Raw genomic sequence first — 57,671 nt, 5'->3', positions numbered from 1 at the left:
GCCGTTGGCGATTTCCGCCAGGGTCTTGACCGAACAGGGCGCGATGATCATGCCGTGGGTGCGAAACGAACCGGAGGCGATGGAGGCTCCGATGTCTGCGTTCGAATGGACGTGGTCGGCGAGGGACCTTGCCATCTCGAAACCGCCCTCGGTTTCAACCTGCAGGCATTGAATCGCCGCCTTTGTCACAATCAGGTGGGATTCGACGGATATACCTTGCAGTATCTCTAGCAACCGAAGGGCGAATGGCATACCGGAGGCTCCTGAGAGCCCGACAATCACACGGGTCGGCGCTTCGGAACGGGACTCGAGCCGTTGCTCCTGTGACGCGATCGTCGGTTTTCTTTCTTCAACTTGCATGGAAAGATCCTTGGAGTTGTGGACACCGTTGCGTTTCTACTTTAAGCCGAAAGTTGGTGAGAATTACGCTGGGGAACCTTGCACAGAGCAAGTTTCGGAGAGGACGCTCGAATGAGACACGAGACGAAGACTAAGACGCCCATGCCCGCGAGGCACATGTTTTCTTATGATATTTTTGATTGAACCGTCATGATCCGTGTTCTGTTGATTGATGACGATGTCGAGCTGGCCGCAGTGACGGCCGATGTCCTGAGAACCTACAGCATCGAACTGGATGCGGTGCACAGTCCGAGCGCGGGATTCGAGGCGCTGGAGTCCAAGACGTATGACCTTGTGCTGCTCGACGTCATGCTGCCGGAGATCAACGGCCTGCAGATGTGCAGCCAGATTCGCTATTCGAATGCCCCCTACAAGGACGTGTCGATCATCATCCTGACGGCCCGGACCGAGCTGACGGACATGGTCGTCGGGCTCGAGACCGGTGCGGACGATTACGTCAAGAAACCTTTCGAGCCGCGCGAGCTGGTGGCCCGGATCAACGCCATCCTGCGGCGGACCCGGGCACCGGAGACCTCCGTTGCGCCGTCGTCCCCCGCTCCCGCGCAGCAGCCCGCGCTTCCCGGCCGGTCCGGCCTGTTCTGCGAGATCACGCTCGAGAATGACGTGATTCGGATCGAAACGCAGCGGGCGCAGGTTCTGGTCAACGGTGCGAAGCTGGACACCACCTCGATGGAGTTCGAGTTGATCGCCGCGCTGGCGCAGCGCCCCGGAGAAATCCTGAACCGGGACGACCTGCTGGGCGAGGTGCACGGCACGACGGTCATCTACTCGCGCAGCATCGACGCGCTGATCTACCGGCTGCGCACGAAGATCAAGGAAGCGGGCGCACAGGTGGATTTCATCCGGACAGTACGCGGTCGGGGATATTCGCTGGTCGGCCAGGTCACGACTCCGGCGACGGTCTGAGTCTCGGACGGGCAAGACCGTCGGGCCGCGCGCAGGGCGGGTGGTCCGGCCGTGACGTCGGCGACAAATTCTCTGTCACACACGTTTTAAGAGAAAATCGCCCGCCGCGGTCCGGTATGGGAGAGTCTTTTGACGAAACGTCGCAAAACCCACCTGCCGCTGTCACGTAGCCGTCAGGCGGGCGTCATATTCCGTGACGATAAATCATGATTGAACAATTATCTCGGATATACCCATTTTTGTGCAATCCTGTTTGACCCCATTCCCGGAGAGTGGCGGCCTTGCTATATTGATGAAAAGCAATCCCGCCTCCTGAGAAAGAGAGTCAACGTCATGTCCAGACTCAATTACATCCTTTGTCTTGTCCCTATTATTCTGTTTGGAACTATCGGGGGCTTCTTTTACGCATATTCTGTTTCAGTCATGCAGGGGCTGAATGCCCTGCCGGAAATCGAGGCCATCCATGCCATGCAGAACCTGAACCAGGGAACGCGAAACGGCGTGTTCCTGTTCACATTTCTGTTCACCCCGATCATCACCCTTGGCTGCGCGGCGCTGCTTTACGTGCGGGGCAAACAGGTGGCGGCCTTGTTCCTGCTGGCGGCGGCCGCGGTGTACTTCCTCGGATCGTTCCTGCCGACGGTCAACGTCAACGTGCCGATGAACCACGAACTCGAAGCACTTGATGCCCTGTCACTTTCTCCGGACGAGGCGACGCCGATTTGGGACGCCTACAGCACGGGCTGGTATTTCTGGAACACGACCCGGGCGGTGATGGCGATCGTTGCGCTTGGACTGGCGGGAACGGCCATGCACATGCTCCAGCGTGGCACGGTGTTCTCTGGCGAGGCCCAGCCTGCCTGACCTTATCCCGAGAGAAAGACCAGACCGCCGGGCGCCACCCGGCGGTTTTCCATTTCTGTCGCTTGTGTGATTTTATGCTGCCTGTGTGACGGAATATGAAACCGAATTCGCCATCTCTGTCATTCAGTCAAAATCCCATTCGCAAAGCGCGTTGATTTAGCACTCTTTGTTGTTTGAGTGAATCGCCCCTCGGTCCGTAAATTGGAAGCAGATGAAACTTCCACCACGAGGACCGAAACAGTGAACCAGATCCACGATCCCCAGTCGTTTCAATACGACATGCGCCGGATGGCCGGTGCGCGTGCACCGCGCGACGCGGCGGTCAATTTCAGGGGCCTGAGCAAGACCTACAAGATGGACCGCGTCGACGTCCCGGCGCTGAAAGGCGTCTCCGGCAGCATCGCCAAGGCCGAAACCACCTTCATCACCGGGCCGTCCGGGTCCGGCAAGTCCACCCTTCTGAACCTGATCGGGCTGCTGGATCGCCCGACGGACGGCGTGCTGGAGATTCTCGGCGAGGATGTCACGCAGCTGACCGACCGGCAGGCCGCCGATTTCCGCGCGCAACACATTGGTTTTGTCTTTCAGAGCTTCAACCTGATCCCGGTCCTGTCGGTGCGCGAGAACGTCGAGTTCCCGCTGCTGAACCGCAAGATGAGCGGCGCGGCACGCAAGGCCAAGGCGCTGGACTACCTCGAGGCCGTCGGATTGAGCGATTACGTCGACCGCCGCCCCGGCGAGATTTCCGGCGGCCAGCGTCAGCGGGTGGCCATCGCCCGCGCCCTGGTCAGCGAGCCGACCCTGCTGATCGCGGACGAGCCGACCGCCAACCTCGATACACGGACGTCGCGCGAGATCGTGGCGTTGATGGATCGCATCAAGGCCGAGCTGAACACCTCCGTGGTGATCTGCACCCATGACACCGATCTGATCACCGCCGGAAGCGCCATCATCAACATCATCGACGGCCAGACGGCCAAGGAGCACTGAGCCATGATCTGGAAAATCGCCCTCCGCAACATCTTCAAGAACGCCAGGCGGTCGCTGACCACCGCGCTCGCCATCGGTATCGGCGGCCTCGCCGCGCTGCTCTTCGGGGGTTTCGTGACCTCGATCTGGTACGGGGTGCAGACCTCGATGATCCAGGAGCAGGGCAACCTGCAGGTCTACCGCACCGGATATCTTGAGTTCGGCGCCGCCAACCCGGACGCCTACACCATCAAGGACTGGAACAAGGTTGCGGCGCTGCTCGCCGCCGATCCGATGCTGAGTGAGGAAATCGCCGTCATCACTCCGCGCATCGACCTTGCCGGCGTCGCGGGCAATGCCGAGACCGGCAACTCCAAGACCTTCATCGGCACCGGCATCGTGCCGGCGGAGATCGACCGGATGCGCGCCTGGGACGGCTGGCATATCGGGCAGGTCGCTCCGGCAACGGGTCTGGCTTCTGGCGGACAGGAAAGCGTCATTGTCGGTCTGGGCATGGCCCGTCTGATGGGCATGTGCGCGGCGCTCAATGTGCCGGATTGTCAGGACGCGCCGGTCGATGCCGAAGCGCTGAGCATCGTGGAGCAGGATTTCTCGTCTCTGGTGAGCACCGAGACGGGCCTTACCGACCAGTCGAACGGCACGGCGAAGCCGCAACTGAACGTGATGGCGGCGACCTCCGCCGGGGTTCCGAACATCGCCCGCGTCGGCATCGAGGCAGCGCAGGCGCAAGCCATCCGCGCGCTCGACAACAGCTTCATCATGATGCACTTCGAGCAGGCCCGCGCCCTTCTCTACGGTGAGAGCCAGGAAGCCACGGCGCTGATGCTCCAGGTTGCCAACCCGGCGATGGTCGATGCGGTGAAGGCGCGTGTGGGCGAGGTGATGGCGGACGCCGGGCTCGATCTGCAGGTCTATCACTTCACCGAAGTCGACCCGACCTTCGACCGCATCTTCGGCATGTTCACCTTCATGTTCATCGTGGTCAGCATCGTGCTGTCGATCGTGATCGTCTTCACCATCGTCAACACCATCTCCATGACCATCGTGGAGCGGGTGAAGGAGATCGGCACGATCCGCGCCCTCGGCTTCCGCAAGGGCTTCGTCCGGGCACTTTTCCTGACCGAAAGCACCATGATCGGCGTGATCGGCGCGATGATCGCCCTCGTCTCCGCGGTGGTGCTGGCCAACCTCGTCAACGCCGCCGGTCTCCAGTGGACGCCGCCGAGCAACGCAACGCCGCTGACCGTCCAACTCATGGTCCTCGACAACCCCAGCTTTGCCATCGGCGTGGTGGCGGTGCTCATCGCACTCTCCTTCCTCGCCTCGGTCTGGCCGACCTTCAAGGCAGCGCGGTTGAACATCGTCGAGAGCCTGCAACGCGCCTGATTTCTCTCAAGACCAAGACCCCGGGGGCCGCGCTCCGGCTCCCGGGGAACCTCCCAAGACTTCAATCCAGACGCGGCCCTGCCAGGCCGCACCACCCAAAGGAAAAGGACCAGAAAAATGGAACTCGACCGCCGCGAATTCGCCAATCTCCTCCTCGGCAGTGCAACCGCTGCAAGCTTCGGCACCCTCGGCCTGCCGGCCTTCGCCGCCAACGACGCCGCCACGATCCTGCGCAAGACGGACGCGATCCGGAACCCGCAGCAGAGCTTCGCCGTCGACGTCGCTCTCATCAACTACGAGCGCGGCAAGGTGAAGGAAAAGACCACTGTCACGACCTATTCCCGCCCCACCGGAAGTCAGTTCCAGACCCTCGTGCACATCAACGCGCCGAGTACGGACCGGGGCAAGATCCTGCTGCGCAACGGCAACAACCTCTGGCTCTATGATCCGTCGTCCAAGGCAAGCGTGCGCATCTCGCCGCGCCAGCGCCTGCTTGGCAACGCGTCCAACGGCGATGTGGTCAGCTCGAACCTCGTCGGGGATTACAATGTCTCGCTCGACGGGCAGGAGACCGTGGCCGACGGCGACAAGCGCAACGTTGCCTGCAACAAGCTGCGCCTGACCCAGAAGGACTCGTCGGCCCCGTACAGCGCCGTGGAGTTCTGGACCGACGCCAGCAGCAACCAGCCGGTGAAGGGCAAGTATTACACCTCCTCCGGCAAGCTCATCAAGGTTGCCTGGTACCGCAAGCGCCAGAACGCCATGGGCGCGTCGCGTCCGACGGAGATCATCATCGCCGACGGTTTCGATCCGAACAAGGTGACGGTCATGACCATGGGCAACTACCGGGCCAAGGACATCCCGCAAAGCTGGTTCCAGAAGGAATGGCTGCCGAACTTCAAGGGCTGATCCCGGCCCTTCCCGACACCCTGACATGAAAGGAGACAAACCCATGAAACGCCTCTCGATGTATTCGGTTGCTCCGACGCTCGCCCTCATCCTCGCCCTTCCCGCCGCAGCCCAGGACTTCGACCTCCCGCCTGATCTGCCCGGCGCCGGGGATGTGCGCGTCGCTCCCGCACCCACTCCCGTCGCAGCACCGGGTACATCGAGCGCGGCCACCGCTCCGGTCGACCCGGATCTGCCGCCGGATGTGGCAGGCGCGGACATGGTGGCGGACCTGCCGCCGGATGTGGCCGATGTGCCGCTCGAAGACGGGGTGATCCCCGAGGGTGACATCACCCCGGAGGGCGAGGCGATGCTCGCCGCGGAGGCGCCGCGTGGGCTGCGGTACGGCACGCTGGAACTGGAGGCCCGCGCCTTCCACAACACAGACATCAATGGCGACAGCGCCAATGCCTTCCGCCTCTCGGCGCATTACTTCGGCACGCGGGACATCACGGACAGCACCTCGCTCTTGTTCAACCTGCGGGCGCGGGCGGACACGGTGTCCGGCCAGAGCTTCCGCTTCGAAGACGATTTCAATTTCGACGTGCAGGAGCTGGCCTTCAGCTTTGCGCTTGGCCCGCAGACCACGGTTCAGGTCGGCCGGATCAACATCCGAAACGGCGTGGCGACGGGATACAATCCGACGGATTGGTTCAAGGACGACAGCCTTGTCGTCACCGGCAGCGCCGCCCCGGCGGACCGGCGGAACGAGCGGCTGGGTGTCTTTGCCTTGACCGGGACGACGACCTTTGGCCAGACGCTGGTGACGGCGGGCTACCGGCCCGAGATCGACGCCGACATGGGCACGATCTGGACCGACCGCGACAACTTCGGGCTGCAACTGCACCGGACGAACCCCTCCGACGCCTGGTTCCTGAAGGTTTCGCCCAACATCGGGGACAACCTGTCGTTGACCATGAACGCGGTGATGATCGACGGTGACCCGGGTGTCGGCTTCGAACTCAGTGGCGGTGTCGGCGACAATCTCGTGCTCTATTCCGAGGTCATGGCGCAGCAGCGGCTCTCCATCGCGGACGAGGCCCTGGGCACGTCGCTCGGCTCCATGGGCTTCCGCAATGGCGTGGGGGCCGGGCAGGGCAAGGAATGGCACTACAGTGCTGCCCTGGGCCTGAACTGGGCGCTGCCCGCCTCGATTGCCGGGCAGCAGGACATTTCGCTGACTCTGGAGTATCACCTGAATTCCGCGGGACTTGACGGGTCGGAGATCGACGCGCTGGCCGGGGCGACGGGACTTGACCGCATGGCCGCCGGAGCGATCTACGGAGTCGCCGCGCGCAGGCAGGAACCGCTCGCCCAGCAGCAGGTTTTCGCCCGCGCCGCGTGGAACGACATCTGGGGCGACAGCGACATTTCGCTGCTCGGCTTCTATGTGCCACACGACGGTAGCGGCCTCGCGCAAATCTCCTACGATGTGCCTGTCGGGCAGAATGGCGTGTTCAACCTGCGCGGTATGACCACCTTCGGCGACGAGACCTCGGTCTACGGCGCCAACCCGAACAAGAGCTCCGTCCAGATGGGGTTCACCTACACCTTCTGAGGCGGGACCGAGCGGCCCGCCTCCGTGATACGCTGACAAAAAGGACAAAAGACTTGCGCGTACTGATCCTCGACGATGACGAAGAACTGGGTGAGTTGATGCAGCCGCAGCTGGCCAAATATGGGATGGAGCTGAGTCTCAGCTTCACTCCGACCCAGGCCTTCGAGATGCTGGACGCCGAACACTTCGACTGTTTGCTGCTCGACATGATGTTGCCGGAACTGGACGGAATGGCGGTCTGTCGGGCGATCCGGTCGAGCGGCAAATCCTACGCCGAGATTCCCATCGTCGCCTTGACGGCCCGCGCGGAACTGACCGACCGGATCGTGGCGCTGGAAGGCGGCTTCGACGACTTCGTGGCCAAGCCGATGGAGATGCGTGAACTGGTGGCTCGCATCGGCGCCGTGGTCCGGCGAAAGCGGGACGACCAGGTGCCGGTTCCCGCGGAGCCACAGCCGGAGCCGCACAGCGGGTTGCACCTGTCGCCGGCGCATATGTCGGCGGTGTACGGCCCTTACGCGGTCAACCTGACGGAACTGGAACTCCGTGTGCTGACCGCGCTGCGGGAGGCCGACGGGGCGATCCTGAGTCGGGGCGATATACTTGCCTCTATCGGGTATACCGACCAAAGTGATCCCGCGATGATTGATACGATCATCTATCGGGTGCGGCAGAAGTTCCGCGACCAGGGGCTGAACACCGACTTCATAAAAACCCTGCGCGGACAGGGATATTGCATAAGGGCAGAGCAGGTTTCATGAGCACGGCGATCGAGCAGGTCAAACTCTGGGTGCGCACGCGCTCGGTCTTCTCGCACCTTCTGTGGGCGACACTGGCGTCCACGGCGCTGCTCAGCCTCGTGCTGATTCTGTCGCTGCAACGGGTCGCGGACGAGCATCCCCGTCGCTACCTGTCGCGGGCGTTGTTCGATGCATTTACCCAGAACGCGCTGAACCCGGATCAGCCGGTGGAGGCCATCGGCGAGGAACCGATGATCCTGATGACCCGGGCGGAGGCGGAGAACTCGCGGTTCGCCGACATCTATGCGGACGCGCTGAGTGATACGGACGGCATCGCGATCCGGCGTCTGGGGGACAACTACGCCGCCGTTTCGGTGCGTGGCGACGTGGTCAGTGTGCTGCCGAAATTCGGGCGGCCGATCTCGACCTACGCTCTGTTCCTGGTTGGTGTGGTGGTGATGTCTGTGCTTTTTGCCATAGCTGCCATCTACCTGTTGATCCGGCGCTTGACACTGCCTTTCGACGTGTTGACGCACGGTATCCGAAAGGTCGAGGAGGGCGACCTGAGTTACCAGATTCCGCTGGAGCGGACGTTTGGCGAGTACCGGACCTTTGCGGATGGTTTCAACAAGATGGTCGCGGAACTCCAGCGCATCCACGAGAGCCGGCGCCATATGTTGCTGGCCCTGCCGCACGAGATCCTGACACCTCTGTCGCGGTTGAAGGTGCGCAAGGACATGGTGGAGGATGAGAAACTGCGGGCGCAGATTTCCAAGGACATTTCGGTGGTCGAGGAAATCCTGTCGTCTATCCTGGCCGCCGAAAAGCGCAACACCGGCGAAAGCACCGCGGATTTCATCGACATCGAACCCTATGCCCGCGAGCAGATCGCCCAACTGACCCATCAGGGCGTGGCCATTTCGATCCGCAATGAAACCGGGCGCAAGACCGCCTATTTCGACAGCTTCTTGACGAGCGTGCTGCTGAAGAATTTCGTCACCAACGCAGTGCGTTACGGCGAGGGCAAACCGATTGTCGTGAAATTTTCCGACGATGGCGGACGCGGCGCCGATCTGCGGATTGCGGTCAAGGATCAGGGCATCGGAATCGCCGAGGATCAGCTGAAATACATGACCGAGCCGTTCTGGCGTGCCGATGAATCCCGGGGGCGGGCTTCGGGCGGGTATGGCCTCGGGCTCTATCTTTGCAAGACCATCGTCAACGGCCTTGGCGGGCGCCTCGACATCGAGAGCACGCTGGGCAAAGGCACGGAAATCAGCGTGGTTCTGCCGAATGCGCTGTGCACCACCCTGGAGGATATCTGACATGAACTCTGAAGCACTCGCGCGGACCGAATTCCTGGATTACGACGATCCTGGCGTTGCCGCCTTCTTTGACAAGGCAACGCGGGCCTCCGGCGGCGATCCGAAACGGATGGCTGTCGATCTGTTCTACGCGGTGCGCGACGGGCTGTTCTACGAGATCTACAACGCGGATTTCACGCGCGATAAGATGAAGGCCAGTGCGATCCTGAAGCGGCGCTCGGGCCTGTGCATCCACAAGTCCGTGGTGTACGCGGCGCTGCTGCGCCGGGCCGGCATCCCGGCGAGGCTCTGGATCACCGATGTAAAAAATCACCTGTGTTCGCCGCAGCTTGCGCGGACGATGGGCACGCAGGTGTTTCATTATCACGTACTGGTCACGCTGTTCCTGAACGGCAAATGGGTCAAGGCGACCCCGGTGTTCAATGCCCGTCTGTGCCAGCTCTACGGCATGACGCCGTTGGAGTTCGACGGCGAGACGGACTGCGTGCATCACGCTTTCGACGAAACCGGGCGGGCCTATATGGAAATCATGTTCGATCACGGTGAATATGATGATCTGCCCTATGACATGATATTGTGCGGATTGCGGGAAAAACACGCGCCGCTGTTCCTCACAGACACGAAGTTCAAATCGGGATCTCTCGTAGCCGATATGGCATAGCGCAATTCATTCCGAAAGTATGCGATTCCTCTGGATGCAGGGCTGCCGGTCAACGGCGGCCCTGTTTGCATTTATAACATTGTTAATATTGGAATAAATACTTTGTCATAGTAAGGTCATGGACGCGAGATACGGCTCGGATCGGCTCGAATATTTCGCGTTCAACAAAAATCTTTCGGAACAAAACAGCAAACTATCCACGAAATAGATGGGGTATAAATGATTCATGCCGGGATGGCTGGAAGATAAACCGAGTATCCCGGACGCTCCTGAAATTCACACGAGGACATCATGATTATCAATTCCCTGGAAAAAATCGCCGGAACCGAGCGAGACGTGGATTGGGGCAACGGCAAGAGCCGGCGCCTGCTCGTCGAGAGCGACTCCATGGGCTACGCCCTGACCGATACGGTGGTCGAGGCCGGCTCCGCCTCCCTGCTTGAGTACAAGAACCACCTGGAGGCCTGCTATTGCGTCGAGGGCGAGGGCGAGGTGGTCGACACCCAGACCGGCGAGACCCATGCCATCGTGCCCGGCACCATGTACGCGCTCGACAAGCACGACAAGCATTGGCTGAAGGCCAGCAAGACCATGCGTCTGGTCTGCGTCTTCAACCCGCCCCTCAAGGGCCATGAACGTCACTCGCTGAGCGGTGAGAGCTCGGCTTACTGAAACCTCGTTCGTTTCTACTCCCTGTCCGCGCTTCGGGGGCGTCTCCTCCCCGGTTCCCGAAGCGCACGTATCCCCACCGACTGACCAAAGGGTAGCCCTGACATGATGGACAGCATCGTACTTTCGGCAAGTCTGGCCGACGCCGCCTCCCCGGATCTCCTTCCTCCGGATCGGGCCATGGCAGATGCTCCCTTTGGTCCTTTTCCCGTCTATTGCCTGGACCACGCCGCCGCCGAGGCGGATGGCCGGATGAGCCGCGCGCGGCATACCCGTGTGTCCTGGCGTCTGGACAACATGATTTCCCGCCTGCTGGACCTGACCGGGCTGAGCCGTGATGCCATCGCCGGTCCCCGGACCGGGCTGATCTCCGGCTCGCAGTACGGCTGTGCACAGGTCTACGAGATGCACATGCGGCTGCGCCGCAACGGCCCGCGCGGGGTCGACCCGGTGAGCTTTGCGCAGGCGACCCACAATTATCCGGTATCCGCCGCAGCCATCGAATACGGTATCGAAGGGCCGTGCCTGGCCGCCGTGAGCTTCGAGTCGGCGGGACTGGATGCGCTGCAGATCGCCGTGGACTGGCTGAACGCAGGGCGCTGCGACCGGGTTCTTGTTGCGGCCTACGAGGATCTCGCCTCGCCGATTGCCGACCACCTGGCGGCGCGGGCGCGGGACATGCCCGGTACGGCCTATGGTGAAGCGATGGTTCTGCTGCTGCTGGAGCGCGAGCGCGCCGCGGTCGCACGCGGGCACCACGGGCTGCCGGTTCTGACCCGGGTCGCACCGGTCCGGATGCCCTGCGGCGTCGGGCTGCGGGTCTTCGCGGAACAGGCGACCCGGCCCTCCACCCTCGCGCCGCGACCATTGGACTATCTCGCGGCGGGCGGGCTGCTGGCCCTGCATGATCTGCTGAGCCGAGCGGAGGGCGGCGTACATGCGGGTGAACAGTGGCAGATCGCGGCGCGCGGATCGGCTGGGGCCGGCATTGCGGCGAGCGTGACCATCCGTCAGGCGGAGATGGCGCAATGAGGCGGACCGCTGTCGTGACCGGGCTTGGCGTGGTGGCGCGAGGCGCCATCGGGCTGGATGCCTTCCGGGCGTCTCTGGCGCAGGGCGGTGTCTGCCCCGACATGCCGCCGCAGTTCGACACGTCGGGCTACCGTGCCCGGCGCGCCTTTGCCGCCGACCCACGCGCGACCGAAGACGCCTTGAGACAGGCCGAACGCGCCGGGCAGGTGGCGGCGCTGTCGTCCGAACAGCTGGCCTGTGCCGGGCATGGCATCCTGGCGGCGCTCGAAGCGATGCGGATGGCGGGTTTCGCGCAGCTGCCGCAGGGCGTCGGCTGCGCGGTGGCGACCACATCGGGCGGCTTGATGGATGCCTACAGCGATGCGCTGATGGCGGGGCAGGGAGAGCGCGACGCGCCGGACCTCGTGACCCCGGCAAGCGCGGCACGAGTACTGAGCGAGGTCTTTGGCCTGGACGGCCCCCTCTGCGGTTTTTCCTGCGCCTGCGTGTCTTCGCTCGGCGCGATGTCTTATGCGCTGTCGCGGATCTGGAGCGGGGATGCGGACGTCATGCTGGTGGGCGGCAGCGATCGCATGCGCGAGGCCGATTTCGCCGGCTTCAATGCGCTTCGGGCGATGGATCGCGACTCCTGCCGACCGTTTGATGTCACCCGCAAGGGGATGATGATCGGCGACGGTGCCGCGATGCTCGTGATCGAGGAAGAGGCGCATGCGCGGGCACGCGGAGCGACGCCCATCGTGCGGCTCAGCGGTGTCGGCCTGTCGAGCGACTCGCACCACATCACCAGCCCCGACGCCCGGGGTCTGACCCGCGCCATGCGGCAGGCTCTCGCGCAGGCGCGGCGGAGTCCGGAGGACATCGGCTATGTCAACTGCCACGGAACAGGCACGCCGCTGAACGATGCGGCGGAGGCGGAGGCGCTCGGCACCGTGTTCGGCGATGCGCCGGGTCTGGTGATCAGCTCGACCAAGGGCAGCACCGGCCACCTTCTGGGCAGCGCCGGTGCCATCGAGATCGTGGCGACAGTTCTCGCGCTGCAGGCCGGGGCCGCGCCGCCGATGGTGACGACGACCAGGCCGGAGGACGTTCCGTTCCATCTGCCGCTCGGTCCGGCGCATGCGCTGCGATCCGCCATCGCGATGAAGAATTCGCTCGGGTTCGGAGGGCTGAACGGCAGCCTCATTCTTGAATTGCCAGACATTGGAGAGACGTGATGCGCACGATCCGCAGTTTGCCGCTTGGCGGCGCTTCGAAGACATACCGCCCGGACATGATGGGTCCGTTTCTCGACGGATTGGCGCAATGGGCGGCTGCCTTCAACGAGGGCTGGCAGGACGACGACCTGATGGGCCGCTTCGGCGCTGAGCGCTGGAAAGCGGTGGTCGATGCCGGTCTGACGGGGATCGTGACCTCCGAAGATCAGGGCGGCCTGGCCTTGTCGGTGCCGGAACTGGCGGAGCTGTTCGAAGCCTTCGGCCACCTGTGCGAGGACAGCGGGCTCGGTTTCTCGCTCTCGACGCACCTGTGCAGCACCTGCCTGCCGGTGGGTCGGTTCGGGTCGGACGCCTTGCGGGACGAACTCCTGCCGAAACTGGCACAGGGGGCGCTGGTCGGCGCCCATGCGATCACCGAACCGCACAGCGGATCCGACGCGTTCGCGATGAAGACCACGGGGGTGAGGGACGGCGACGACTACGTCCTGAACGGCGAGAAATGCTTCATCTCCAACGCCCCGATTGCCGACATCATGGTGGTCTATGCCCGCACGCACCCCACGAAGGGCGCCTTGGGCGGCTTCTCCGCCTTTGCCGTCGACACCACCTCGACCGGCTTCACCGTCGGGCAGCCGCGCAAGAAGATGGGTCTCCGCACCGCGCCCATGGCCGACCTCTATTTCGACAATGTCCGTGTGCCCGCCTCCCGTCTGATCGGGCGCGAAGGTCAGGGTTTCTCCATCCTCGATTACGTCATGCGCTGGGAGATCCTGTCGATCTTCGCCCTGCAGACCGGCGAGATGCGCCGCCAGCTCGACCGCTGCATCACCCATGCCAAGGAACGCCGGCAGTTCGGCGCGGCCATCGGCTCCTATCAGGCGATCTCGCACCGCATCGCGGACATGCACATGCGACTGCAGTCGGCGCGGTCCTGGCTGAGCCGCATGGTCATCGCCATGGAAGGCGGCGGCAATGCCTCGCTGGAGTTCGCCTCCGCCAAGCTGGCGATCTCAGAGGCGCATGTGGCCAATTCCATCGACGCCATCACGCTGCATGGCGGCTCCGGCTACATGGTCGAGACCGGAATCGAGAGCCACCTGCGCAACGCCATGGGCGGGCTGATCTATTCCGGCTCCTCGGACATCCAGAAGAACCGCATCGCCGCCATGCTCGGCCTTTGATTTCAGCCCAAGGGGGATTTTGACATGCTGCACCAGGACTTTTTCCAGATCGTCGGCACACGGGCCTTCGCCGATTGCCTCCGGATCGAGATGGACAAGACGCCTCGGGCGAAAATCTTCGACAGCGCCGGCGGCGCGGTCAGCTATCGCGCCCTGCAAGCCATGGCCGAGGGCATTGCCGCGCGGCTGCCGGGACCGGGCGGGACGGGCGAGGAAATCGTCGCAATCTGCGCCGAGAAGACACCGGATTGTCTTGCGGCGGTGCTGGCGGTGCTGTCGTCGGGGCGGGCCTATGCGCCGCTTGACGCCACGCATCCGGACGGGCGGCTGATGGACGTCCTGGCCGATCTCAATCCGGTGGCCCTGATCGTCGATGCCAGCACCGGGCCGCGTCTGCGGGGCTGGGCGCTGGATGCAGGGGTATCGCTGCTCGACCTGTCGCAGGAGGTCGAGACCATGGCCGGACTCGAGAGCCTCGCGCACCGGCCGAACGTGGTCGTCTCGCAGCAGAACCTTGCCGCCGTCCTCCACACCTCGGGGTCCACCGGCAAACCGAAGCGTGTGGAGATCGAGGCCCATGCCCTGAACGTCTTCCAGACCTGGGTCTGCGACGAACTGGACCTGAACATCGACGATTGCCTGCTGAGCCACGCGCCCTTCGCCTTCGACCTGTCCTTTCTCGACATCTACGCGTCGCTGATGTCCGGGGCCGACCTCGCGCTCGCCGATGCGAAGACCGCCCGGAATGGCGCAAAGCTCGTCGACATGATGCAGCGCACGGGGGTCACGGTCTGGCACTCCGCCCCCTCCGCACTCAAGCTGGTGGCGCAAGCGCCGGGCAATCCGGTGCTTCCGGAGGTGCGCAGCGTTCTGTTTGCCGGCGAGCCGATGCCGGCCACGACCCTGCGGACGCTGTTCCGGGTGTTCCCCAACGCGCGGTTCGTGAACATCTACGGCTGTACCGAGACCAACGACAGCTTCTTCTACGACGTGCCGCGCGAGGACACGCCCGATCCGCTGCCGCTGGGCCGGCCGCTGCCCTATGTCGAGTACCTGCTGGTCGACGGCGCGGGCAAAGTTCTGGAGGGCCGGGGCGAGGGCGAGCTCTGGGTACATTGCCCGACGATGATGCGGGGCTACTCCGATCCGGCGCTGACGGAGAAGGCGACGGTCACCCACGGCGGCAAACTCTATTACCGATCCGGCGACATTGTGCGCCGGGACCGCGCCGGGGTGATCCATTTCGTCGGGCGCAATGACAGCATCGTCAAGCTCAGCGGCGTGCGCGTGGACCTGAACGAAGTCGACACCCAACTGAACGCCCATCCCGGCGTCTGCGAGGCGCTCTCCTTCGTGACGAAGTCCGGTGACGGGACGGTTCTGAATGCCTGGGTCAAAATAAAGTCGGACGGGCTGAACAGTCTCGATCTGCGTCTGCACCTGATGAAGCGGCTGCCGGTCGCCGCGATCCCGCGCAATTTCACGATTTCCCTGATGGAGGTCCCGCGGAACTCCAACGGGAAGGCCTGCCGGCGGATGCTGGCGGCAAACTGCCAGAGCGCTTCGGCGTGATGGCGACGACAGACCACGGACAACAAAAGGAGTTTTTCATGTCCTATCCCGCCCTGCGCACATTCATCGCCGAGGAATTCGCGGTCGATATTCCCGCCGAGCAACTGACCGACGATCTCGACCTGATCGACACCGGCATCGTCGACAGCCTCGGCGTGCTGAAGCTGATCGCCTTTCTCGAAGGCGAATACGACATGACGATCTCGCCGGATGAACTGGACGCGGACCTCTACCGCACCATCGGGCAGATCGAGACCATGATCGACGCCAAGCAGGTGGTTGCCGCCTGACGGCGAGCCGCCCTCAACATCAGTCACAGGAGCGAAGGCCATGACGCCGGAACAGACCGCAGGCCAGCTGATCGCTGGACGCATCCCGAGTGAAGACGAGATGTTCGCCTACTGGCGGGCGACCGACGATGGCCTTCGCCCCAAGGCCGAAACCGTGGCGGTGCTCGCCGCGCTTTCGGCGATGCCGTCGAACCTGGGGATGATGCGCAGCTTTGTGCGCTTCATCCGCGAGACCTATCCGCCGGAGGCTCTACCCGCGGCGCGGAACGCCGTGAACATCGTCGGCACCGGGGGCGGACGCTCGACTTTCAACATTTCCACGACCGCGGCTTTCGTCGTCGCGGCGGCGGGCGGCACGGTCCTCAAGAGTGGCTCGTCGGCCTATTCTTCCTCTGTCGGCTCCGGGGACATCCTGAACGCGCTTGGCCTCGCCCGGACCGCATCGGACGCCTTCACCAATGCCATGCTGGAGGACTGCGGCCTCGCGTTTGCCGCGCCGCAACGCTACGCGCCGCTGTGCAAGCGGCTCGCCATCGCCGCAATGCCCCTGCCGTTCAAGATGATCGGGCGTTTCGTCAATTCCCTCGGTCCGTTGATCTGCCCTTACGACATGAAGGCCCATGTGATCGGGGCCTCCTCCCTGCGTCTGTTCGACCAGGTGCACGAAATTGCCCGGACGCTCACCATCCCCGCCGTGCTGGTCCATTCGGACCTCGGCGTGGACGAGCTGCTGAGTGTCGGCACGAACCGCTGGGTGCGCTCTGGCGAGACATTGCCACACCAGATGACGCCCGCTGACCTCGGGCTTGGCCGGGATTCCTCTTTGTCGCAACTGGCGGGTGGCGACCTGAAAGCCAACATCGCAACGCTGACCGATATTCTGCAAGGCAAGGGCAGCCGCGCCTGCAGCGAGACGGTGGCTCTCAATGCCGGGATGGCGCTCTTTGCCGGGGGCGTGGCGCGTACGCTGGCCGAAGGGGTCTGGATCGCGCAGGATTGCATGGCCGACGGTGCGCCGTACCGGACTCTGCGGAAGGCACAGGCCTTTGCCGCCGCACAAGCGCCGAAACTTGCGGCGATCGCATGATGCGGGGCTTTCATGAAGCCCTGGCCGCTGCCGATTGCCCGCTGATCGCGGAGATCAAACCAAGCTCCCCGAAGGTCGGTCCCCTGCTGGCGCGGCGCACCGTGCGCGACATTGCGCAGGACTACTTGCACGCCGGGGCACCCTGTCTCTCGGTGACCACCGGAGCCTGGCACCGGGGCACCCTCGGCATGGTGACGGAGATGGCAAAGACCGGCCTGCCGGTGCTGCGCAAGGACTTCATCACCTCCGCAAGGCATCTGGAGCAGTCCCGCGATGCCGGGGCGGCGGCGGTGTTGCTGACCTGTGCTCTCCTGCGGCGGGCGGATGTGCTGCGTCTGGCGGAGGCGGCCCTGGCGCTGGGGTTGACTCCCTTCGTCGAGGCGGCCTGTGCCCCCGAACTGGAGGGTCTCCGGCTGCCCTCCGGGGCGATCCTCGCCATCAACAACAGGGACATCCGCAGCCGGGAAACCGACGACGGCGGGGTGGAGCAGAGCGAAAGCCTGTACACCCTCGCGCGTGCGCAGCATCGCGGACTGCTGGTCAGTGCCTCCGGCCTGACCGCGCCAAGCGCTGTGGCCCGGGCCATGTCGGCAGGGTTCGACGGGGTTCTGGTGGGCACGGCGCTGCTGGCTGGTCCGGCCTACGCTTACGAGACGACGCAGGCCTACCTGAAGGCAACAAGACCAAGAACAAGGCAAGACGCGTGATCCCAACGATATGCCCGCCCAGAGTCGGCGGTGAAACCATAGCGATCCTCGGCACCCCGGAGGTGCCGGGGGCCGTGCTCAACCAGTGCCTCGCCTGCCGGGGTTACTTGCCGATCATGGTGACCCGGCCGCAGGAACTGCGGAACCTGTTTGGCAACAGCCTCGTTTCGGCTCTGGTCGTCATGGAGAGCGTGCCGGTGGAGACCACACTCGACCTGTGCCGTGACTTGCGCACGGCGCATCGCGTGACACCCATTGTTGCCCTGCTGAGTGAGCCGAACCGGGCGCGTGGGGTGGAATTGCTGGAGGCCGGGGCGGACCATTTCGACATCCAGCCGGTGCAGGTGGAGGACCTGCTGCGCGCCCTGCATGCCTTCACGCGCCGGACATTCCGGATGCCGGGCTGGTTGACCGTGCACGATAGTTGCCGATAGCCGCGAGCCTTCCGAGTCCGCGAAAACCTGCAGCGCGCTCTTGTTTGGCGACATCAATGGTCAATGGCGGCGGTCTCCGGGCAACCTTTGCCGCACCCGCCAGGACTTGCAAACCCGGTTCGACACACGGCTAGGGTCGGCGCCTCAGGCTCTCCTGCGGGTATTCCCGCTCGATCACCCAGGCCAAAGCGGTCTCGGCGTCCATCGGGTGCGCAAAATAGTAGCCCTGGAAGGACCCGCACCCCATGTCAAGCAGGGCGGCCACATCGTCGGCATGGTCGACACCTTCGGCCAGAACGGTCAATCCCAGGGAGGTTGCCATGCCCACCATGGATTGCGTCAGCGCATGCTGGCTCTTAGACCGTGCAACGCCGCAGGCAAACGCCCTGTCGATCTTGACGATGGCGATGGGCAGTTTGACGAGGCTCAGGATCGACGCGTAGCCGGTGCCGAAGTCGTCCAGTGCCAGCACAAAGCCGGCATCGGCCAGATCCTGGCACGCTTTGGCAATCTCCGTGGGGCTCTCGTCGTAGAGGACGGATTCGACGATTTCGAGCACCACGCGGCTGCTGTCCAGGCCCCTTGAATCCAGGTCCCAGAGCAAGACCTGACGGAACACCGGGTCGAGAAGGTCGCTGGTGGTCACATTAAGGCTGATCTTCGGGACGCGGAAGCCCGCGGCGTCCCAGTGTCTGAGCGTGTCGAGGACGTGCCGCCGGATTTCGGCATCGACCTGCTGGATCAGGCCCGCCCGATGGGTGACGTGCAGAAAATGGACTGGCGTCAGTGTCCCACGCTCCGGATGCTGCCACCGCGCCAGTGCTTCGAAGCCAAGCAGGCCGCCGGTGCGCGCGTCGACCTGGGGTTGGAAATGGGCCACGAATTCGCGCTCGGTCAGGGCGCGGCGGATGTCGGCGGATATGCGCTGGAATTCCGAATGCGCCGCCAGGAGGTCGGGTGTGCACAAGGCCGTCGTGCTTCTGCCGGTGCGTTTCACCTCGTATAGCGCCAGATCGGCATGGTGCAGGATGTCGTCGGCGGACAACGCGTCCCCGGGACGGGGAATGGCGAGGCCAACGCTCGCCTGCACGATCAGGGACTCGGCCTGAAAGACGAAAGGACGGGACACTTCGGCGATGATGCGTTGGGCACAGGCTGACAGTTGCACCGGCGTCTGCTCTCCCTCCAGCACGACGACAAACTCATCACCCCCCATTCGGGCACAGAGCGCCTGGGGGCCAACTGCCAGCCGGATGGCGCGCGCCGCGTGTTGCAATGCGGCATCCCCGGCGGCATGGCCGAAGGTGTCGTTGATTTCCTTGAATTTATCGAGATCCACATGCATGACGGCCAGCGGGCTCTGTCGCAGCAGGCTGGAAAGGCGCTCCATCAGGGCACGTCGGTTGGGCAGTTCCGTCAGAACGTCGTGGTTGGCGAGGTGTTCGGCCACATCGCGGGCCGCGCGCAGCTTGGCCGCCTGCCGTTTGCCGTCCTGCAGCATGTCCTCCTGCATGGCCAGCAACGGCAACAGATCGGCGCTGCCGTCCGCCGGTCCGAAATCCGAGATCTTCAGTCCATGACACTCGACGAACTGCCGGGCATTGACCCCGGGCGTGAGCACGATCAGCACGTGGCCACGTCCATGCCATTCCGCAGAGCAGGCCATCCCGTACAGTTTCAATGTCCCGGAGCCGTTTCGGTCGGGAACTTCCAGCACAACGCGGGCGCCGAGAACGTCTCTCAACGCCTGCGTGCGATCCAGGCGCATCGGTTTCCGGATGGTCACGGCGTCGAAAATCGACTTGCCGATCAGGGTTTCGATGCCCGCCACCTTGGCCAGTGCCGGACCGACAAACGCGATGCGCCCGTCTCCTTCGATCAGGATGGAGAAAGGAAAGACCTGTGACGTTGTTTCCGCAGACAACGTGATCGGTGCCATGGTGAGTGTCCCTGCACGTGTATCCCTGGATCAGGCGGCTGATGCAGCCTTTTGACCGATCCGCACGGTGAAGACGTCGTGGTCATGTCCGTCCGCCCGGCTGTTCGACAGGGTGACGTCGATGCCCACACCGCATTCCCGCGCCATGCCCTGCAGCAATCCGACGACCATGGGCGCCAGCCCCTCGCGTACCGAGAAGTAATGCAGGCGATGCGCGCCGTCCGGCATTTCCTCGAAATCGAAGGACGGCGGTTTGAGGTGGGGCATCGTCAGTTGCACGCGCTCGTGCATTTCATCGAGGCCACGAATGCGCTCGATCAGGGTTTCCCGCCCAAGGTCGATCAATCTTCCGATGGCGGTGGCCTTCGAGAAGCCGACCCAATACTCGCCGAACACCTCCAGAACCGTCTCCACCGGCAAGTCAAGCGTTTTGCAGACGGCCCCGACCAGCGCGTATGTCGTGTCATCGTCATAGGCAGTCAGGTTCTCGAATTCCTCGTCGGTGACGCCCGCATTTGTGCAAATGGTCTTCCAGACCGCTTCGCCGTGGTTTTCGACGATAAAGGCGCGAACGCCGTTGTTGACCAATCCATACATGCCGAGCCTCCAGGGTCCTTGAACGGGAACCTTGCCACGAACAGGCTTTCCTTCGGCTGAACGTCCGCGGGAAATGTCTCGACAATTGCGAGCAACGGCGGGCTGCGGCAGGCTGTGCAGCACCCGGACGTGGAACGGATGGCGGGAGCCGCGTCGACATGTTGCAAATTGCCCCCGTTCACGGACGTCGCAGCGCTGGCATGCAGGTCTCGATTTGCGCAGGCCGGGCGCAACGATAGTCTGGACGGGAGAATCGAGCGCCACCAAGAGCGCCGCTATTGAGGTCAGTCCAGATGCATCCATTCATATATTCCTGCAAACTTACGCAGACACCGAAGAACCTCGCGCGGTTCCGACTGCGGCCGGGCGACGACCTGGAGGTCTCCGTGGCGGATGACCATGTCGCGATGCTGGCGCGTCCGCGGACCTGGACGAGTAGACTGATTGGCGGCGCACCACGTGCGATCGGCCGGATCGGTGCGGAACACGAGCCTGGCCTGCGCAAGCTCGTGGAAGAAGGCCGTCACATGCGCATTCGGGTGGTCAATATCGACGGCTTCGCGGATCGGCCCAAGGGTGTCTCCATCTCGGTCTGGGTCGATGAAAGGATCGGTGGGGGCAGCAGGCGCGACAGGCAATCTGCGCCCGGCGGCCTTCGCAAGGATGACCGCACGGTCGTCTAGGCGATAGGCTGTCCGATGTGCCCGGGATCAGGCGCTCCGGGCAGCCAAGGGCGATTGTTCCCCGCTCCTCGATCCGTCCGGCAGACGGCCCTGTCTGCGTACGCAAGAATCCGGCAGCAGGCCGGAGAGCGAAAGACTGTCCGGTATCCCATAGATGCAGCGTGGTCTTGACAGGGCGACGGCATCGGAGTCTGTTAGCGCAAACTGTGTCTGACGCCGGCTTCGGGCGCGGTTGGGTGCCCACAAGGTGCTTTCGCAAGGAAAACCGCGAAAAATCAAAAATTGACGATGGTTTATGAATCGGGGATGAAAGAGCAGGCGTTCATCGCCCACGGGGCCGGAGGGGCCCCGTTTCCAGGGAGGAAATACATGAAAAAGACGATCCTTTTCGCGAGTGTCGCGATTGCAACTTTGGCGACTTCGGTTGCCGCCGAGGACCTGAAGGTTTGCGTCAGCTGGTCGAATTTCCGCGAAGAGCGTTGGAAAACGGACGAAGCCGCCATCAAGGGCGCGCTGGATGCTGCAGGTGCGGAGTACATCTCTGCGGACGCGCAGACATCGGCGACCAAGCAGCTGGCAGACATCGAGGGCATGATCACCCAGGGCTGCAACGCGCTGATCATCCTGGCGCAGGATTCCGCCTCGATCGGGCCGGCTCTGGACGCAGCAGAGGATGCGGGCATTCCGGTGGTCGGCTATGACCGCATGATCGAGGACCCGCGCGCCTTCTACCTGACCTTCGACAACGTCGAGGTTGGCCGGATGCAGGCGCGTGAAGTGCTCAAGGTCGCGCCGAAGGGCCGCTATGTCATGATCAAGGGCTCGCCGGTCGACCCGAACGCAGACTTCCTGCGCGGCGGTCAGCAGGAAGTCCTGCAGGCGGCCATCGACGCCGGTGACATCGAGATCGTGGGCGAGGCCTACACCGATGACTGGCAGCCCGCCAACGCCCAGAAGAACATGGAGCAGATCCTGACCCAGACCAACAACGGCGTCGACGCCGTGGTCGCCTCGAACGACGGCACCGCCGGCGGTGTCGTGGCCGCGCTGACCGCGCAGGGCATGGAAGGCATTCCGGTCTCCGGTCAGGACGGCGACATGGCGGCGCTGAACCGCGTGGCGCTCGGCACCCAGACCGTCTCCGTCTGGAAGGACAGCCGTGCCCTGGGCAAGGCCGCGGGCGAGATCGCCGTGGCTCTGGCCGGCGGCACCGCGATGGACGCGGTCGAAGGGTCGGCCAAGTTCACCTCGCCCGGCGGCAAGGAACTGGACTCCGTGCTTCTGGCGCCGATCCCGGTGACCAAGGACAATCTGAATGTCGTGCTCGAGGCCGGCTGGATTTCCAAGGATACGCTCTGCGCCGGTGTCACCGGCGTAGCCGTCTGCGAGTAACCGCAGCACGGTCGATACAGCGGCGATGCCCGGGCGGGGGGAGCTTCCCGGGCATCGCTCACAGGGAGAACGGGCGCGCGGCCTGGGCCTCGCCCGAGGGAGGATTCGCTCATGACTGACACCGCACAGGTGCCGGGCCAAACCGCGCCGAAGCGCAGCCTGATCGAGGTTCTGGAACTGGATGTCCGGTTGCTCGGAATGCTGGTTGCCTTCTTTGCAATTGCATTGGTATTCACCATATGGACGGGCGGGACCTTCGTAATCCCGCGCAATGTCTTCAACATCACGGTGCAGACGGTGCCCGTGGCCATCATGGCCTGCGGCATGGTCTTCGTGATCGTGTCGCGCCACATCGACCTGTCGGTCGGGTCGATGCTCGCCATGTGCTCGGCCATCATGGCGATGATGCAGGCCTATTGGCTCCCTGATCTGCTCGGACTGGAGTACGGCAACCCGCTGATCCTCATCCTGACCATCCTGATCGGTCTCGGCGCGGGCACGCTCATGGGGGCGTTGACGGGCTGGCTCGTCGGGTATCAGGGCATTCCGTCCTTCATCGTCACGCTTGGCGGGCTGTTTGTCTGGCGTAACGTCAACTGGTTCACCACCAACGGCCAGTCGGTGTCGCTCACCGATCCCAACCTGCTGATGTTCGGTGGCACCGAGGGGGTCCTTGGCGCGCCGGTGAGCTACGCGCTCGGTCTCGCGGCGTCCGCGGTGGCGGTTCTGGTCATCCTGTCTGCGCGCAAGAACAAGATCGGCCATGGCTTCACGGTGAAACCGATGTGGGCCGAGACGGCCATGATGGCCGTCATCGTCGCGACGATCATGCTGTTCGTCACCTGGTTGTCCCGCTATCCGATCCCGCCGTCGAAACTCCGCCGGATGTTCGAGGCGCGGGGAGAAACGGTGCCCGAGGGCTACAGCGCCATGCATGGCCTGCCGATTTCCGTTCTGATCCTGATCCTTGTCGCGGTGGTCATGACCGTGGTGGCCCGCAAGACCCGGCTTGGCCGCTATATCTTCGCCGCCGGGGGCAACCCTGATGCGGCGGAGCTGTCCGGTATCAACACCCGCCTGCTGAACGTCAAGATCTTTGCCCTGATGGGCTTTCTCTGTGGCCTCGCGGCGCTGATCGCCCAGGCCCGCCTGCAAAGCCACGGCAACGACATCGGCATGCTCGAAGAGCTGCGGGTGATCGCGGCGGCGGTTATCGGCGGCACCGCCCTGTCCGGCGGCGTGGGCACGATCTACGGCGCGGTTCTGGGTGCACTCATCATGCAATCGCTGCAGTCCGGCATGGCCATGGTCGGCGTCGACACGCCGTTCCAGAATATCGTCGTGGGCCTCGTTCTGATCATCGCCGTCTGGGTCGACATCATCTATCGCAAGCGCATGGGGATCAGCAAATGAACCGCTCCGGACAGACTCCCCTTGTCGAGATGAAGGACATCTCGATTTCCTTCGGCGGCATCAAGGCGGTGGACCACGTGTCCATCGACCTTTACCCCGGCGAGGTCGTTGGCCTTCTCGGCCACAATGGTGCGGGCAAGTCGACCCTGATCAAGATCCTCTCCGGCGCCTACCAGATGGACACCGGCGAGATCCGTATCAATGGCGAGAGAGCCGAGATCGAGAACCCGCGCGACGCCCGCGACTACAACATCGAGACGATCTACCAGACGCTGGCGCTGGCGGACAATCTCGATGCCGCGTCAAACCTGTTTCTGGGGCGCGAGCTGGTGAAGAACGGGCTGGTCGACGATGCCAGGATGGAAGCGGAAACCCGCAAGATCATGGGTCGCCTCAACCCCAACTTCAAGAAGTTCAACGTTCCGGTTTCGGCCCTGTCCGGCGGTCAGCGTCAGTCGGTCGCCATCGCCCGCGCGGTCTATTTCAACGCGAAGATCCTCATCATGGACGAACCGACCGCCGCGCTTGGTCCGCACGAGACGCAGATGGTGGCGGAGCTGATCGAGGAGCTGAAGGCGCAGGGGCTCGGTATCTTCCTGATCGAGCATGACATCCACAACGTGATGAAGCTTTGCGACCGGGCAAGTGTCATGAAGAACGGAGAGCTTGTCGGGACGGTTAATGTCAACGAGGTGACGGATGACGACATCCTCGGCATGATCATCCTCGGCAAGAAACCGGCGCACCTGGCGGCGTGATGCTGCGCCCTGCGCTCTGTCTCGCGATCCTCGGTCTGGGCAGTTCCGCCTGGGCCGAGGTTCTGTTTGCGCCCGTCTCCTTGCCCATCGAACACCAGTATTCCGGCGGCTGGACCCATTTCGTCGGCGGTGGCGTGGCGGTGTTCGACTGTGACGGCGATGCGCAGCCCGACCTGTTCGCCGCCGGGGGCAGCGCTCCAGCGATCCTTTTGCGCAATACGTCTGACGGTCCGGTCTCCTTTGCCCCCGCGCCGTTTCCGGAGATTCTTGAGACGACAGGTGCCTATCCGTTTGACGTGGATGGGGACGACATTCTGGACCTGGTGGTCCTGCGATCCGGCGCGAACCGACTTCTGCGAGGCACCGGTGCGTGTCAGTTCGAGGATGCGCCGTCCGATTGGACGTTCGACGGCGGCTCCGAATGGACCACCGCGTTTTCGGCAACCTTCGAGCCGGGGCAGGACTGGCCGACCTTTGCCTTCGGCAACTACGTCGACCAGACCGATCCCGAAGGTCCGTTCGAGGCTTGCGACCGGAATTACCTGATCCGCCCGGAAGGCCGCGCCTTTGGCCCGCGCATCCCGCTGGAGCCGGGTTTTTGCGCGCTTTCAATGCTGTTCTCGGACTGGAAGAACACCGGCACCCCCGATCTGCGCATCTCGAACGACCGGCAATATTATGTCCGGGACGGGCGCGAGCAGATGTGGTCTCTGGACCCGCTGAAGGAATACACCGAGGCCGACGGCTGGCCCACCATGAAGCTGTGGGGCATGGGCATCGCCAGTCGCGACATCACTGGCGATGGCCTGCCCGAAGTCGTCCTGACCTCCATGGGTGACCAGCCGCTGCTGTTCAATCGCGGCAATGGCCGGATGGAGCCCGCGCCTTATGACCTCGGCACCTATGCCACCACGCCGTATGTCGGCGACGATGGCCGCCCTTCGACCGGCTGGCATGCGCAATTCGGGGATGTGAACAATGACGGTCTCGACGATCTGTTCATCGCCAAGGGCAATGTCGACCAGATGCCGTCAAACGCCATGGCCGATCCGAACAACCTGCTGATCCAGCAACCGGACGGGCAGTTCGTCGAACAGGGTGCGGTTGCGGGCATCGGCTCGGTCCATCGCGCACGCGGCGCGGCGCTGGCCGATCTGAACGGCGACGGTCTGCTGGACCTCGTCGTGGTCAATCGCCGCGCCCCGATGGAGGTCTGGCAGAACACCACCGCGGAGGCCGGTCATTGGGTGGGTATAGACGTGCGCCAGCCCGGCGCGAACAGCCGGGCCATCGGCGCGAAGATTGCGCTGCGCCTGCCGGAAGACCGTGTCCTGACGCGCGAGATCACCTCGGGCGGCGGACATGCCTCCGGCGCGGCGGGCCCGGAGCATTTCGGTCTTGGTTCGGTGGAGCAAGTCCTCGTTCGGGTGACCTGGCCGGATGGTGCGGTTTCGGACTGGCAGCCGGTCGGGGTCGACCGTGTCACCCGGATCGAACGGAAGGAAGACAACTGATGCTGAAACTCGCTGCCCTTTTGTCATTTCTAGCCTTGCCCGCACTTGCGCAAAACTGGCCGGCGCCGCTGACCGATGCCGATTTCCCGGAGCACAGCCCGGAGGAGGTCCGGCTCGGGCAGCAATTGTTCTGGGATGCCGAACTGTCCGGCAACCGCAACATTTCCTGTGCTACCTGCCACCATCCGCGCTTCGGCACCTCCGACGGGCTGTCTTTGGGGATGGGAGAGGGTGGCATCGGCCTTGGGCCGGAGCGGCGCGCCGATCCCGGGGACCTGCCCGAACAGCGCATCCCGCGCAACGCGCCCGCCTTGTGGAACGTCGGAGCCAAGGGCTTTACCGTGATGTTCCATGATGGCCGGATCGAGGTCGACCCGTCCCGTCCGACCGGGTTCCGCACGCCGCTCGAAGACGACATGGCCGCGGGGTTCGCCTCGCTACTCTCGGCGCAGACCATGTTTCCGGTGCTGTCTCCCGACGAGATGGCCGGGCATTACCAGGAAAACGAGATTTCGCGCCTCGTGCGGCAGGGGCGACTGACCGGCGAGGACGGTGCCTGGGCCGCCATTTCCGCGCGCATCGCCGCGCTGCCAGAGTATCAGGTCCAGTTCGAAGCGGTCTATCCGGAGATCGCGGCGGGTCGTCCCATTGCCTTTACCGATATTTCCAACGCCATCGCCGCGTACATGACCTTCGACTTCCGCTCTGACTCCGCGCCTTTCGATGCCGCGTTGCGCGGTGAGGAGGACTTGCCACCCGAGGCACAGGCCGGAGCGAAGCTGTTCTACGGGGAAGCAGGGTGCTCGGCCTGCCACGCGGGACCGCTCCTGACCGACATGAAGTTTCACGCAATGGGCGATCCGCAGATCGGTCCGGGCAAGGCGGAACGGTTCGAAAGCCACCAGCGCGACATCGGGCGGCAGCGGGTCACCGGGCGGGTCGAAGACGCGTTTGCCTTCCGCACGCCTTCGTTGCGGAACGTGACGCTGACAGCGCCCTACGGCCATGCGGGCGGCGTGCGCGATCTGCGGACCTATCTGGCCATGCATGCATCCGGCGGCGCTGCGCTGGCGCAATACGACATCCGGGCCGCTGTGCTGGCGCCGTTGGATCTGTCCAAGCCTGATCTGAAGCCCGACGCCGGTGGCGCGGACTTCGCCGCAATCCAGGCAGCGGCCAGGTCCCTGCCAGCACTCGAAGACAGGGAACTCGATGCCTTGCTGGCCTTTCTGGCGGCACTCGAAGACCCGATTGCACGGGCAGGCGGGCGCATGGGAATTCCGGACACCGTCCCGTCCGGTCTGCCGGTCGAACGCTGATTTCCTTTGCGGCGTCACGATCGGGCTGCGGCGCCTCGATAGAACGGCTCGCGCGCGGTTCGGTCTGGGATACAGCGAGGCATCCTCTCATGGAGCCAATGCAATGATCGTTGCGTGAATCAACATACGTCAATATACATTGTTCAATCCATGAAGAATCTTGAGGGAGGACGGCTCATGACCGATGGGACAATTCGCCTGACCATGGCGCAGGCAGTGGTGCGCTACCTGTGTGCACAGTGGACCGAAATCGACGGGGCGCGTGTGCCGTTGTTCGCGGGTGTCTTCGGTATCTTCGGCCATGGCAATGTGACCTGCCTCAGCGAAGCCCTCGAGCAAGTGCAGGACAAGCTGCCGACCTGGCGCGGTCAGAACGAACAGTCGATGGCGCTGGCGGCGGTGGGCTTTGCCAAGGCGAAGCTACGCCGCCAAATCATGATTGCGACCTCCTCGGTCGGCCCCGGGGCTACCAACATGATCACCGCGGCGGGGACCGCTCATGCCAACCGTTTGCCGCTTCTGCTGCTGGCAGGCGATACCTATGTGAACCGCCTGCCTGATCCGGTCCTGCAGCAGGTGGAGCACTACGGCGATCCGTCGATCACGGTGAATGACGGTTTCAAGGCCGTGTCGCGCTATTGGGACCGGATCGTGCATCCGGCGCAGATCCTGTCCTCGCTTCCCAATGCGCTGCGGGTGATGCTGGACCCGGCGGATTGCGGCCCGGCCTTCATAGGTCTGCCGCAGGACATACAGGAGGTGGCGTATGACTACCCGGAGGCGTTCTTTGCCGAAAAGGTCTGGAAAATCCCCCGCCCGCGCCCGGCGCGGTCCGAGATTGACGCTGCGGCGGCGTTGCTGAAAACGGCCAAAAGGCCTTTCATCCTGTCGGGCGGCGGGGTGCGGTATTCAGGGGCCGGTGAGGCCTTGGCGGATTTCGCCGTCAAGCGCGGCATTCCCTTCACCGAAACCATCGCCGGCAAAGGGGCCGTGGTGCATGACCATCCGGCCTATACCGGGGCCATGGGGATCGAGGGTACGGACGCCTCGAAGGTCATGGCCGAGGAAGCGGATGTCATCATCGCCGTCGGCACGCGTATGCAGGATTTTACCACCGGATCGTGGACGACCTTTGCCAGCGACGCGAAGTTCATCAACATCAACGCCGCCCGCTTCGATGCCTCCAAGCACTTCGCTCAGCCCGTGGTGGGTGACGCGCTAGAATGCCTGACGGAACTCGACGCCGCTCTTGGCGACTGGACGTGCGAGCCGGCTCAGATGACACGGGCGCAGGCGCTCTATGCCGAATGGAACAAGGGGCTGGATGCTTGGCAGGCGGCGGACAATGCCGAGGTGCCGAGCTACGCGCAGGTCATCAAGGTGGTGAACGATCATGCCACGGTGGACGACACTATGGTGACGGCAGCGGGCGGCCTGCCCGGGGAGACGGCCAAGAACTGGCGCGTCAAGGCGCCCAACACCTATGACCTGGAATTCGGCTTTTCCTGCATGGGGTACGAGATCGCCGGGGGCTGGGGACATGCCATGGCCAAGGTCCAGCCCGATGGTACACAGAAGGGCGTGCCGATCGTCATGGTGGGTGACGGGTCCTACATGATGATGAACTCGGACATCTATTCCACCGTCCTAACGGGGCACAAGATGATCGTCGTAGTCTGCGACAACGGCGGCTTCGGTGTCATCAACCGGCTACAGACCGGGATGGGTGTGCCGGGCTTCAATTGCCTGCTCAAGGATGCGCGGGTGCAAAACAAGGACGACCCGCTGCATGTCGACTTCGCCGCCCATGCCCGCGCGATGGGGGCCGAGGCACGGTTCTGCGAAAGCCTCGCCGATCTGGGTGACGCAATGCAATGGGCGCGGACGACCGACCGCACCACCGTTCTGGTCATCAATTCGGATGCCTACAAATGGACGGATGGCGGGGCCGATTGGTATGTCGGTGTGCCCGAGATCAACGAACGAGACAGCATCCGCCAGGCACGCGAGGGTCAGGAAGCCTTCCGCGCCAAACAGCGGCGAGGGGTCTAGGCGTCGTATCGGTTGGATCGCGAGGGGACTTGCCGTTTCTGCCCGCAAATTGCTCGAGCGTACGCATGGTTTATCCGTGGAGTGTCAAGAGCGACACGCTGCCCACGACGACAAGGCTCAGCGCCCAGACCACATCGAGGTTGAACCAGCTTCGGGAGAGGGCCTTCAGCCCGAGCCACCGATAGACGGCGACGGCGAAGGCGCTGCCCGCGAACGTCATGGCTGCGGTGTGGACGAGTGCGACGAGGGCGGCGATCCCCGCATTGCTCGACATCAGGTCGGCCGCGGCGGCATGGCCGGTGTCCGTCTCGACGGTGCGGCAGATCCCGAGGTAAATCGGCACGAGCATCAGCCCGGCCCCATGCGCCATGGCCGCAAGGAAGGACCACAGCGCGAGCCGGGAGGGTGGCACCCGGGCGAGGAACCGCGGGTGACGGCGGTTGAACAGCAGATAGACGCCGACGGCGATCACCAGACAGGCGGCGACGATCTGAATGTGGGTTTGCCAATCCGCGAGGAACAGCAGCGCGCCGAAGGGAAACAGGATCGCCGCCATCGCCAGAAGATGCCCGGCGGCCAGCGCCCCCAGCGCTCGCCAGAGACTGCGGCTTTTCCGGTCCATCAGGGCGGCGGAGACGGCCAGCGGCCAGCCCATGCCGGGGTTCACGCCGTGGTAGAGACCCGACAGCACAACGGCCCCCCAGAGGGCCGTTGCGGTCGTTGCGGGCTCCATCAGGCGGAGGGGTAGCAGAAACTGTCGGTCGAGCAGTCCCCGCCTTCGAGCCGGATCTGGTGGCTGCGATAGCCCTTCGGGAAGGACAGGTAGAAGTCCTCGGCCAGCGTCAGCCCGCCGTTTTCGCCCACATGCGCCATGACCATCTGCCCGCCTTCATCGTCGGGATAAAACTGGTCGTCCCATGTCGAGTAGAGCGAGTTGGTCCAGTAGACGCGCTTGCCGTCACGGCTGATCTCTACCATCTGCGGGCCGTACGCGAAGGGCTGGCCGTTCGGGTGCGGCGTGCCGCGTGCGATGCCGCCGATCTCGACCTTGCCGGCCAGCTTCGGATTCATCGGGTCGGTGACGTCGTATTGGTGCATCTCGCCCAGCCCCCAGCAGGCGACGTAAAGGTATTTGTCGTCGAGGCTCAGGTCGATGTCCGTCACCAGCGGCGGCACCGCGCCGAAGCCTTGGAGCAGCGGCGGCAGGTTCGCCGGGTCTTCGGGGCGCGGGTCTATGGTCAGCGTCTTCTTCGCCTCGAAGGTGCCGTCGTCCTTCTGCCACCAGGTGAAGATCGCGCCTTGCAGGTTGGTTGTGTCGACCACCACGCCGCAGAAGCCGTAATCCCTAGAGGGATCATGCGCGGGGCGGATTTCCAGTGCCATCTGGTGGTTCGCCCCAAGGTCGATGGTCTGGACGTTCTTGCGCTCGCGCAGCTTCCAGAAGTGGATCTTGTGGCCGTATTTGTTGGACAGAAGGTCCTCGGCCACGATGCCGTTCTCGAATTGCGGCGGCAGGCCCCATTCGCTGCTGACCATGTAGTCACGCGGCAGGTTCCACCAGAAGTCGTAATGTTTGTCCTGCGCGCCCCGGTCCATTTCGTAGCGGCCAAGCACCTCGAATGTCTCGCAATCCATGATGAAGATACCCGGAGGTCCGTCGGTGCCATCCGCGCCACCGCCGCCGAGTGTCGAGACATAAATGCCCTCCGGGCCGCAGTGGATGGTGTGGGGGCGCGAATAGCCGGTTTTCGCAAACACCTCTTCGGGCTCGATGATCTTGTGGATCCTGGCCTTGAGCGGCTCCTTCACGTCGATGATGTAGATGCGCGAGGATCGGATGCCGGGAATGATCAGGTAACGGCGTTCAAGGAAGGCATGGCCCGACAGTGGCGAGAGCGACGACGAACAGGCGTTCCAGCCGAAGTGGTGAAACTCGTCGCCCGTGTTGGGCATGATGACCTGATGGACGATCTCGCCGTAGGTCTTCGACTTTGGGTCCACATCGACCACCGCGACGCCGTCGGGCTGGCTGCCATCCGGCGACAGCATCAGCGTGAAGGCCAGCGTTTCGGCCGGTGCCTCCATCGCCAGCTTCGGGGTTGCGTGGAACGTCGGGTCCGGTCTCAGGTTCATGGTCTCTCCTCCCTGTGAAACTTTTGCTTTTTTGGAATTCTGGTCGTTATGTGTGTCCGCCGAAAACAGGGGCACTCTGCCATAGATTGCAGAGTCGCACCAAATTTTTTGGTGCGCGTGGTGAGGGCCACGGCGAATTCCCGCGTTGCGATGTGCCGGTGTCCGCTGCCCCGGACCTGACCCGGATCGATACCGATCGAGCGCGTCACGCAGCCTGTAATACTGTACGGCAAGGGTGCCGTAGACTCGGTGCAGGGCATGCAAGGGCAGGGTGGGGATGGTCGCGACCGGCGGAATGGGAAGCGGGGTGCCCTCCGCCAGATAAGCCGCAATGGCCTTGCCGAGGGATACCGACAGCGCGACGCCGCGTCCGTTGAAGCCGGTGGCGGCCAGCACGCCGGGCGCGGGCGCACAGAGCCGGACGCGATGGTCAGGCGTCATGCCAACCCGCCCGAACCAGCGGTGTACGATCCGGAACCCCGGTCCGAACAGCGATGCCAGCTCGGATTCGATCCGGGCGAAGGCCTCGGGACCCTGCGGATCGGCAAAACTGCCGCGCCCGCCCAGCATCAGCCGATTTTCGGGACCGATGCGAAAATACGTGCCAACCCGGCGCACTTCGGAGACCACCTCGCCCCCCGGCAGGATGCGTCCCCGCTGCGCGTCGCTCAGCGGCGCGGTGGCAATCTGGAAGCTGTTGGCAGGAACCGTGGCGCGTGAGAGCCTCGGATCGAGGGTAGCAGGTGTGTAGACATTGCTGGCCAGGATCACCCGCTCTGCCGTGACCTGCGTGCCCGGTTCCAACTGCGCCTGCCAGCTCGTGCCGTTTGGATGGAGCGCGGTCACGGGGCTCTGGCAGAAAATGCGCACGCCCGCGGCCGCCGCGGCCCGCGCCAGCCCGTGCGCCAGTTTCAACGGGTGGACACGTCCGGCACGGGGATCGCGCCAACCGCCGAGAAAGCCGCGCGCGCCCGTCACCCGTTCCATTGCGGCGGCGTCCAGCCATTCGGCGTCAACGCCGCGCGTCTGCCACTGGAGCATGCGGGCCTGAAGGGTGGGCAGGTGCACATGGCGATTGCCTGCCTGAATCCAGCCGCTCCGCACCGCGTCACAGTCGATCCCGAGCCGCGCCACCAGCGCAAAGAGTGTATCCGCGGTGCTCCCAGCAAAGGCAGTGGCCTCTGGCCCCCAGAGCCGGTCGAGCGTGTCGGGATCGTCTTTCAACCCCGGGATGACCTGCCCGCCATTGCGGCCGGATGCGCCAAAACCCGGCGCCTGGGCTTCGAGCAGAACCACATCCGTGCCGGCCTCCGCGAGATGCAGGGCAGCTGACAGACCCTGAAAGCCGCCACCGATCACGAGCACATCGCAGCGAAGGTTCTCGCGCAGCTGTGCAAAGGTCGGCGCGGCGGGGGCCGTTGCAGCCCAGATGGATTGGAAGGCCATGGCGGCTCCGTTTTGACAGGGTATTGGGCACGCCGTGGAAACCCCGGCCTGCGGGGGCGGACCGTCGCGTCGGGACGACCTCAGCACAGTCACGCGCCGCAATCCATCCCCGTTCAAGACCAATCCCTCGTTCGGCGACATCGCGGGTCAGCCGGATGTCATGCGCGACAAGGAGCTTCTTCGCAGGCTCGCAACGTGGCGCATCCTCGGGCCGGCTGCGGCTCGGGCGTGTCCAATGGTCTCATAACGCCGTCTTGAGGGCGCAAAGTCTCTCCGCCAGGTCCGAAGCTGGTACGACGTCCCGCGCGGTTGCACCGAATGACTGCGCTGCGCCGTGTTCCCGCAAGTCCGGAAACAGGTCGAGGACCGCGCCCCGTGACGCGGTATCCAACGCGGCCATTGCCTGCGGGCCGGGATAGAAACTTTCGGATGCCGCACCGTTGGCAAAGACGATCTGGTGCGTCTCGAACATCAGGTGCATGTAGGTCACGCCGCGGCAACCCCGCGCAACCCGCGCCTGGCCGCCAGCCATCCGCGCAAGATGTGTCGCCCGCACCAGCCGTTCCTCCCCGTCTACCCGTAGCACCATGCCATGCTGCGGCGAGACCAGCAGTGGTCTCGACGCCCCCACCAGTCCCGGCGCGATGCGCACAGGGAGCAGTTTGGGCATGCGGATCAGTTTGCCGCGTCCGACATGGCGTCGTCCGGTCCAGATCAGCGGCTGCGGGCCGTTGTCTCGTGTCACCACGAGGTCGCCCACACGCAACCGCTCGATCGGGACCTCGCCGCGCGGTGTCCGGATCAGCGTGCCCTTGGTGAAACAGACCACGCCGGTGTTCTCGACCGTATAGAAATTCGCATCCGCAGTGGCCCCCGTGAAAGTGAGGCTGTCGCCCGGCGCAAACTGCGTGTTGTCGGAATAATCGACGGTTTTGCCGGTCTGGGTCGTGGTGTTCGACTGGTTCAGGATCCCGTCGTCGGCCTGGTCCGCCTGCAACTCCCAGATGTCGTCGTAATAGGCACTCAGGTCGATGAAATCGTTGTTGGTGCTGTCCCCGTCGGACAATGTGCCGGTGTTGCCGGTGTTGAAATCGGTGATCGTGTCGGCGCCGTCGCCGGGCGTGTAGACAAAGGTGTCGTTGCCCGTCCCCCCGGTCAGGAGGTCATTGCCGGTGCCGCCGGTCAGCGTATCTTGCCCGCTCCCGCCGCGCAGCGTGTCCTGCCCGGCGTCGCCGTACAAAACGTCGTCGCCGTTGGCTCCCTCGACCCAGTCGTTGCCATCGCCGCCGGACACGGTGTCATTGCCCGCGTCCCCGCCGAGATCGTCGTTGCCGATGCCGCCGCTGATGGAATCGTTGCCTGCGTCGCCATAGATGTTGTCCGCACCATCGCCGCCGATGAAGGTATCCGCCCCGGTGCCGCCCCAAAGCGTGTCGTTGCCAAGACCGCCCTCCGCATAGACGCCGGCCCCATCCGCGCCCGCGGTCAGGAAGTCGTTGTAATCGGTCAGCAGGAAGCGTTCGATCTCGCTGAAGGAGATCGTGTCCGCGCCATCGGTCACGGTGCCGAACTCGCTGCCGTCATAATCGACGGTCACCGCAACGCCATTGGCGGTCAGGTCGATGGTGTCGCTGTCGATCCCGGTTATGGAGGTTTCGCCGCCGACAATCGTATCATTGCCGAACCCGCTTTGAATGACGAACACGTCGGCAGCGTCGCCGCCGGACAGGCTATCTGCGCCGATCCAGCCGATGATCCGATCGTTCCCGGCATCGCCGGTGATCGTGTCGTTGCCTTCGTCCCCCCACAGCGTGTCATCGCCGAGACCGCCGGACAGGTTGTCGTCGCCCTCCTCGCCGGCAATCAGGTCGTTGCCGCTGCCACCGATCAGGGTGTCGTTGTCATTGCCGCCGTAGATGGTGTCGTTTCCGGCCCCGCCATCGAAGAAGTCGTTGCCGGACCCGTCCAGAAAGCCGACCTCGTCGTCGATGAAGTCATCGCCGTCGCCGCCGATGATGGTGTCGTTGCCACCGCGCCCCTCGAAGGAGTCATTGCCCGATCCGCCGTCGATGCTGTCGCCGGCCGAGCCACCGACAATCGTATCGTTTCCGCCCAGGGCGTCGATCTCCAGGCCGGCGCCATCGGCTGTGCCATCCACTGAATCCGCCTGATCGGTGAGCACCAGCCGCTCGATCTCGGTGAAGCCGAGCGTGTCCGTGCCGTCCGTGGCGCTGCCCGCCTCCGTTCCGGAATAGGTCACGGTAACGCCGCCGGTCACGGCGCTGAAATCGACCAGATCGTTGTCGGAGGTCGAGGTGACGCCCTCGCCGCCGATGATCGTATCCGCTCCGAAGTCGTCCTCGATGAGGAAGGTATCGGCATCGTCGCCGCCCAGCATCGAGTCATTGCCGGTGCCGCCGATCAGCAGGTCGTCTTCCGAGCCACCGTCGAGCGTATCGTTCCCTGCGCCGCCGTCGAGCGTGTCGTACCCCTGCGTGGCAACGATGGAGTCGTCGCCGTCGCCGCCGATCAGCAGGTCATCACCCGCCGAGTTCATCAGCGTGTCGTTACCGGTGCCACCGACCAGCGTGTCCTGCCCGAGGCCCGTGGTCAGGAAATCGTCGCCGGCGCCGCCGTCGATGTAATCGTTGCCATCGCCGCCCGCGATGGTGTCGCCGCCCGTACCGCCGAAGAAGGTATCGTTGCCCGCGCCCATGTCGATGCTCTTGGCGGCTCCGCTAACCGTTGCATCGACGTAATCGCCCTGTGCCGTAAGGGTCATCTCCTCCAATTCGGAGAAGCCGAGCGTATGTGTCCCGTCCGAAACCGTACCCGCCTCGTCGCCCGAGTAGAGCGCCGTGATCCCGACGCTCAGCCCGGAAAAGTCGATCCGGTCGCGATCCGTTCCGTCTTCGCCGCCAACGATGGTATCGGCGCCGAATCCGGTTGTTACGATGAAAGTGTCGGCATCGGCACCCCCGAGAAGGCTGTCATTGCCGGTGCCGCCCCGGAGCGTGTCATCACCAGCCTTGCCGTCGGCGTAGATCCCGCTGTTGTCCGCCGATGCGTCGAGGGTATCCGCGTGATCGGTCAGGTTCAGCGCTTCGATCCCTGTGAACGTCAGGGCCTCGGGTCCCGTCGTCACCGTGCCGGCCTCGTCGCCGCCAAAGGTGACGCTGGCCCCGGCGCCGAAGAATTCCAGCGACAGCAGATCGTTGTCCGTGCCGCCCTCGCCGCCGGTCACGGTCACGCTGTCGAAGGATGCCCCGCCGCCGAGGGTTGTCGTCCCGTCGAAGACATAGAACTGGTCCGAACCATCGCCGCCGACCAGTGTCGCGGCACCGTTCCAGCTCGTCAGGGTGTCGTCTCCGGTCCCGCCGTCGACATAATCGGCGCCCGCGTCGCCTTCCAGCAGGTCGTTGCCGGTCCCGCCGAGCAGGCTGTCGTCGCCTGACCAGCCGCGAATGGTGTCGTTGCCGTCCCCGCCGAGGATGGTGTCGCTGAAGGCATCGGCCATGCTGCCCGCGATGCTGTCGTTGCCCGCGCCGGCGTCGATGTAGAGGTCGGCAAGCTGGAAGGTCCCGGCATTGGCGTCGACGAAATCGTCGTAGGCCGTCAGGATCAGACCCTCGACCTGCGTGAAGATCAGCGAGTTGCCGCCATTCACCGCCAGCGCCGCTTCGGTGCCGGAATAGGTGACGGAAACCGCCGACGTCAGACCGGAGAAGTCGATCCGGTCGTCGTCGATGCCGAGCACAAGGCCTTCGCCCCCCGTGATCGTGTCGATGCCGAACCCGTCGGCAATGACAAAACGGTCGGCATCGTCGTTGCCGAACATCTGGTCATTTCCGGTGCCCCCCGCGATGGTGTCACTGCCATATCCGCCGTAGAGGACATCGTTTCCGGTCCCTCCGAGAATATTGTCGTTGCCATACTCGCCATAGATCGTGTCGTCGCCGACACCACCGTCAAGCGTATCCCCAAGGCTTGTTCCGCCGAAGGTGATCGTCTGCCCCAACCCGCCGTAAATGACCTGCTGGTAATAGAAGGACGGATCCGTGATGACCCAGTTCGTTTCCGTGAACGTGCCGATATTGACGGTTTGGCCCGCCGCGAGTGTGCGGTCATAGACAAGGTTGCCGAACAGGTTGACCTTGTACAGGTCGATCGGCCCGTCCGCCGCGTTGGTGACCGTCAGCGTGGTCGGCAGGATGCCGATGCCCGACGCGATGTCCGACGGGCTAAACCACATGTTGTCGCCCCAGAGCTGATCGTTCCCGTCACCCCCGATGAGACTGTCCGCAGCCTGGCCGCCGACGAGCGTATCGTTTCCCAGACCACCACTGATCGTATCGAGCCCGGCGTCGCCGGACAGCGTGTCGTTGCCCGCGTTGCCGATGAAACTGTCGTTTGAAAGCGTCCCTTCGATGTAGTCGTTGCCCGCGTTGCCGATGGTGTTGTGGAATTGCGAGATGCTGGCACCGAAAGGCAGCGTCAGGTTGACGCCGAAGTCCCCCAACTCGCCCACGTTGAACCAGCTCGAGCCGTTCCAGATGCCGATCTTGCCAACCTCGGCGTCGATCGTCACCCGCCAGGTGGACGGCAGCGAGGAGAAGTCCAGCGTATGCGTGCCACTGCTGCTGATCCCCGACCAGAATGCGAAAGAGTTCCAATTAGCAGTGGTAAGGACGTAGGTTGCCATGGCGTTCTGGGTCTTGTCTCCTGCACCAGTCTTGACAGGAACAGATCACCAAAATTTCGGCATTCCTTGGCCGCTGCGGTGAAAACTCATTTCAATTGTCCGGATTATTGCAGACAGCGGCGGTGCTACGCGAAGGGGGGCTACACCGCAGCGGCCGCGGTTTCGAACCAATGGGCCGGACTCCGGGGTGGCGGCCCATGCCGATTGGTCACAGATGGATGCCTTGAGGTGCGCCAGGTTCCCAAGCCCGTCTGGGTCAGTGCACCACGGCCTGCATGTCTTCGACCGCGAAGTCTATCAGCGCCCGAATTTTTCGGGGCAAGGCGCGGCCTTCGAGATAGACCGCGCTGACAGGACCGCCATCCATTTCGAAATCCGGCAGCAATGCAACGAGTTGGCCGGTTTCGAGCAGATCGGCGATGGCGAACCTCGGCGTGTATGCGATCCCCATACCGCTGGCGGCGAATTCATTGGCGGCCCGCGCAGAGTTGACATGAAACCGGCCACGCACCTGGGCCACGAACTCCGTCCCGTCCTTTGTGAACGTCCAGCGGGTCGGCTGGCGTCTGTTCATGTCGACGATACAGGCGTGTTGCGGAAGATCGGCGGGAGACTGCGGCACGCCATGCGCCGCCAGGTAGTCGGGATGCGCCACGAGGCAGTTCCGGAAAGAGCCGAGTTTGCGGGTCTTCATGGACCGCGTGTCCGATGTACCCAGACGGAACGCCAGATCGATGCCGTCGCCCGCCAGGTCGATGAAACGGTCATCCAGTCTCAGATCGAAGGTCAGGTCCGGGTGCGCACGTCCGAACCGGGCGAGCATACCGGCAACGTAGATCTCGCCGAACGTCACCGGGGCAGAGACCCGGATGATTCCGCCGAGGCTGCGGGACCCCTCCGACAGGTTGCTCAGAAGATCGTCGAGTTCGTCGAGAACCGCCGGCGCCCGGGCGAGAAGGTCCTCGCCAGCCGGTGTCAGGCCGACCTTCCTCGTCGTCCGCTGGAACAGGCGTGTGCCCAGTCGCGCTTCCAGTTCTGCGACGTATTTCGAGACCAGCCTGTTTGACACGCCGAGCTGCTGCGCTCCCGCTGTAAACGAGCCGGTTCTGGCGGTGGCCACGAAGGCCCTGAGTTCGTCGACGATATCCATGAGCATCCATTGAGAACAAGATGAGGAAATTCACTCCTCACTATCGCTTTAATGCTGAATATGGCCAAGCCTCGACACTCCTTTCACGCGTGAAAGGTAGCCTTTCGCAGGGCGGAGAAACGACAGCCCATGCAATGGCGCAATGGCTTCTCACCTGTAGGGGTCTGTGTTGCAGCATGCGACACGACCGTGTCGTGTTCCCGACATCACAGTCTGTAAGATCCGGGCGTCCGGCTGGTCCATTTTCGGAAGGCGCGGTGGAAGTTCGCCGGAGCGGAAAAGCCGGTATCGAAGGCGATCTGTTCGATGCTGTCCGTGCCGTGCTGCAACGCACGGATGGCGATGTCTCGGCGCAGGGCATCCTTGATGTCCTGAAAGGATGTCCCTTCCTCCCGAAGGCGGCGGTTCAGCGTGCGGGGTGTCATCTTCAGGGCGCGGGCCGCGTCGGGCAGCTGGCAGCTCTGCCAGGTCGCACCGTACAGAAAGGCGCGGACGCGCAGGCTGTTGGTATGGGCCCGCGAGCTGGTGAAGATCCAGTCGATCGGGGCGCGTTCGAGGAAGATGGACGCTTCGTCGGAACTGCGGGTGATCGGACGGTTGAACAGACGGGGATCGAACAGGATGCTGGTGTGACGCGCGTCGAATTCGACGGGGCAGGGAAAGACAACGGCGTAATCCGCGGCAAACTCCGGGCGCGCGAAGGCAAAGTGCACCGCCTTTACCGCGGTCTCTTCGCCACCGAGCCAGGACAGGAGCCCGTGCGCCAGTTTGAGGATCAGCATGTGCCCAAATCGCTGTGGTTGGATGTCAGGAGAGCATGGGATCAATGTGAGCGCGACGTCCTGATGACCGTTGCGCAGTTCCAGCCGAAAATCGTCCAGGAGCAGGTTCCAGAATGTCGAGAACCGATAGAGTGCTGAAACGAGACTGCTCGCTTCTCGCTGTACGGTAACGAGATGCTGCAGGGCGCGGGGACGGATCGGGCGGCTCCAGAGGCCCATCATCTCATCGCCCGTCTCCGGGGCGGCAAGCTGGTAAAGCCTTGCGATCTCCTCGAGTGTCACGCGCCGGGTGGCGGCCATCGGGCCGGTTTGCAGGCCCGCACGCTCCAGCAGGGACGCCATCGTGTCCGGCGTGCACCGCGACGACAGGGCATCGAGCCAGTCCTGCACGAACCCCGCCGAAACGGTCGTCAGGGAGATCGGATCATGGTTGTTCATCGCAGGCTCGTTTGGCGCAATCGGATAGGAGTTTGGCAAATGATGAGATTATTGGCAAGCAATCGAGCGGATACATGACGGGAAACCATAACTGCCGACTGGAAGTCGTATATGTCCTATCAGCCACCCGTTCAGGATCTGATGTTCTGTATCGAACATCTGTCGCACTGGGACAGAGTGTCCGCGCTGGAGGTGCATGACGGAACCGACCTGGCTGACATGGCTGCCGCTCTGGACGGCTTTGCAAGGTTCTGCGCCGAGCAGATCGCGCCCTTGTCCCGTGTCGGAGACAGGCAGGGTGCGACGTTCGACAAGGGCCGCGTCACCCTGCCCGAGGGCCATGCCCAAGCCTATGCCCGGTTCGTCGAGATGGGCTGGCAGGCGCTGACGCACCCGGTGGACCATGGCGGCACGGGATTGCCGCGTGTCGTCGGCGCGGCGGCGGTCGAGATGCTGAATGCTGCCGACATGAGCTTTGGCCTCTGCCCGCTCCTGACCGACGGGGCGATCGAGGCGCTGCTGCTGACTGGCTCGGACGAGCAGAAAGCGATCTATCTGGAACCGCTGATCGCCGGGCGCTGGTCCGGCACGATGAACCTGACCGAACCGCAGGCGGGCAGCGATCTGGGCAGGGTGGTGACCAAGGCGGTGCGGCGCGGCGATGGCAGCTATGGCCTCACCGGCACGAAGATCTTCATCACCTTTGGCGCTCACGATCTGACCGAGAACATCGTTCACCTCGTGCTGGCCCGCACGCCGGATGCGCCGTCCGGGCCGAAGGGGCTGAGCCTGTTCATCGTGCCGCAAAAACTGGTGAACCCGGATGGCACCCTTGGGGCTGCGAACGCGGTCCAGTGCGTCAGCATCGAGCACAAGCTGGGCGTCCGCGCCAGCCCGACGGCGGTGCTGAACTACGACGACGCCACCGGCTTCCTGATCGGTCAGGAAAATTCCGGGCTGGAATACATGTTCGTCATGATGAACGCTGCGCGGTTCGCGGTGGGGGTACAGGGGATCGCGACGGCGGACCGCGCTTACCAGCGGGCGCTGGCTTATGCGAAGGACCGTGTGCAAAGCCGTCCGGTGAATGGCAGCGTCAAGGACGCGGTGCCGATCATTCAGCACCCGGATGTGCGCCGGATGCTGATGCGGATGCGCAGCCTGACCGAGGGCGGGCGGGCGATGGCGGCGGCGACGGCGGGGTTGCTCGATATCGCGCATCATCAGGATGATGCCGGAGCTGGCGCACTGGCCGAATTCATGGTGCCGCTGGTCAAAGGCTTTTGTACCGAACGCGCGGTCGAGGTCGCCTCTCTGGGGGTGCAGGTCCATGGCGGCATGGGCTTCATCGAGGAAACCGGCGCGGCGCAGCATTATCGCGACGCCCGCATCCTGCCAATCTACGAGGGCACGACCGCCATTCAGGCGAACGACCTTCTGGGGCGCAAGGTGATGCGCGACGGCGGGGCAGCCGCCCGCGGCTTTGCCGCCCGGATTGCGGAAACCGAGGCGACACTGGCGGGCGGCGATGCCACCGCGCGGGCCATCGGCCAGAGCCTCGCCGGGGCCCGTGGCGGCTTCGAGGCGGCGCTCGACTGGCTGCTGGAGACCAGCAAGACGAATATCGACGCGGCGTTTGCGGGCTCTGTCCCGTTCCTGATGCTGGCGGGCACGCTTGCGGCGGGCTGGAAGCTGGCGCAAGGCGCTCTGGCGGCACAAGCAGCGCTGGACGCCGGGCAAGACAGCCCCTTCCTGACACAAAAGATCGCCACCGCGCTCTTCTACGCCCAGCACATCCTGCCAGAGTGCCTGACCGAGCAGACCCGTATCCTGCACGGTGCGAACAGCCTGCTGGACGCTGCCTTCCCCGAATGATCCCGCGAAAGGACCCGAGCCATGAATGACGTCACCAACCCCGATACCTACGAACGCCTCGTCCTGTCCGAGCGGGAAAACGGCCTGTTTGTCGTGACACTGAACCGCCCCGACAAACGCAACGCGCTGGATGTTCTCACCATCGAGGAGTTGATCCGCTTCTTCAGCGGTGCGCGGATGGCGGGCGTCAAGGCTGTGCTGCTCGAAGGGGCGGGCGATCACTTCTGCGCCGGTCTCGATCTGGTCGAACATTGGAAAGCCGACCGCAGCCCCGATGACTTCATGCATGTGTGCCTGCGTTGGCACGAGGCCTTCAACAAGATGGAGTATGGCGGTGTGCCGATCATCGCCGCGCTCAAGGGCGCGGTGGTCGGCGGTGGTCTGGAACTGGCCAGCGCCGCGCATGTCCGGGTGATCGACCCCGGCACCTATTTCGCCCTGCCCGAGGGCCAGCGCGGGATCTTCACCGGCGGCGGCGCGACGATCCGGGTTTCGGACATGATTGGCAAGTACCGCATGATCGACATGATCCTGACGGGCCGCGTCTATCAGGGACAGGAAGCCGTCGATCTGGGTCTGGCGCAGTACATCACCGAACCGGGGGGCAGCTTTGCCAAGGCGATGGAACTGGCGGAGAAGGTCGCGCAGAACCTGCCGCTGACGAACTTCGCGATCTGTTCCGCCGTGAGCCACATGAACAACATGTCGGGCATGGACGCTGCCTATGCCGAGGCTTTCGTCGGCGGCATCGTCAACACGCAACCGGCGGCGCGCGAGCGGCTGGAGGCCTTCGCCAACAAGACCGCCGCCCGCGTTCGGCCCAACAGCTGATCTGGCCAAGGCAACGACCGCCCCCTTCGAAACCATCCTCACAACACCCACTGGCGCGATTGCGAAGCCTATTCTTCGCAAGCTTGCCAAGACTCCGGAGTACACTGGAATGGCACTGATCTCCCCGTCGCGCCGGCTGCGCCGCACCGCCTTCTCCGAAGGCAACGAGGCCGCCGGCGTCAAGGCCTACACGGTCTACAACCACATGCTCCTGCCGACGGTGTTCCGTTCGGTTCAGGAAGATTACCACCATCTGAAGCAGGCGGTGCAGGTCTGGGACGTGGCTTGCGAGCGGCAGGTCGAGCTGCGCGGCCCCGACGCCGGACGCCTTGCGCAACTTCTGACGCCGCGCGATTTGCGCGGGATGCTGCCCGGTCAGTGCTACTACGTCCCCATCGTCGACGAGACCGGCGGCATGCTCAACGATCCCGTCGCGGTCAAGCTGGCCGAGGACCGCTGGTGGATTTCCATCGCGGACAGCGACCTGCTCTACTGGATCAAGGGGCTGGCCTACGGCTATCGCCTCGATGTGCTGGTGGACGAACCCGACGTGTCGCCTCTCGCCGTGCAGGGCCCTCGGGCCGACGACCTGATGGCGGCGGTGTTTGGCGACGCGGTGCGAGACATCCGCTTCTTCCGCTTCGCGCATCTGGACTTCCAGGGGCATGACATGGTTGTGGCGCGGTCCGGCTACTCCAAGCAGGGCGGGTTCGAGATCTACGTCGAGGGTGAACATCTGGGCATGCCGCTCTGGAACGCCCTGATGGAAGCCGGCAAATCCATGGACGTGCACGCCGGATGCCCCAACCTGATCGAGCGGATCGAAGGCGGCCTGCTGTCCTATGGCAACGACATGACCGACGACAACACACCGCACGAATGCGGCCTGGGCAAGTTCTGCAATACGCAGACGGCGATCGGCTGCATCGGGCGGGACGCGCTGCTGCGGGTCGCCAAGGAAGGTCCGGTCAAGCAGATCCGTGCCATTGCCATCGACGGTGGGCCGGTGCCCGGCTGCGACCGCTGGTGGCCGTTGATGGCCGGACCGAAGGCTGTTGGCCGGGTGTCGTCCGCCGCCTGGTCGCCGGACTTCGACACGAACGTGGCGATCGGCATGGTCCGCATGACCCATTGGGACGACGGGACCGAGCTGACCGTGCAGGCACCGGATGGGCCGCGCAAGGCCACTGTCAGGGAAACGTTCTGGAACTGAGACCGAGAGCCGGATCGGGGGCGGATCTCTCCCCGATCCTCAGGCCAGTGCGATCCGGGGGCGTCACCGTGGCCAGATCCTTGTGCCCTCGATGTCGAACAGGTTTGTCTGCTCGGGATCGAAGTGCACGTCCAGACGTTGGCCAAGCGCGATGCTGGCCCCGCCGTCCAGCTCTGCGAGGAGCTTTTGGCCGCTTTGCAGGCGAAGATTGACGATGGTCCTGTCGCCAAGTCGTTCGATCAGGTCGACCGTGGTGGACAGGACCGGCGCTCCGGTCGGGTTCGTATGCAGCTGTTGCGGCCGGATTCCGAGCACGACCTTGCGCGCCAATTCGCCCGCAGAAGCCTTGATGGGCGTGGGCAGCAGATCCTGCGAGGATAGGAAGACCTGTCCGGTGGCGCCGACCGTGATTTCAGCCTGAATGAAGTTCATCCGTGGAGAGCCGATAAACCCGGCAACGAACATGTTTGCGGGTTTCCGGTAGAGATCGAGTGGCGTGCCGACCTGCTGCACGGACCCCTGGTTCATCACGACGATCCTGTCCGCCAGCGTCATCGCTTCGACTTGGTCGTGCGTGACATAGATCATCGTTGCCCCCAGCTCGTTGTGCAGGCGGGCGATCTCCATCCGCATCTCGACGCGCAGCGAGGCATCGAGGTTCGAGAGCGGTTCGTCGAACAGGAAAACCTTGGGATGACGCACGATGGCGCGGCCGATGGCGACCCGCTGGCGTTGACCGCCAGACAATTGTGCGGGCCTGCGGTCCAGCAGATGCTCCATGTGGAGGATCTGCGCGACCTCGCGGATCTTTGCATCTCGCTCGGCCTGAGGCACCCGGGCGAGCTTCAGCGAGAAGCCGACATTGTCGTAGACCGACATGTGCGGGTAGAGCGCATAGGACTGGAACACCATGGCAATCCCCCGGTCACGGGGTTCGAGGCCGTTGCAGACATCTCCGCCGATGAGCAATGTCCCTTGTGTGATGGCCTCCAGCCCCGCGATCATCCGAAGCAGCGTCGACTTCCCGCAGCCTGACGGGCCGACAAAGACGACAAGCTCGCCGTGCGCAATGTCGAGGTCAATCCCCCTGATGACCTGCAGCGCCCCGAAACTCTTGCCGAGTCCGCGCAATTGGACATCCGCCATGACGTGTCTCCGTTACTTGACCGCGCCCATGGTCAGCCCTTCGACCAGGTAACGCTGCATGAGGAAGGCAAAAATGATGACCGGCAGAGAGACCATGAAGGCGCCCGCGCTGATGGTGTCCCATTCGATCCCCTGCGATGTCCGAAAGCTGAGCAGCGCGACGGTCGCGGTGGTGGTTCTGCCGCTGGTCAGGATCAGGGCAAAGAGGAACTCGTTCCATGCCCCGACGAATACAAAGACCGAAGTGGCGAAGATCCCGCCCCGGGCCAGCGGCGCGGCGATCCTCGTCAGGACCTGCCACTCGGTCGCGCCGTCGATTCGGGCCGCCTCCAGCAGGCTGGGCGGCAGATCCATGAAGAAGCCCCGGGTCAGCCAGATCGCGAAGGGCAGGTTGAACGCGACGGTTACCACGATCATGATCTGGTAGGTGTCCAGCTGCCGGGTAAGATTGCCGATTATGTAGATCGGCACGACGAGCGCGATGGCCGGGATCATCCGTGCAATCAGAACGATCAGCAGGAAAGCGGCGTTGCTCCTGCTGGCGCGGGCCAGGGCATAGGCCGCCGGAGTTGCCACCAGCATTGTGATCGCGACCGAACACAGAGTGATGAACAGGCTGTTGAGCAAATAAAGACCGAATGCCGCCTGCCGGAACACGTTGACGAACCCGTTGAAGCTGATGTCGGACAAGAGCTTTGGAGGCAGCGAAAGCGTATCCGCAGGCGAGCGGAACGCGGACAGGACCATCCATGTGTAGGGAAAGAGATATACGAGGACCAGTACGGCGACAGCGACCGGGAGCAGGGCTTTCCTCATTGCTCCGTCTCCGTCTGGCTGCGGGCATTTCGTGCGTTGCGCCCACGCAGCAGGTAGCCGATCAAAGGCGCGGTGACGATCAAGGTCAGGACCGCAATGATCCAGGAGACCGCGGAGATCTTGCCGATGTCGAAGGAGATGAAGCCCACCTTGTAGGCATAGAGGCTCATGGTGGTGGTCGCGTCGCCCGGTCCTCCGAGGGTGAGCATGTAGACCTTGTCGAACTCCGACAGAGACCAGATTGCCCGGAACGCGGCTGCGATGGCGAGGTAGGGCAACAGGTGGGGCAGCGTCAGGTAATAGACGATCTGCCAGCTTCGCGCACCATCGATCCGCGCGGCCTCGACCGCCTCCTTGTCTTCGGATTGCAGACCCGCAAGCAGGACGAGCATGAAGAACGGGGCCGATTCCCAGACATCCATCAGGATCACCGAAAACAGGGCCCAGTTCCTTTCCAGCCAGGGCACGTCAGGCAGGCCGATGGACGTCAGCGTGTAGTTGTAGACGCCGTAGTTCGGATCGTAGAGCAATTTCCAGAACATGCCGACAACGGCGGGTGTGATGACCATCGGCAGGATCATCAGGGTGCGCATCGCGTTGCGCCCGAAGAAGTGTTGGCGGAACAACAACGCAAGGCCCAGTCCGACAACCGATTCAAGACTCACCCCGGCAACCGTGTAGATCAGCGTTACCTTGATGGACGACCAGAAGGCAGGGTCGGTCAGAATTTCGACGTAGTTGTCGAACCAGACGATTTTCGTCCTTGTCCGCGGCATCAGGATGCGCCAGCCGGTCAGGCTGTAGTAGGCGGACATGGCCAGCGGCACGATCAGGACGAGGAACGCTGCGATGGCCGCTGGGATGACAAACAGGATTGCGGCGCTGCCATCCGTCTTGTTGCGCTTGCGTTTCACATCCGCATCCGTGTCAGTTATCGAAACGGTGCCACGACGCGGCAGGCGCGTCGCGGCAGGTGGTGTTGCAAGAATAGACGCATTTGCGGCACTACTGGCGAATATCGAGAGAGGCGACGAAGTCCTCGACCGAGGCTTGCAGGTCGTCCATTGCCGCGTCCGCGGATTTTTCACCCCCGAGGGCCGCATTCAGCTCTTCGTACATGTAGGTGACGATCTGGCTGGATTGCGGGACGTTCGGAAACAGCGCCAGCTTTCCGCTCAGCGCCTCGAGAGTCGCCGGGAAGTGCGGTCTGCTTTCGATCAGCGCAGGATCGCTCAACACCGAAATGCGGGCCGGCGCGGGGGCGGACTTCTGCACTTCGCGGGAGGCAAGATACGTGGCCCACAGAACCGCCGCCTCGCGGTTACGCGACGCGTCGTTCACGCCCACCGCCCAGCCGCCCAACAGGGAGGCCTCGGGCGTCGGTTGGAACGACAGGTTTGCAGCCTCGGCGGATTTCGCGGGATCGAGCATGGCGCCAAATCCGCCGGGCCAAATCATGCCTTGCCCGGATACCCCAGTCATCAGACCGTCGAGCATCTCCGGGAAATCCCAGGTCAGGTTTCCGGCGGGGGCCATTGGCTGGAGCTGGTCGACAAGGAAGTTCGCGGCCTTGCGCCCGGCGTCCGAGTTGAACTGAGGGGCGTAATTCGGGCCGAAATAATTGCCGCCGTATTTGAAGAACAGGATGATCCACATGATCGACACCTGCCAGCCCTTGCCGCCGGGCAGGCCGAAGCCATTCAACCCGGCGGCCTCCAGGGCCTTGCCGTTCGTGACGATTTCTTCCCAGGTTGCCGGGGCGGCCGCTGGGTCGAGTCCGGCCTTCTCATATTGTGCCCGGTTCCAGACCATCATTGTGGCGTCGCCAAGGATCGGCAGGCCGATCAGTTTGCCGTCGACCCGGCCGTAAGCGTCGATGACATCGCCAGGGTAGTCATCGAGATCGAGCTGCGGCGCACCTTCGATGGTTGGTACGATAGCTTCCAGATCCGCGAAATAGGTCGCAAGCTCACCCTTCCAGGGATAGGTGTAGACATAGCCGTCGAACGCATTCGTCCCGGTCGTCACATCCAGCACGGTCTTGGTATAGGCGTTGGTGTCGGGCAGGAACGTGTAGTCGAAACGGATCCCGGTCTTTGCGGCGAATTCCTCCGACGACTGGCGGTACGCCTCCCAGGAGCCGCCGCCGGCACCGAGCATCACCTTCAGTGTGGTGCCGGCATATCGTTGCGGCAGGTCCGCTCGCGCCGAGCCCGCAGGCAGGAGCATTGCCGCGCCGGTAGAGGCCGTGGTTGCAAGAAAAGTTCGACGATCCATGTTGGTTCTCCCAAGGGTCATTGTCAGCGTCACCTGCATCGCGGTTCCCCTGACATGGGGCCGCTTTTCCAATGCTCTGCCCGTAGTTCTGAATTATTAGTCATATTAGCTAATAAATCACAAGATTATTAATCCTGCCGCGCTTTATGCGCCGCCGGTCAGACCCGCTCCCGTGCCTTCGGCGCCGCTGCCCGGCCCCTGGAATGTGGCGGTGCTTCGCCCAGGTCTGCCCGGTGCAGCACATCGGGGCGCATCCAGTCGCGACGCGCCTCCTCGGAGAGGACCAGCCCGTGGCCGGGTCTGTCCGGGGCAAAGATCCAGCCATTCTCGATCCGCATGGGTTCTTCGACCAGATGCTCGAAATTCTGGAAGGAGTACTCCAGCCAATCGACTTCCGGGAGGGCGCAGGCGACATGCACGCCAAACTCCAGCACGGTGTTTCCCAGCGTGACGGGCGTTCCGATTTCGGCAGCCAGCCACCCGAGCCTCATGACGTCGGTCACGGGGCCGTGGACGTTCAGCATATCGGTCGCCCCGGCGCGTAGCAGCGCGTGTTTGCCCGCGATGTCCAGATATTCGCCGGAGTTGATCATGGTCCAGGGAGTCGCGGACCGAAGCATTTTCAAGCCCTCGAAATCATGGCGCAGGATCGGGTCCTCGACCCAGAGGATGTCGTGTCCCAGATCACGAATTTTCCCAATCTTGACAGAGGCTTCCTTGGCGCTCCAAGCCTCGTTTGCGTCGATCATCATCAGGGAATTCCGGGGTGTCACGCGCTTCAGCAAGTCTATCCGCGACAGGTCCCGCTCGAAGTCGGGGTGACCGACCTTGATCTTGAAGGCACGGTAACCCGCATCCGCGGCAATGCCGAAGAACTCCATGAATGCCGCGTCATCCAAGTGGAAATCCAAGCCCGATGCATAGACCGGAACCCGGTCACGGCTGCTGCCGAGAAAGCGGTGGAGCGGCAGGCCCGCCTGCTTGGCCGCCAGGTCCCAGAGCGCAACCTGGATTGCCTCTTCGAAAGGAAACCCCGGGGCCCTTTGATTGCCGCCGCGCGGTCTGCGCACCCGATGGGCAAGCGCGACCGGCACCTGGCCGTCCAGATCGGGCCAGACTTCCTCCTCGAAAACCCGCTGTATTTCGGCCTGGTCGGGATGCGGGTGGAACAGGCCCTGTACGAAGCCGAGTCCGACTTGACCTCTCTCGTCAATGAGTTCAACCGTGGACAGGTTGACTGTGTCGATACGCACCTGGCTATCGCCAATGACCCGATCGCGAGCAAACTGAAAGCGGGTGATGCGGTAATCTGCGATGCGCATGTTTTTTCTCGTGTCTCTGATTTATCAGATTACACGATAGATATTTCAGAATCGGGGGTAAAGCAAGTGGCAGGACGCAAGACCAAGCAGGAGAAGGGTGCCAAACCCGCCGAGAAGCTCGGAGACCGCGCGTACGCGCGTATTCTGGAGTGTCTGTTCGAGAGGCGGATACCGGCCGGCGCGTTCCTGTCGCAAAATGAGTTGGTCAAGCTGGTGCGAGTCCCCGTCGCCCCGCTGCGCGATGCGTTGAAACTGCTCGAAGTGGAAGGGATCGTGACGATCCACCCCCGGTCAGGCATCCAGTTCGTCAAGCCCGGTCTGGAGTTGACCCGTGCAACGTATCAGTATCGCGCCATACTGGAACGGGCTGCAGCGGCGGTCTACGCGCAAACCGCCGATGATGCCGAACTGGACGAGATGGAGCGCCGGCACCTGTCCGCCATCGAGCGTCTGGATGCGGAGGGATTGAGCGAGACAGTGCGCGGCGAACTCGAGGATCTCGAAACGCTCCTGCATCACACGGTCATCCTCAGTCTGGAAAATCATTTGATCGAAAGCGCTTACATGCGGCTGCACAACAATGTGCGTCTTGTGCGGATCAACCGTAAGGTTACCCCGCCGTTGGCGCGGGAATCGGTTTTGGAGCACCTGAAGGTGATCGCGGCCTTCAAGGCGCGCAATCCGGAAAAGGCCGGTGAGGAAATGCAGGCCCACCTTACCTTCGCGCTCCAGCGTGGCCTGGGGTTGTTCCAGCGGTTCTGAGCGGGGCGCAAGGACCGGCCATTCAAACCTGATATTGACCCTGTCAGCCGGGTCCGCCCGCTCGCCCTGATTGGCGGCGCCGGGTGGCGTTTGTCCATCTCCGGTTGCGGATCAAGTGGCATGGTCTTGCGCGGGTTCGCGATGGTCTGCCCGCTCCATCCTTGCCGCTACAGCAGAGAACACGGCTCCATTGACGGGAATGTAGAGCTAAGGTGTTGATCTGACGAGGTAGTTAGTTGTTGATATTTCAAGAGAGGATCGCAAACATATCATTAATCAATCAATATGGTGATTCTGATCGTGTAGATCGGGGTATCAGGACAACATTGGGAGGATACTGGAATGAAAAAAAGAGCAATCGCCGGCCTGGCGTTGTGTGGCGCGATCCTTGCGGCGCACACCCTCCAGGCGGAACCGGAAATCGTGTCGGGTCCAGCTGCGGAACCCGACTGCTTCGCGCCCTGGGGTGACGACACCGCGTTCTTCAAGTTCCCGAAGAAGGACGGACCCTACCGGATTGCGCTCGCCAATGGCTACATCGCCAACACCTGGCGCATCCAGATGATCCAGACTGCGAAGGCTTACGCGGCGCAGCCCGAGGTTGCCGCGAAACTGGCGGAGTTCAAGGTCGTGTCCACGGGTGAAGATGTCCCGGCGCAGATTGCGGCGATCAACAATTTCATTGATGCGGGATATGATGCCATCGTGGTGAACGCGCAGAACCCGACCGCCTTCGGCGCTGTCATCAAGCGGGCGAAACGGGAGGGCGTCGTTCTGGTGGCTTTCGACAACATCCTAGACACCACCGATGCGATCAACGTGAACGTCGATCAGACCGGCCTCGGACAGCTTTGGGCGGACTGGCTGATCGACAGGTTGCCCGACGGTGGCAAGCTGCTGGAAGTGCGCGGGGTGGCGGGGACATCGGTTGACACCGACCGCCACAACGGACTGCGCGATACGCTGGCGGCTTCGGGCAAGGCATTCGAGGTGATCGAAGTTGTCGGAAAATGGGACGATGGCGTTGCCCAGAAGGCGACGGCGGACGCCATTGCCGCTTCCGGTCCGTTTGACGGCATTGCCGGGCAGGGGGGTGACACCGGGATCGTGCAGGCGATGATGGATGCCGGTCATCCAATGGTGCCGTTCGGCGGCGAAACGGAAAACGGTTTCCGCAAGTTCTGCGCCGCCGATGATGATCTGGACTGCGTCTCCGCCGGTACGGGTCCGGCGCAGGTCGCCGTGGCGATGAAGGTCGCAATCGCTGCGCTGGAAGGTCAGGTCGTGCCGCAATCCGTCAAGTTGCCCCTTGCAGTGGCCGCCGATCCCGACATGGCGGAAGGTGTGGACTACTTCCCGGATGAATCCGACAATTTCTTCGTCGGCAATTCTTTCCCCACCTGCGGCATCAACTTCTCGGCGCAGGAGATCATGGGGCAGACCAAGGACAACCAATAAGGTCATGCCAACGGCACACGGCGCGGATCGGCAGACCCGCGCCGTGACACTGTTGCGACCCGGAGGGAATTTCATGACGGATATCCGCCCGCTGCTGTCGATGCGGGGCATTTCCAAGCGCTATGGCGGTGTCACGGCGCTCGATGAGGCTTCGCTGGATCTGTCGGCTGGGTCCATCCATGCAATTCTGGGTGAAAACGGCGCCGGGAAATCGACGCTGATCAAGACACTGGCCGGTGCGGTGCAGCCGGACGCCGGTCAGATCCTTCTTGGTGGCGAGGAACAGCGCTTCGCGTCGCCCGCAGCCGCCAACGCCGCCGGTATCTATTGCGTCTTCCAGGAGCTGTCGCTGATACCTGAATTGAGCGTTGCGGACAACATCGTCATCAACAATCCGCCACGTCGTTTCGGGCTGATCGACCGCGCCGCGCAGCGCCGCATTGCCGAGGATGCACTGATGCGGGCAGGGGCGCCGGATATCCATCCGCGTGCGCTGGTGCGCGACCTGCCGTTGTCCCGGCGGCAAATGGTGGAGATCGCGAAGGCACTGGCCCAAAGGCCCCATATCCTGATCCTTGACGAGGCGACATCGGCGCTGACGGCGTCGGATGTGACGCGAATTTACGAGGTGGTGAAGCGGCTGCGTGATGAAGGCATCGCGCTTTTGTACATTTCCCACCGGATGCACGAAATCGCGGAACTGGCGGATCGGTGCACGATCTTCCGCAACGGGCGCAATGTCGCCAGTTACGACCAGGGCAGCAAAAGCGATTCAGAAGTCGTCGAACTGATGATCGGTCGCGATCTGACCCATGCCTTTCCGCCGCGGCCCGGCGTGCCGGAAGGTACGAAACCGTTGCTGGAAATCCGCGATCTGACCTGGGCCGGGCGACTGCGCGGGATTTCCCTGGCGGTGCGTCCCGGGGAAGTGGTGGGTCTTGGCGGGCTCGACGGACAAGGGCAGCGCGAATTGCTGCTGGCCCTGTTCGGCGTATTGCGTGGGGTTGGCGGGGACATTCTGGTCGAGGGCCGCAGGATCGACCTGTCCGGCCCCGGTGACGCACGGGCCGACGGCATCGGCATGGCGTTGATCCCGGAGGATCGCAATACAGAGGGGCTGATGTTGCCGATGACGGTCCGGCAGAACCTGTCTTTCGCCTCGCTCGACCTTTTGTCGAAATTCGGTGTGGTCGACCGTAACGCGGAAACCGCGCGGATCGGTGAGATGGTCGATCTGCTGTCGATCAAGGCGGCCAATCTGGACGTGCCGGTGGCCGCGTTGTCTGGGGGAAACCAGCAAAAGGTCGTCATCGCAAAATGGCTGATGCGCCATCCGAGGATCATCTTCCTGAACGATCCGACGCGGGGGATCGACGTCGGCACGAAGCAGGAAATCTACGCCCTGCTTCGCAGGCTTGCAGCGGAGGGGGCCGCGATCCTGTTTTATTCGACGGATTATGACGAGTTGATTGGCTGCTGCGACAGGGTGCTGGTGCTTTACGACGGCCAGGTGCGCCGCGAGTTGTCGGGTGACGGCCTGACGGAACATGCCCTGATCGCCAGCGCGTTGAACATGGATGTCAAGGCGGAGGCACACGCATGAGGGAATGGCGTTACCTGATTGCGGAGAACCGGGGCACGCTTGCGGCGATGGCGTTGTTCGTCCTGATGTTCGGCATCTATGTCGGCAATCACCCGGTCGGTTTGTCCGCGAACGTGGTGCAGACAGCCGCGAACAAGGGCGTTTTGCTGGCTTTTGTCGTTTGTGCCCAGGCGATGGTCGTGACCACGGCGGGGATTGATCTGTCCGTCGGCATGGTGCTTGTCCTGACGAACTGCGTTGCGTCCTACATCGTGGTCGGAACACCGCTGCAAACCGGATTGGGCATCGCCGGAACGCTTGCCGTCGGCATGGCCTGCGGGGCGCTGAACGGTGCGATCGTGATCTATGGACGGTTGCAGCCGATCATCACGACGATTGCAACAGGGGCCGTGTTCTTCGGCATCGCCTTGATGCTGCGTCCGTTCCCGGGCGGCGAGGTCAACGAGGCCCTCGCCGATGCAATGACGGGCCGCATCTGGGGTGCGGTCCCGACCAGCCTGTTACTGCTGGGCGTCGTCATACTGGTGGTCTGGGTGCCGTATCGGAGATCAGCGGTGGGGCTGGGGGCGTTCGCGGCGGGATCGTCCGAGCCGGCGGCCTTCATGTCCGGCGTGAATGTGCGCAAATCCAAGTTTGTCGCCTATACGCTGGCCGGGTTGTTTGGCGGGGTCGGTGGGCTGTTCCTGACCTTCTACACCTATACCGGCGAGGCGGCCTATGCCTCGGGGGATGGCTATACGCTCTGGTCGATAGCCGCGGTTGTGCTCGGTGGGGTCTCGCTCTTCGGAGGTCGCGGCAGCCTGATCGGAGCCGTGTTCGGTGCCTTCACCGCGCGCACCATCGGCGACATGCTGTTTGTCTTCGACGTCGACCCGCTCTGGCAGCCGTTGTTGCAGGGCCTCTTCCTGATGACGGCGATCTCAATCGGCGCCGTTGCTCTGCTGCGCGTCCAGAACAGATTGGAGTGGTTCGAATGAGCAATCCGTCCGGTCATACGGCGCGGCAAAAACTGCCGGTGTGGATGCAGCGGATAGATCCCGCCATTGCCACCTCGTTCTTTTGCATCCTCCTGATCCTGCTGCTGGGGTCTTTCTTTGCGCCGAACTTTCTGTCGCCGGCCTATATCGTGCAACAGCTCAAGGTGGGCGCATTCCTCGGGATAGCGGCGTCCGGCGTGATGCTTGTGATCCTGTTGGGGCATATCGACCTGTCGATCCCCTGGGTGCTGACGGCCGGTGCGATGATGGGCTGCGCGGCGGCGGGGTTTGGCCCGGTCGGTGCGGCGCTGGCGGTGCCCGCCGGCGTGCTGGTTGGCGCCGGGTTCGGGCTGATCAACGGAATCGGTGTCGCCTATCTGCGGATACCGGCGATGATCGTCACCTTGTCGACCAACGTAGTCGCACAGGGGCTGATGGTCATCTACTCCGGTGGCTTTTCCCCTCAGGATGCGGCGCCGGCTTCGATGCGATGGCTGGCCACCGGCTTTCTCGTTCCCGGATTGCCCAACGCCATCCTGGTCTGGGCGCTGGTCGGGGTGGCCCTTGTTTTCCTGCTGACGCGCACCGCCTATGGCCGTTTCATCTACGCCATCGGCAACCGTGAGAGCGCGGCCTATCTATCAGGGGTATCCACCCGGCGCGTGGTCCTGTTCACCTTCGTCCTGGCGGGGGCACTCTCGGCCCTGGCGGGCACGTTGCTGGCGGGCTATGCTTCCAAGGCGGCGCAGGCGATGGGCGATACCTACCTGCTCCCCTCCATTGCGGCGGTGGTCCTTGGGGGGACGTCCATCCTCGGCGGCAAGGGGTCTTATATCGGTACCGTTGCCGGCGTGATCCTGATCACGCTACTGCAATCGATCCTCTCGGTCATGCAGATGCCGGAGGCCGGGCGGCAGATGACCTATGGCCTCGTCATTCTCGGCATGTTGCTCTTGTACGGCAGGGACAGAAAATCTGCATGACTGCCCAGTGGTTACGGCGTGACAAGCACCTTGACGAGGTGGTCCCGGGCGCGGACGAGGTCCGGGAAACGCGCCGGAAGATCGGCGAGAGCCACCCGTTCCGACGCGATGGCGTCGGTCGGGATGTGGCCATCCCGGATTGCCGCCATGACGCGTTCGAAATCCGTCTTGAGCGCGTTGCGTGACCCGATGATCCTGGACTCGCGTTTGTGAAATTCGGAATCTGTGAAGGTGATGTCGTCCTTCACGACGCTGACCAGCACGGTGCTGCCGCCGTGTGCCACCAGCGGAAATCCCGCCTCGATCGCCTTGGCGTTGCCGGTTGCGTCGAACACCACGTCAAAGCCTTCGGCCAGAGCACCCGTCAGCACGGTGTCATCGGGTTTGTGCGTCCTGGTGAACCCGAAGAGGTCCCTGGCAAGACCGAGCCGGCCGTCGCTGAGGTCCATCATGTGCACTTCGGCGCCGGCCAACCGGGCAAACAGGGCCGTTCCGATCCCGATCGGGCCTGCCCCCGTCACAAGCACCACATCGCCTTCGCCGGTTCCGGATCGCGCCACGGCGTGCGCGCCGATGGCGAGGAATTCCACCATCGCCGCCTGTTCCGCCGTCAGCCCTTCCGCAGGATAGAGATTGTCACGCGGCACGGCGATCCGCCCGCACATGCCGCCATCCCGGTGCACGCCAAGGACCGCGATCCGTGTGCAGCAATTCGGCTTTCCCCTCCGGCAGGCGCGGCAGTCGCCACAGGAGACATAGGGGTTCACGACAACCAGTTGCCCGGCGTCCGGGCCGTCGACGATCCTGCCGGACAACTCGTGCCCCATGACGCGGGGATAGTCGAGGAACGGATGTTTGCCTTCGAAGATATGGTAGTCCGTTCCGCAAATGCCGATGGCGGCGATGTCGATCAGGCACCATCCCTCAGGGGCTTCGGACGGAATGGGCCGCTGGTCGAGTGTCATGACGCCGGGTTCGACACAAACTGCCGTTGTCATCGTTGCGTTGGGGTTCCGGGTCATTCGGCGGTCTCCAGGTTCCGGGCTGACCAATCCGCGGGCAGCTCTCCTTTGATGATCAAGCTGAGGACATCGTCCTTCGTGACCTCGTCGATCCGGTGGGCGCCGACGACCTTGCCCTTGTTCATCACGACAACCCGGTCGCAAAGATCGAAAACGTCGTGCATGTCGTGACTGACGAGAAAGATGCCTATGCCTTCCGCCCGCAACTTGCGAATGAGATCGGCGACCATGGCCGTTTCAGAAGGTCCCAGCGCGGCGGTCGGCTCGTCCATGATCAGGATCCGGGTATCGAAATAGATAGCGCGGGCGATGGCGATGACCTGGCGTTGCCCGCCCGAGAGGCGGGACACCGGATCGCGCAGGTTCTTGAAATTGGGGTTGAGGCGGGCAATGACCTCTTCCGCGCCCTTCAACATGGCAGCTTCGTCCAGGTTTCCAAAGCGGGTCTTGAGCTCTCGCCCCAGAAACAGGTTGGCCGGCGCGTCAAGATGATCGGCCAGAGCGAGCGTCTGATAAATGGTTTCGATCCCGACGGCGCGGGCGTCATTCGGATCGTTGAACTGAACCGGCTTTCCCGCGATGCGGATGGTCCCGCTGCTCGGGGCCATGGCACCGGCCAGGATTTTCATCAGGCAGGATTTTCCGGCGCCGTTGTGTCCGAGCAGGCCGACGACTTCACCCGGCCAGAGGTCGACGGACACATGCTCGACGGCACGGACGCCGCCGAAGTGTTTTTCGATGTCGATCATTTCAACAAGGGGCGCAGCGGTCATCTGTCGGTCCGGATTAGGGCGATCTTGGGCGGAGCAGAGGGGCGGCGGAACCGCCCCCCGGTTTGGTCTTAGTACAGCACGTTCTGCGCGGCGTCGGAGTCGATGTTCTCCGCATCGACAAGAACCACGCCGGTGTTGATGAAGGACTCGATTGTCTTGCCGTCGATCACGTCGATCACCGCTTTCACGCCCAACTCGCCCATTGCGAAGGATCCCTGAACGGCTGTTGCCTCAAGCGTTCCGCCCCGCACCATCTCCTGCAGGTCGCCATTGCCGTCGAAGCCGAGAGCAACGATCTTTCCGGCGCGTCC

The 57,671-nt window shown here is 63.5% G+C and carries 49 protein-coding genes and 1 pseudogene (2 of these 50 cut by a window edge); 33 read left to right on the top strand and 17 right to left on the bottom strand.

Features of this window, described 5'->3' with window-relative positions; all coding sequences use genetic code 11:
- On the bottom strand, positions 1-360 hold the 5' portion of the coding sequence (locus ACP159_RS18010) for a UbiX family flavin prenyltransferase (protein WP_425101093.1). Its footprint begins 276 nt before the window's first position; 360 of the gene's 636 nt are visible here — the first part of the coding sequence; the start codon lies at positions 358-360; its stop codon lies off the left edge, out of view.
- 189 nt (positions 361-549) lie between these two features.
- Here ACP159_RS18010 and ACP159_RS18005 point away from each other — a divergent pair, with 189 nt between their 5' ends.
- From ACP159_RS18005 to ACP159_RS17920, 18 genes are all read left to right on the top strand, one after another.
- Positions 550-1,326 carry a response regulator transcription factor gene (locus tag ACP159_RS18005; RefSeq protein WP_425101092.1) on the top strand — a complete coding sequence of 259 codons (777 nt, stop codon included), beginning with the start codon at positions 550-552 and terminating at the stop codon, positions 1,324-1,326.
- Between the two features lie 423 nt (positions 1,327-1,749).
- A complete protein-coding gene (locus ACP159_RS18000) occupies positions 1,750-2,190 on the top strand; it encodes a DUF1772 domain-containing protein (RefSeq protein ID WP_425101091.1) in 441 nt (146 codons plus the stop codon).
- A gap of 240 nt (positions 2,191-2,430) precedes the next feature.
- Positions 2,431-3,180: an ABC transporter ATP-binding protein gene (locus ACP159_RS17995; RefSeq protein ID WP_425101090.1), complete on the top strand. Its 750-nt coding sequence runs from the start codon at positions 2,431-2,433 to the stop codon at positions 3,178-3,180.
- A 3-nt stretch (positions 3,181-3,183) separates the two neighbouring features.
- The gene (locus tag ACP159_RS17990; RefSeq protein ID WP_425101089.1) at positions 3,184-4,566 is read left to right on the top strand and encodes an ABC transporter permease; all 1,383 of its coding nucleotides are present in this window, start codon (positions 3,184-3,186) and stop codon (positions 4,564-4,566) included.
- 117 nt (positions 4,567-4,683) lie between these two features.
- The gene (locus ACP159_RS17985; protein ID WP_425101088.1) at positions 4,684-5,475 is read left to right on the top strand and encodes an outer membrane lipoprotein-sorting protein; all 792 of its coding nucleotides are present in this window, start codon (positions 4,684-4,686) and stop codon (positions 5,473-5,475) included.
- Between the two features lie 43 nt (positions 5,476-5,518).
- Positions 5,519-7,072 (top strand): hypothetical protein, encoded by a 1,554-nt coding sequence (locus ACP159_RS17980; RefSeq protein ID WP_425101087.1) that lies wholly within the window; start codon positions 5,519-5,521, stop codon positions 7,070-7,072.
- Between the two features lie 53 nt (positions 7,073-7,125).
- Positions 7,126-7,833, top strand: coding sequence for a response regulator transcription factor (locus ACP159_RS17975; RefSeq protein WP_425101086.1), 708 nt, complete (start codon positions 7,126-7,128; stop codon positions 7,831-7,833).
- On the top strand, positions 7,830-9,137 hold the full coding sequence (locus ACP159_RS17970) for a sensor histidine kinase (RefSeq protein ID WP_425101085.1): 1,308 nt from the start codon (positions 7,830-7,832) through the stop codon (positions 9,135-9,137). The genes ACP159_RS17975 and ACP159_RS17970 overlap by 4 nt, the downstream gene beginning before the upstream one ends.
- A gap of 1 nt (position 9,138) precedes the next feature.
- The gene (locus ACP159_RS17965) at positions 9,139-9,798 is read left to right on the top strand and encodes a transglutaminase-like domain-containing protein (protein WP_425101084.1); all 660 of its coding nucleotides are present in this window, start codon (positions 9,139-9,141) and stop codon (positions 9,796-9,798) included.
- 291 nt (positions 9,799-10,089) lie between these two features.
- Positions 10,090-10,470: an ectoine synthase gene (locus ACP159_RS17960; RefSeq protein ID WP_425101083.1), complete on the top strand. Its 381-nt coding sequence runs from the start codon at positions 10,090-10,092 to the stop codon at positions 10,468-10,470.
- 177 nt (positions 10,471-10,647) lie between these two features.
- On the top strand, positions 10,648-11,499 hold the full coding sequence (locus ACP159_RS17955; RefSeq protein WP_425101082.1) for a beta-ketoacyl synthase N-terminal-like domain-containing protein: 852 nt from the start codon (positions 10,648-10,650) through the stop codon (positions 11,497-11,499).
- Positions 11,496-12,713 carry a beta-ketoacyl-[acyl-carrier-protein] synthase family protein gene (locus tag ACP159_RS17950; protein ID WP_425101081.1) on the top strand — a complete coding sequence of 406 codons (1,218 nt, stop codon included), beginning with the start codon at positions 11,496-11,498 and terminating at the stop codon, positions 12,711-12,713. Before ACP159_RS17955 ends, ACP159_RS17950 begins: the two co-directional genes overlap by 4 nt.
- The gene (locus tag ACP159_RS17945; RefSeq protein ID WP_425101080.1) at positions 12,713-13,894 is read left to right on the top strand and encodes an acyl-CoA dehydrogenase family protein; all 1,182 of its coding nucleotides are present in this window, start codon (positions 12,713-12,715) and stop codon (positions 13,892-13,894) included. The genes ACP159_RS17950 and ACP159_RS17945 overlap by 1 nt, the downstream gene beginning before the upstream one ends.
- Positions 13,895-13,918: 24 nt before the next feature.
- Positions 13,919-15,466 (top strand): AMP-binding protein, encoded by a 1,548-nt coding sequence (locus ACP159_RS17940; RefSeq protein ID WP_425101079.1) that lies wholly within the window; start codon positions 13,919-13,921, stop codon positions 15,464-15,466.
- Positions 15,467-15,504: 38 nt separating this feature from the next.
- Positions 15,505-15,756, top strand: coding sequence for an acyl carrier protein (locus ACP159_RS17935; protein ID WP_425101078.1), 252 nt, complete (start codon positions 15,505-15,507; stop codon positions 15,754-15,756).
- A 40-nt stretch (positions 15,757-15,796) separates the two neighbouring features.
- Complete coding sequence (locus ACP159_RS17930; protein ID WP_425101077.1) at positions 15,797-16,843, top strand: anthranilate phosphoribosyltransferase; 1,047 nt, start codon at positions 15,797-15,799, stop codon at positions 16,841-16,843.
- Positions 16,840-17,550, top strand: coding sequence for a hypothetical protein (locus tag ACP159_RS17925; protein WP_425101075.1), 711 nt, complete (start codon positions 16,840-16,842; stop codon positions 17,548-17,550). The genes ACP159_RS17930 and ACP159_RS17925 overlap by 4 nt, the downstream gene beginning before the upstream one ends.
- A complete protein-coding gene (locus ACP159_RS17920; RefSeq protein ID WP_425101074.1) occupies positions 17,547-17,984 on the top strand; it encodes a hypothetical protein in 438 nt (145 codons plus the stop codon). The genes ACP159_RS17925 and ACP159_RS17920 overlap by 4 nt, the downstream gene beginning before the upstream one ends.
- Positions 17,985-18,114: 130 nt before the next feature.
- Here the strand turns inward: ACP159_RS17920 and ACP159_RS17915 are convergent, their stop codons facing one another.
- Both ACP159_RS17915 and ACP159_RS17910 read right to left on the bottom strand, forming a co-directional pair.
- Positions 18,115-19,923 carry an EAL domain-containing protein gene (locus ACP159_RS17915; protein ID WP_425101073.1) on the bottom strand — a complete coding sequence of 603 codons (1,809 nt, stop codon included), beginning with the start codon at positions 19,921-19,923 and terminating at the stop codon, positions 18,115-18,117.
- A gap of 30 nt (positions 19,924-19,953) precedes the next feature.
- On the bottom strand, positions 19,954-20,823 hold the full coding sequence (locus tag ACP159_RS17910; RefSeq protein WP_425101072.1) for a heme NO-binding domain-containing protein: 870 nt from the start codon (positions 20,821-20,823) through the stop codon (positions 19,954-19,956).
- Between ACP159_RS17910 and ACP159_RS17905 the strand changes: the two genes are divergently transcribed.
- From ACP159_RS17905 to iolD, 7 genes are all read left to right on the top strand, one after another.
- Positions 20,814-21,203, top strand: a complete 390-nt coding sequence (locus tag ACP159_RS17905; RefSeq protein WP_425101071.1) for a hypothetical protein — start codon at positions 20,814-20,816, stop codon at positions 21,201-21,203. The genes ACP159_RS17910 and ACP159_RS17905 overlap by 10 nt on opposite strands.
- Positions 21,204-21,572: 369 nt before the next feature.
- The gene (gene xylF, locus ACP159_RS17900; RefSeq protein ID WP_425101070.1) at positions 21,573-22,595 is read left to right on the top strand and encodes a D-xylose ABC transporter substrate-binding protein; all 1,023 of its coding nucleotides are present in this window, start codon (positions 21,573-21,575) and stop codon (positions 22,593-22,595) included.
- Between the two features lie 111 nt (positions 22,596-22,706).
- Entirely contained in the window at positions 22,707-24,008 is a 1,302-nt protein-coding gene (locus ACP159_RS17895) for a sugar ABC transporter permease (protein WP_425101069.1), read from the top strand.
- Positions 24,005-24,766, top strand: coding sequence for an ATP-binding cassette domain-containing protein (locus ACP159_RS17890; protein ID WP_425101068.1), 762 nt, complete (start codon positions 24,005-24,007; stop codon positions 24,764-24,766). Before ACP159_RS17895 ends, ACP159_RS17890 begins: the two co-directional genes overlap by 4 nt.
- Positions 24,766-26,280: a CRTAC1 family protein gene (locus ACP159_RS17885; RefSeq protein WP_425101067.1), complete on the top strand. Its 1,515-nt coding sequence runs from the start codon at positions 24,766-24,768 to the stop codon at positions 26,278-26,280. The genes ACP159_RS17890 and ACP159_RS17885 overlap by 1 nt, the downstream gene beginning before the upstream one ends.
- Entirely contained in the window at positions 26,280-27,599 is a 1,320-nt protein-coding gene (locus tag ACP159_RS17880; protein WP_425101066.1) for a cytochrome-c peroxidase, read from the top strand. Before ACP159_RS17885 ends, ACP159_RS17880 begins: the two co-directional genes overlap by 1 nt.
- A 177-nt stretch (positions 27,600-27,776) precedes the next feature.
- Positions 27,777-29,651 carry a 3D-(3,5/4)-trihydroxycyclohexane-1,2-dione acylhydrolase (decyclizing) gene (iolD, locus tag ACP159_RS17875; RefSeq protein WP_425101065.1) on the top strand — a complete coding sequence of 625 codons (1,875 nt, stop codon included), beginning with the start codon at positions 27,777-27,779 and terminating at the stop codon, positions 29,649-29,651.
- Between the two features lie 70 nt (positions 29,652-29,721).
- Here the strand turns inward: iolD and ACP159_RS17870 are convergent, their stop codons facing one another.
- The 6 genes and pseudogenes from ACP159_RS17870 to ACP159_RS17845 all read right to left on the bottom strand — a co-directional run bounded on the left by ACP159_RS17870 (position 29,722) and on the right by ACP159_RS17845 (position 40,302).
- Entirely contained in the window at positions 29,722-30,384 is a 663-nt protein-coding gene (locus ACP159_RS17870; protein ID WP_425101064.1) for a hypothetical protein, read from the bottom strand.
- The gene (locus tag ACP159_RS17865) at positions 30,384-31,784 is read right to left on the bottom strand and encodes a selenium-binding protein SBP56-related protein (protein ID WP_425101162.1); all 1,401 of its coding nucleotides are present in this window, start codon (positions 31,782-31,784) and stop codon (positions 30,384-30,386) included. Before ACP159_RS17865 ends, ACP159_RS17870 begins: the two co-directional genes overlap by 1 nt.
- 336 nt (positions 31,785-32,120) lie before the next feature.
- Positions 32,121-33,230: pseudogene (locus tag ACP159_RS17860) on the bottom strand (NAD(P)/FAD-dependent oxidoreductase); the annotation flags it as partial.
- A 241-nt stretch (positions 33,231-33,471) separates the two neighbouring features.
- Positions 33,472-37,932 (bottom strand): Hint domain-containing protein, encoded by a 4,461-nt coding sequence (locus ACP159_RS17855; protein ID WP_425101063.1) that lies wholly within the window; start codon positions 37,930-37,932, stop codon positions 33,472-33,474.
- A 256-nt stretch (positions 37,933-38,188) separates the two neighbouring features.
- Positions 38,189-39,082, bottom strand: a complete 894-nt coding sequence (locus ACP159_RS17850; RefSeq protein WP_425101062.1) for a LysR family transcriptional regulator — start codon at positions 39,080-39,082, stop codon at positions 38,189-38,191.
- Between the two features lie 206 nt (positions 39,083-39,288).
- Positions 39,289-40,302, bottom strand: a complete 1,014-nt coding sequence (locus tag ACP159_RS17845) for an AraC family transcriptional regulator ligand-binding domain-containing protein (RefSeq protein WP_425101061.1) — start codon at positions 40,300-40,302, stop codon at positions 39,289-39,291.
- Positions 40,303-40,413: 111 nt separating this feature from the next.
- Here ACP159_RS17845 and ACP159_RS17840 point away from each other — a divergent pair, with 111 nt between their 5' ends.
- The 3 genes from ACP159_RS17840 to ACP159_RS17830 all read left to right on the top strand — a co-directional run bounded on the left by ACP159_RS17840 (position 40,414) and on the right by ACP159_RS17830 (position 44,221).
- A complete protein-coding gene (locus tag ACP159_RS17840; RefSeq protein WP_425101060.1) occupies positions 40,414-42,177 on the top strand; it encodes an acyl-CoA dehydrogenase in 1,764 nt (587 codons plus the stop codon).
- A 21-nt stretch (positions 42,178-42,198) separates the two neighbouring features.
- Positions 42,199-43,008 carry a methylthioacryloyl-CoA hydratase gene (dmdD, locus tag ACP159_RS17835; RefSeq protein WP_425101059.1) on the top strand — a complete coding sequence of 270 codons (810 nt, stop codon included), beginning with the start codon at positions 42,199-42,201 and terminating at the stop codon, positions 43,006-43,008.
- 109 nt (positions 43,009-43,117) lie between these two features.
- Positions 43,118-44,221, top strand: coding sequence for a dimethylsulfoniopropionate demethylase (locus ACP159_RS17830; RefSeq protein ID WP_425101058.1), 1,104 nt, complete (start codon positions 43,118-43,120; stop codon positions 44,219-44,221).
- 63 nt (positions 44,222-44,284) lie between these two features.
- Here the strand turns inward: ACP159_RS17830 and ACP159_RS17825 are convergent, their stop codons facing one another.
- The 5 genes from ACP159_RS17825 to ACP159_RS17805 all read right to left on the bottom strand — a co-directional run bounded on the left by ACP159_RS17825 (position 44,285) and on the right by ACP159_RS17805 (position 49,782).
- Complete coding sequence (locus tag ACP159_RS17825) at positions 44,285-45,367, bottom strand: ABC transporter ATP-binding protein (RefSeq protein ID WP_425101057.1); 1,083 nt, start codon at positions 45,365-45,367, stop codon at positions 44,285-44,287.
- Positions 45,368-45,379: 12 nt separating this feature from the next.
- Complete coding sequence (locus ACP159_RS17820) at positions 45,380-46,183, bottom strand: carbohydrate ABC transporter permease (protein ID WP_425101056.1); 804 nt, start codon at positions 46,181-46,183, stop codon at positions 45,380-45,382.
- On the bottom strand, positions 46,180-47,097 hold the full coding sequence (locus ACP159_RS17815) for a carbohydrate ABC transporter permease (RefSeq protein ID WP_425101055.1): 918 nt from the start codon (positions 47,095-47,097) through the stop codon (positions 46,180-46,182). The genes ACP159_RS17820 and ACP159_RS17815 overlap by 4 nt, the downstream gene beginning before the upstream one ends.
- Before the next feature lie 91 nt (positions 47,098-47,188).
- Positions 47,189-48,460: an ABC transporter substrate-binding protein gene (locus tag ACP159_RS17810; RefSeq protein ID WP_425101053.1), complete on the bottom strand. Its 1,272-nt coding sequence runs from the start codon at positions 48,458-48,460 to the stop codon at positions 47,189-47,191.
- Between the two features lie 158 nt (positions 48,461-48,618).
- The gene (locus ACP159_RS17805; RefSeq protein ID WP_425101052.1) at positions 48,619-49,782 is read right to left on the bottom strand and encodes a mandelate racemase/muconate lactonizing enzyme family protein; all 1,164 of its coding nucleotides are present in this window, start codon (positions 49,780-49,782) and stop codon (positions 48,619-48,621) included.
- Positions 49,783-49,848: 66 nt separating this feature from the next.
- Here ACP159_RS17805 and ACP159_RS17800 point away from each other — a divergent pair, with 66 nt between their 5' ends.
- From ACP159_RS17800 to ACP159_RS17780, 5 genes are all read left to right on the top strand, one after another.
- Positions 49,849-50,544 (top strand): GntR family transcriptional regulator, encoded by a 696-nt coding sequence (locus ACP159_RS17800; protein ID WP_425101051.1) that lies wholly within the window; start codon positions 49,849-49,851, stop codon positions 50,542-50,544.
- Positions 50,545-50,886: 342 nt separating this feature from the next.
- A complete protein-coding gene (locus ACP159_RS17795) occupies positions 50,887-52,002 on the top strand; it encodes a sugar ABC transporter substrate-binding protein (RefSeq protein ID WP_425101050.1) in 1,116 nt (371 codons plus the stop codon).
- A 73-nt stretch (positions 52,003-52,075) separates the two neighbouring features.
- Positions 52,076-53,605, top strand: coding sequence for a sugar ABC transporter ATP-binding protein (locus ACP159_RS17790; protein ID WP_425101049.1), 1,530 nt, complete (start codon positions 52,076-52,078; stop codon positions 53,603-53,605).
- Complete coding sequence (locus tag ACP159_RS17785; protein ID WP_425101048.1) at positions 53,602-54,582, top strand: ABC transporter permease; 981 nt, start codon at positions 53,602-53,604, stop codon at positions 54,580-54,582. The genes ACP159_RS17790 and ACP159_RS17785 overlap by 4 nt, the downstream gene beginning before the upstream one ends.
- Positions 54,579-55,565, top strand: a complete 987-nt coding sequence (locus ACP159_RS17780) for an ABC transporter permease (RefSeq protein ID WP_425101047.1) — start codon at positions 54,579-54,581, stop codon at positions 55,563-55,565. Before ACP159_RS17785 ends, ACP159_RS17780 begins: the two co-directional genes overlap by 4 nt.
- Before the next feature lie 11 nt (positions 55,566-55,576).
- On the opposite strand, the gene ACP159_RS17775 is transcribed toward ACP159_RS17780, so the two are convergent.
- From ACP159_RS17775 to ACP159_RS17765, 3 genes are all read right to left on the bottom strand, one after another.
- A complete protein-coding gene (locus tag ACP159_RS17775; protein WP_425101046.1) occupies positions 55,577-56,587 on the bottom strand; it encodes a zinc-binding alcohol dehydrogenase family protein in 1,011 nt (336 codons plus the stop codon).
- The gene (locus tag ACP159_RS17770; protein WP_425101045.1) at positions 56,584-57,336 is read right to left on the bottom strand and encodes an ATP-binding cassette domain-containing protein; all 753 of its coding nucleotides are present in this window, start codon (positions 57,334-57,336) and stop codon (positions 56,584-56,586) included. The genes ACP159_RS17775 and ACP159_RS17770 overlap by 4 nt, the downstream gene beginning before the upstream one ends.
- Before the next feature lie 92 nt (positions 57,337-57,428).
- Positions 57,429-57,671 carry the 3' end of an ABC transporter substrate-binding protein gene (locus tag ACP159_RS17765; RefSeq protein ID WP_425101044.1) on the bottom strand. The gene runs 693 nt beyond the window's last position, so 243 of the gene's 936 nt are visible here — the last part of the coding sequence; its start codon lies off the right edge, out of view; the stop codon is at positions 57,429-57,431.

Source organism: Tropicibacter sp. S64, assembly GCF_049803835.1.
Classification (GTDB): domain Bacteria; phylum Pseudomonadota; class Alphaproteobacteria; order Rhodobacterales; family Rhodobacteraceae; genus Pacificoceanicola.
This window is presented reverse-complemented; position numbering and strand designations above follow the sequence as displayed.

Excerpts from the sequence above, each read along its gene's own strand:
- ACP159_RS18005 (WP_425101092.1), top strand. The coding sequence starts at position 550 with ATGATCCGTGTTCTGTTGATTGATGACGATGTCGAGCTGGCCGCAGTG.
- ACP159_RS18000 (WP_425101091.1), top strand. The coding sequence starts at position 1,750 with ATGCAGGGGCTGAATGCCCTGCCGGAAATCGAGGCCATCCATGCCATG.
- ACP159_RS17990 (WP_425101089.1), top strand. The coding sequence starts at position 3,184 with ATGATCTGGAAAATCGCCCTCCGCAACATCTTCAAGAACGCCAGGCGG.
- ACP159_RS17985 (WP_425101088.1), top strand. The coding sequence starts at position 4,684 with ATGGAACTCGACCGCCGCGAATTCGCCAATCTCCTCCTCGGCAGTGCA.
- ACP159_RS17980 (WP_425101087.1), top strand. The coding sequence starts at position 5,519 with ATGAAACGCCTCTCGATGTATTCGGTTGCTCCGACGCTCGCCCTCATC.
- ACP159_RS17970 (WP_425101085.1), top strand. The coding sequence starts at position 7,830 with ATGAGCACGGCGATCGAGCAGGTCAAACTCTGGGTGCGCACGCGCTCG.
- ACP159_RS17965 (WP_425101084.1), top strand. The coding sequence starts at position 9,139 with ATGAACTCTGAAGCACTCGCGCGGACCGAATTCCTGGATTACGACGAT.
- ACP159_RS17960 (WP_425101083.1), top strand. The coding sequence starts at position 10,090 with ATGATTATCAATTCCCTGGAAAAAATCGCCGGAACCGAGCGAGACGTG.
- ACP159_RS17955 (WP_425101082.1), top strand. The coding sequence starts at position 10,648 with ATGGCAGATGCTCCCTTTGGTCCTTTTCCCGTCTATTGCCTGGACCAC.
- ACP159_RS17950 (WP_425101081.1), top strand. The coding sequence starts at position 11,496 with ATGAGGCGGACCGCTGTCGTGACCGGGCTTGGCGTGGTGGCGCGAGGC.
- ACP159_RS17945 (WP_425101080.1), top strand. The coding sequence starts at position 12,713 with ATGCGCACGATCCGCAGTTTGCCGCTTGGCGGCGCTTCGAAGACATAC.
- ACP159_RS17940 (WP_425101079.1), top strand. The coding sequence starts at position 13,919 with ATGCTGCACCAGGACTTTTTCCAGATCGTCGGCACACGGGCCTTCGCC.
- ACP159_RS17935 (WP_425101078.1), top strand. The coding sequence starts at position 15,505 with ATGTCCTATCCCGCCCTGCGCACATTCATCGCCGAGGAATTCGCGGTC.
- ACP159_RS17930 (WP_425101077.1), top strand. The coding sequence starts at position 15,797 with ATGACGCCGGAACAGACCGCAGGCCAGCTGATCGCTGGACGCATCCCG.
- ACP159_RS17925 (WP_425101075.1), top strand. The coding sequence starts at position 16,840 with ATGATGCGGGGCTTTCATGAAGCCCTGGCCGCTGCCGATTGCCCGCTG.
- ACP159_RS17915 (WP_425101073.1), bottom strand. The coding sequence starts at position 19,923 with ATGGCACCGATCACGTTGTCTGCGGAAACAACGTCACAGGTCTTTCCT.
- ACP159_RS17905 (WP_425101071.1), top strand. The coding sequence starts at position 20,814 with ATGCATCCATTCATATATTCCTGCAAACTTACGCAGACACCGAAGAAC.
- ACP159_RS17910 (WP_425101072.1), bottom strand. The coding sequence starts at position 20,823 with ATGGATGCATCTGGACTGACCTCAATAGCGGCGCTCTTGGTGGCGCTC.
- xylF (WP_425101070.1), top strand. The coding sequence starts at position 21,573 with ATGAAAAAGACGATCCTTTTCGCGAGTGTCGCGATTGCAACTTTGGCG.
- ACP159_RS17895 (WP_425101069.1), top strand. The coding sequence starts at position 22,707 with ATGACTGACACCGCACAGGTGCCGGGCCAAACCGCGCCGAAGCGCAGC.
- ACP159_RS17890 (WP_425101068.1), top strand. The coding sequence starts at position 24,005 with ATGAACCGCTCCGGACAGACTCCCCTTGTCGAGATGAAGGACATCTCG.
- ACP159_RS17885 (WP_425101067.1), top strand. The coding sequence starts at position 24,766 with ATGCTGCGCCCTGCGCTCTGTCTCGCGATCCTCGGTCTGGGCAGTTCC.
- ACP159_RS17880 (WP_425101066.1), top strand. The coding sequence starts at position 26,280 with ATGCTGAAACTCGCTGCCCTTTTGTCATTTCTAGCCTTGCCCGCACTT.
- iolD (WP_425101065.1), top strand. The coding sequence starts at position 27,777 with ATGACCGATGGGACAATTCGCCTGACCATGGCGCAGGCAGTGGTGCGC.
- ACP159_RS17870 (WP_425101064.1), bottom strand. The coding sequence starts at position 30,384 with ATGGAGCCCGCAACGACCGCAACGGCCCTCTGGGGGGCCGTTGTGCTG.
- ACP159_RS17865 (WP_425101162.1), bottom strand. The coding sequence starts at position 31,784 with ATGAACCTGAGACCGGACCCGACGTTCCACGCAACCCCGAAGCTGGCG.
- ACP159_RS17855 (WP_425101063.1), bottom strand. The coding sequence starts at position 37,932 with ATGGCAACCTACGTCCTTACCACTGCTAATTGGAACTCTTTCGCATTC.
- ACP159_RS17850 (WP_425101062.1), bottom strand. The coding sequence starts at position 39,082 with ATGGATATCGTCGACGAACTCAGGGCCTTCGTGGCCACCGCCAGAACC.
- ACP159_RS17845 (WP_425101061.1), bottom strand. The coding sequence starts at position 40,302 with ATGAACAACCATGATCCGATCTCCCTGACGACCGTTTCGGCGGGGTTC.
- ACP159_RS17840 (WP_425101060.1), top strand. The coding sequence starts at position 40,414 with ATGTCCTATCAGCCACCCGTTCAGGATCTGATGTTCTGTATCGAACAT.
- dmdD (WP_425101059.1), top strand. The coding sequence starts at position 42,199 with ATGAATGACGTCACCAACCCCGATACCTACGAACGCCTCGTCCTGTCC.
- ACP159_RS17830 (WP_425101058.1), top strand. The coding sequence starts at position 43,118 with ATGGCACTGATCTCCCCGTCGCGCCGGCTGCGCCGCACCGCCTTCTCC.
- ACP159_RS17825 (WP_425101057.1), bottom strand. The coding sequence starts at position 45,367 with ATGGCGGATGTCCAATTGCGCGGACTCGGCAAGAGTTTCGGGGCGCTG.
- ACP159_RS17820 (WP_425101056.1), bottom strand. The coding sequence starts at position 46,183 with ATGAGGAAAGCCCTGCTCCCGGTCGCTGTCGCCGTACTGGTCCTCGTA.
- ACP159_RS17810 (WP_425101053.1), bottom strand. The coding sequence starts at position 48,460 with ATGGATCGTCGAACTTTTCTTGCAACCACGGCCTCTACCGGCGCGGCA.
- ACP159_RS17805 (WP_425101052.1), bottom strand. The coding sequence starts at position 49,782 with ATGCGCATCGCAGATTACCGCATCACCCGCTTTCAGTTTGCTCGCGAT.
- ACP159_RS17795 (WP_425101050.1), top strand. The coding sequence starts at position 50,887 with ATGAAAAAAAGAGCAATCGCCGGCCTGGCGTTGTGTGGCGCGATCCTT.
- ACP159_RS17790 (WP_425101049.1), top strand. The coding sequence starts at position 52,076 with ATGACGGATATCCGCCCGCTGCTGTCGATGCGGGGCATTTCCAAGCGC.
- ACP159_RS17785 (WP_425101048.1), top strand. The coding sequence starts at position 53,602 with ATGAGGGAATGGCGTTACCTGATTGCGGAGAACCGGGGCACGCTTGCG.
- ACP159_RS17780 (WP_425101047.1), top strand. The coding sequence starts at position 54,579 with ATGAGCAATCCGTCCGGTCATACGGCGCGGCAAAAACTGCCGGTGTGG.
- ACP159_RS17775 (WP_425101046.1), bottom strand. The coding sequence starts at position 56,587 with ATGACCCGGAACCCCAACGCAACGATGACAACGGCAGTTTGTGTCGAA.
- ACP159_RS17770 (WP_425101045.1), bottom strand. The coding sequence starts at position 57,336 with ATGATCGACATCGAAAAACACTTCGGCGGCGTCCGTGCCGTCGAGCAT.